Source organism: Nocardia sp. TBRC8007 (assembly GCF_056629435.1).
In genome coordinates this window covers 1-57,671 of the sequence record NZ_JBWSOR010000024.1, presented here as the reverse complement: position 1 = coordinate 57,671, position 57,671 = coordinate 1, and the positions used below count along the sequence as shown (strand labels likewise).

The window sequence follows — 57,671 nt, the reverse complement described above, 5'->3', positions numbered from 1 at the left end:
TCTATGGGCACGACCATGCCCGGCAGCACGATCGGATCGGTCAGGAACAACACCGGCAGGTTCTGGGGTGTAGGCACGTCTTCGACCCTTCCAAATATTGAGCGTTGTCTACTCAACCCGGGGGTATTCGCGTTTGTTCCACCCTGCTCAGGCCGTTCGCTGAGGGCGAAGGTGGCGAACAGTCGAAATCGGTGCGCCGTTACCTATGGAGTCGGTCGAGAGTTCGCCTGTCGAACAGTTCTGACTCGGCCAGCGATAGCCGCAGGCGAAGTTTGGTGGCACGCTGGTCAGCATGCTGAACAGCGGCACCGTAGCACCTCGGGTGTTGCTGGTCGAGGATGACTATCAGCTGGCAGAGCTGATATCGATATTGCTGGTCGACGAGGGCTACTGCGTGGAGACAGCGCCGGACGGCCAAAGCGGGCTGCACTGCGGTCTGACCCAGCAATTCGAGGTAATGATCGTCGACCGTGGACTACCCGTGCTCGAAGGTTTGGATCTATTACGGGCACTGCGTGATCGCGCGGTGACCACGCCCGCGCTGATCCTCACGGCCAGGGGAACCGTGATGGACCGAGTCGAGGGTCTTGACGCGGGAGCCGAGGACTACTTGGTCAAACCCTTCGAGGTACCTGAGCTGCTGGCGCGGGTACGGGCACTGCATCGTCGCCACCTTGCCTCCGCCTCGGTGCTTCCGGTCGGCGCCAGGCTGCTGATGGCGGCTACCCGCACCGTGGTCGATCCGCACGACGATCACAGTGCGGTGGCTTTGTCCGAACGCGAGTGCGCGCTGCTGACGGTGTTGTGCCGGTCGCCGCGACAAGTCTTCACCCGTCCGCAACTGCTGCGACTGGTATTCGACCGTGCCGATGGCGTCGGCACGGTCGATACCTATGTCCACTACCTGCGTCGTAAACTCGGCCGCCATGTCATCGCCACTGTGCGCGGGCTCGGCTATCGACTCGGCGAATCGTGAGGATGCGCCATCACAGTCGGGTTGCGACAATTCCGACCGAGATAAATGTTCTTCGGCGTACCGCGCGAACATCGGCCCTACAGTCCGCACTTGCGCTCGGGGCGGTGTTGCTCCTGGTCGGCGTGACGCTATACGCCATCAATGTGCACATCCAGGACCGTGAGATCGATGCGCAGCTGGAGCATGCGGCAGCCCGTGTCGACGATGTCGGCGACCCGCCGCCGGGAATGTCGATCGCCATCCGCGACCAGCAGGGCGTCATTTCCGTCAGCGACTCCGCGCCTACAGTCATATCGACTGTACTGACCGGCCCGGCCGGCTACCGGGACATACGATCCGACGGCGAGGATTACCGCGCACTGGTAGCCACCAAGCCAGGTATGCAGATCGCTGTGCTGATGGATCTGCGACCCTGGCACCAGGGTCAGCAACGTCAACTGATGGCATTGATCGTCGCGGAAGCGACCGGGCTGGTCGCGACGGCCGGGGTAGCCGTGCTCCTTTCCCGCCGCACGATTCGACCGCTAGCGGCGGCTCTGGCGCTACAGCGCAGATTCGTCGCGGACGCCTCCCATGAATTACGGGCGCCACTGACCGTGCTGCACACCCGCGCCCAACTGCTTGCCCGCCGGGCCGAGAGCCACGATCACGACCAAGTACTGAGCACCCAGCTGCGCGGATTGGTGGCAGACACACGCGCACTTGCCGACATCGTCGACGACCTGCTGTTGACAGCCTCGGCACGGCATGAGCCCGACCGCGTCGAGCGCATCGATATGCTGCAGTTGTGCCATGAAGTACGCGAAAGTGTTACCGCGCATTTCGACTCTCGTGGCGTCAACATCGCCGTCGTCGCCGAGACGGCAGTCGTACCAGCGGTCGTCGCGGGTACGCGCCCAGCGCTGCGACGGGCCATCTTCGCCCTTGTCGATAACGCGCTGAACCACGAAGAAACTGGCGGCACCGTGACGATGCGTGTGATTCGAACAGGCAGGCAAGTCGAGATCACAGTCACCGATACCGGCACGGGACTCGATCCCCGTGACGCCGAACGGTTGTTACAGCGGTTTGCGCACGGCGACGGGCACAGCGCAGGCACCAGAGCGCACGGGATCGGTTTGGCGCTGGTTCGCGAGGTCGTCGAGTCCCACCATGGGCGCATCACAGTCAGTGGTGCGCCGGGCCACGGTGCGGCTTTCACGCTGCATCTGCCCGCCGCTCGCGATTGAATCGATCGTGCGTCCGCTCGAGAAAACTCCAAGAATCGATCCTTACGCTCAGCCCAGATAACGACTGCGCATCGTGACCAAGGAGTTCGAGCTTTATCGTGACTGAAAAAATCAACGGTCTGCCTGCCCACCCGCTATTCGTTCATTTCGTCGTGGTGCTGGTGCCACTGACCGCGTTACTACTGATGACGTGTGTGCTGTGGCCCGCGGCCCGCCGTCGCCTCGGCATCATTACCCCGGTGACCGCCATCATTACGGTACTGCTGGTGCCGCTGACTACCGAATCCGGTGAATGGCTCAAAAGCCGCGGCGAGTCGGGCCCACTGGTGCGCGCCCATGCGGAGCTGGCCGACCAGATGCTGCAGTGGTCGGTGGCGACAGCACTGCTGTCGGTGGTGTGGTGGGCTATGCACAATGACCGCGTCCTGAACCTGTTGCGGTCAAGGATCCCAAAAATCGATACGGTCGCCGCGTACAAGACTTTCACCGTTGTGGTCGCTGCCATGGCCATCGCGGTGTCGCTCGTTTCGGTGGTCCAGATCTATCGCATCGGCGATAGCGGCGCGCAAGCAGTATGGCACGAGCAGGCCAGCGGTGGTGGTGGTGGCGATGATGGGTAATCCGATCGAAACCGCCCGCACCGGCTGGGGCAATCGTCGCTCAGGCGTTCCGGTCGAGACTCACCGATAATCGGGGTTCTCGAAGTCGAACCGGCACCCGGCATCCCATTCCGAACGCTGGTTGCCATGCGCGGGAATGCCGTGATTGTCCTTCAGGAAACGCGCAAGGTGCAGCAGATTCCATGTCATGAAGGTGGTGTTGCGGTTGGTGAAATCATTCTCCGGCCCACCTGAGCCGATATCGAGATACGATGGTCCCGGTCCAGCCTCCCCGATCCACCCGGCATCCGCCTGCGGCGGGATGGTGTAGCCGAGATGCTGAAGACTGTAGAGAATATTCATGGCGCAATGCTTCACCCCATCCTCGTTACCGGTGATGAGGCATCCACCGACCCGGCCGTAGTACGCGTACTGGCCGGCCTCGTTGAGGGTTGACGAATTCCCGTAGAGCCGCTCGATCACTTTCTTGGTGATCGAGCTGTTGTCACCCAGCCAGATCGGCCCGGCCAGCACCAAGATATCGGCAGCCAGCACCTGCCGCTGCAGCACCGGCCACTCATCGGTACCCCACCCGTGTTCGGTCATATCCGGCCAGACACCGGTTGCGATGTCGTGGTCGACTGCCCGGATATGAGAAACTTGAACGCCCTGCTTCGCCATGAGCCGAGCACTGACATCGATGAGCCCCTGGGTATTACTCGGCTCAGGTGAGCGCTTCAGCGTGCAATTGATGAACAGCGCACGCAGGTCATCGTAGGTAGTCATGTCGTGCAGTTTCCTGCTGACAACGCGAAGGAACAAGGATGACGCGCAGAGTTGTCCGGATAGTCGTTGTACCGGTTCCGCTGCCGAGATAAAGCAAGCACGCTTGCCTTTTTCTGATCTCACTGCGATGCTGAACCCCCGTTAGCACACGAAGCGATGTACGTGGAACCGGCAAGGAAAAATATGGCTGACCTCAACGCTTTGCTCGGCGATTTCGCCGATGAATGCACAGATCTGGAGCAACTCGTCGGTCCGCTGGCGCCGGAGGAATGGGGGCGCGACACGCCCGCGCCTGGGTGGACCATCGCCCACCAGATCGGCCATTTGGCCTGGACTGACGAGGTCGCAACCATCGCGGCAACCGACGCCGCCCACTTTCAACAGATGGTAGCCGAGGCCGGCCCGCGCGCACTTACCTTCGTCGATGAAGCGGCCGAGATCGCTGCGGCCGAACCACCCAGCGAACTACTCGAACGATGGCAGCATGGACGTGCTGCTCTCGCCGATGCGCTGCGTAAAGTACCCGCAGGCGCCAAACTGCCCTGGTTCGGTCCACCGATGAGCTCGGCTTCGATGATCACTGCCCGCCTGATGGAGACTTGGGCGCACGGACAGGATGTGGCCGATGCGCTCGGCGTACACAGAACTCCCACAGCGCGGCTCCGCAACGTGGCGCACATCGGTGTGCGTACCAGGGACTTCGCCTACATGATGCAGGCAAAGACTCCGCCCACGACGGAATTCCGGGTGGAACTGACCGCACCGGATGGCGCGTCCTGGTCGTGGGGTCCCGAAGACGCCGAACAGCGGATAACCGGGCCCGCGCTCGATTTCTGTCTGCTGGTAACCCAGCGTCGCCATCCGGACGACCTCGCAATCCGAGCAGCTGGCGACGACGCCAGATCGTGGCTCGCTATCGCTCAGGCTTTCGCTGGTCCGGCGGGCGCGGGAAGGTCGGCGGGCCAATTCACCTGACCCGTTGACATCCGAACTACCAAAAGATGAAGAGCGGGTGAGCGCCACACTTGGGTGCGCCGTGTTCGTGTCGACGGCCGGACGCCGTTGGCCGGGGGTCTGGATCGGCAGTCGAGAATGGCGCTCACCAACTCCATACCGAGTTACCCGCTAGGGGATCGACAGAAACCTATCCCACGCAATCGCGACTCGGCTAGTATTTCGGCATCCTAGCTGGATGAATTCACCATTCTCGCATACAGATCCGCTATTGCGACGCGCCGCTTCCTCTAGTCCCTCTCTTCCTCGACCCCCTTCCGGAGCATTGCCCGTACTGGTGCGACACCTCGCGGCAATCCCGGTAGCCTGGTCCGGTGTGCTGCTTTCCATAGAGCAGTCGACCGTGGGGAGCGGCAACACAGGGAGGAGGAACGCACCATGACAGCACACCGACCTACTCAGTTCATCCGGCATGCCGCAATCGTCCTCGCCGGTGCCGCCAGCCTCAGCTTGACAGTTGCCGCAGGTACCTACGTTGTCCATCAGATCGGCGATACCCAACACTCGTCTACGCGACTCGCCGTACCGGCTACCCCGCGCATGCCAGAGGAGGCACACTACGGCCGCACGGCTGCCTCCTATCCGATACACGCCGACGATAGCACCCCTTACTCCGTACTCATCAGCGTCAACTCGAACTTACCTGCCGCGATCCCCGAGCAACGCGACATCGGGCCGAGACCTGTTGAACCGCATGACGTGCCACCGGTCGCGCAGGAGCATGCCACGAGCGGACATCGGGAATTCCGGCTCGGCCACACTTACATCAGGACACAGTTCGCCGCAAACGAGAACGACACCGTATCGATCACTGTGGACACGAATGCGCTCACCATTCTCACCGGCTTCCTTCCTTCCGGCCCCACGCCTGAGCAGAGCGACAATCCTACCGATGCCGCTGCTGTGACCACCCTACGCACCGACCTCGACACCCGTAACGGTGAAGTGCAACTGGCGTTTTCCGGCCCGCGATTCGGCGAGCGCGATCTGCGCCCGGACCAGCCCGCCACCACACCCCGAGAACATTCTGTGGACAATGCCACCCCCGACACAGAAACAGCGCTCCCGCACACCGCGGGGGAATCTACCGCCGTATGAATAGACGTCTACCCAGTTTCCGATGAGCGCCTACGATTTCTGTGTCATCGGCGGTGGGATCGTCGGCGTCGCGACCGCGCACCGGATCCTGGCGCGCCATCCCGGCGCGAGCCTGGTACTGGTGGAGAAAGCTCCTACTCTGGCCAGGCACCAGACCGGGCACAACAGCGGCGTCATCCATTCTGGCATCTACTACCAACCAAACAGTCTGAAGGCCACACTGTGTCGCCGCGGGGCCGCGTGGACCAAAGATTTCGCCGGAGCACAAGGCATTCCATACCAGGTGTGCGGCAAACTGCTGGTCGCCACCAATGCTATGGAGTACCGACGCATGCTCGCCTTGCATGAACGTTCGATCGCGAATGGCGTAACTGTCGAGTTGATCGACGCCACGGAACTCACCCGCCGCGAACCGCGAGTCACCGGAGTGGGCGCCCTGTTCGTTCCCGAAACCGGCATCATCGATTTTACCCGGGTCACCAAAGCTCTCGCCGGAGAAGTCCGGAGCGCAGGTGGCGAATTCGTGCTCGGCGCCGAGATAAAGATGCTCACCGAGACCACCGATGCGGTGACCGCCGCGGGCCCGTCAGGCTCCTGGACAGCACGCCGCCTGGTGGTCTGCGCGGGATTGCAGGCCGACCGGTTGGCTCGCGCGGCCGGACTCCGCATCGACTTTCGCATCGTTCCCTTCCGCGGCGAGTACTACCAATTACCACCAGAGCGGGCCGGATTGGTCCGCACGTTGATCTATCCCATTCCCGATCCTGAACTACCCTTCCTTGGTGTACATGTGAGCCCGACAATCGACGGTGCGTTGACTGTCGGCCCCAACGCGGTGCTCGGACTGTCCAGAGAGGGCTATGCGAAAGGCAGCTTCGACACCAGAGATGCACGAGAAGTGCTCGGATTCCCTGGTTTTCATCGATTGGCCACAGCGAATATACGCACCGGCCTGCGCGAGCTACGCAACTCATTGTTCAGACGTGGATATCTGGCGCAATGCCAGCGCTATTGCCCGGAGCTGACGACCGCCGACCTGCTTCCGCGCGCGGCGGGTATTCGCGCACAGGCGGTGCTGCGGGACGGAACCCTGGTACACGATTTCATGATCGAGCGCACCGCGCGTTCGATCCACCTGCTCAATGCCCCCTCGCCTGCGGCGACCTCAGCTATATCGATAGCAGAGCACATCGTCGACCAACTTTGAGGCCTGGCTCTCGCGCATCCACCGAGAGACGGCGACTTCCGAACGAGCGGTGATCGCGAGCCGACAAGCTCGAACGCCAAGTTGTGCATGATCCTCGAATAAGTAGGACAGCTGTAGTACTTTTGACGCCAGTCGTGGGACAGGGAGGGCCTATGGGCCACATCAGGTACGCGAGTGACATAGCAGCGCCGGTCGAGATCGCCTTCAACTACGCGGACAACCCACTATTCGTACCGAATTGGATGTTCGGCGTCGCGGACTTCGTGCCGACCGGCGAACTGGAACACGGACTCGGCTCCGTTTTCCGCACCAACACCCGGGTTATGCTTCTGCGGCCGAACTCGACTTGCGAAATCACCGAATACCGCCGCAATGCCGTGATCGGGTATACGCTCCGTGGACGCTTGTCCGGAACGCTGACGCTACGCTTCAGCCCACTCGGCTACCTGCGGTCGATATTGACCTCCGAGGTGGAGTACAGTCCACCGCGCGGGTTGACCAGTCGCCTGAGCACCAGTCTGGTGGATGCTGCGGTCAAAGGGGCGCTGCGGCGGACGGAGTCCCAATTACGGAGGGAGATAGAGGAATTCTACGGTACCGATCTTGTCGGCCGGATTGCGTAAGGTGCCGCCTATGATCATCGTGAGCACCGACGGATCCTGCCTCCGCAACCCCGGCGGCGCCATCGGCTGGGCTTGGGTCAATCATCAGGGCTCCTCAGCGAGCGGAGCCGCCGTATCCGGAACCAACCAGATCGCGGAGTTGCGCGCAGTACTGGAGGCGATCATCGCCCACCCGGGACCCGAACCCCTGCTCATCGAAAGTGACTCGCTCTACGCGATCAAATGCGCCTCCGAATGGGTGTCGGGCTGGCGGCTCAACGGGTGGCGTACCTCCAGCGGTGGAGCGGTGAAGAACATCGAACTCATTCGGCGAATCGATCAAGCTCTCGCGAGCAGACCGGGTCCGGTCCGATTCCGCTGGGTTCGCGGGCACGTGGGCAACTATTTCAATGAGCAGGCCGACGCATTGGCCGGAGAAGCGGCTCGACAAGCCGCCGTCGCCTCAGCGATGACCGATACGAACACTGCGAAAACGCCCGTAGTAGCCGTCTCTGAGTCGCCGAAGTCTCCAGTGGTACCGAAACAGACTCCGGCAGTAAAGAAACGAAGAGCCGCTCGAAAAACCGACTCCGAGTCGGCGGCGCAGGCATTGACACTGTTCTGATCCACTCGTCCGAACCGGGTGCTACCCCGAGAACTCTGGCGGTGAGTGCGCTTCACGCCGCCAGAACCCTCGGCTGATCAACCTGCTACGGCGCGGGCTTACCCGATGGTGCGGGCTGGGGAGCGCCGCCCGGAGCAGATGCACCCGGCAGCCCGGTGCCCACACCCTTCAGCATCGGTGAGTCGAGCTGTTCGATAAGCCACTTGTCGCCCGACTGCTTTAGCTGTGCGATCACCACGACAAACTGCCGGTGCGGATTGGGGTCGGTGAAGTTGGTCCGGTACTGCGTGAGGGTTACCAGCACCTTGGCCGAAGTCTCGTCACCGGACTGATAACCACATTGCACGTCATCGACCCAGGACTTGACTTTCGCCCGTACCATAGCCTCTTTGAGCGCAGTTTCCGCGTCACCGAACTCTTGCAGGAACTTGCCGGTCGAGCCAGCCTTCACCTTGGCGAAATAGTCGCCGAGATCCTTGGAGTAATCGTATACCGAGACATCCGTACCGAATTTACACGCGGCATTGGTCGCGTCCCGGATGGCGTCGAGCTTGTCACCACGGTCCCTGTTCTGCAAGAAAAAGAACACAACCGCAGTGATCGCCGCGACGGCGATCACTGCGGCCAAGAATGCGGCAATCAGCGCAAAAAAACCAGATCGCTGCGGCTCGGCATGCGACATGGCACTGCTGGGCCAGGAGTCATCCTTCGCCGAACCCGCGTCATCCTTCGCCGAACCCGCGTCATCCTTCGCCGAACCCGCGTCATCCTTCGAAGTCCCGCTCATACCGTCGGTGTCCTTGTCGTTGGCAGCGCCCCAGTCTGGGCGTCGTCGATAGACATCGGTACAAACCTACACTTTCCCGGTACGCATAGGCGCGCACCGATCGGCCGAGCGGTCCGCGACAGCGAACCGCGCACGTCCTGCCTGCGCAGTATTCCCGGCCAGTGTGGTAGCCGCCGGTCCGGGTACGAACTCACCGCACCGGGGGAAGAGTCCGCTCGTTGGGATCCACACCCGGTGGCCTATGTGCACCATTGTTCGGCACATCGGGCCGCGGCGCGTTCGCGGCGCCACGAATCAGCTGACCCGGCGGTGGGTCCACACAATAGTTCCACTTCGGGATCGACCCGTCCTGCACGATCTCGGGACGGGCTTTCGGAGTGTCATAGGCGCAGAACGGCCGTGGCCAGATATCCAGGATCGTGTGGAACTCTCCATCATGGGCCGGAATGCCGAGTGCCTCAGCACCGATTGCCAGCGAAGGGAACAACGCGCGCAGTGCGGGCAGCCGTAGCTGTGCCGCTTTGGTGATTACCTGGAAGTTGGTCACCAGGCTGGTGATCGGATCTGCCGTCTGGTCCAGCACCGCACCGAGTTCGGCGAGCTGACCAGGCGCCTGGTCGAGCACCCTCCGTAGTTCTGCGTCGGCGTTGTTGAATTGTTCGAACAACGTTCTGGAATTGCGGGTCAACGTGGCCAAGTCCGGCTGCGCATTTGATGTGGTAGCCGCGATGGTGCGCAGATTGGTGATCAGACTCGTGGTCTGCGGCAGCAATGAGTCCAGGCCTGCCATGGCGACGCTGATCCCGTTGATCAAGCCGCGTAGCTGATCAGGTCCCGCACTGAGCGCGACATCCAGCTCATTCAGGATGACCTCGAAGTGCTCCGGATTGATCTGGGCGATCAGCGCACTGGCGTTGTCCAGGACCGACCACACCGGGGTCGGCGTGCGGATCTTCGCCGGATCGAACGCGATCACCGCACCGTCGTCCAGATAGGGTCCCCGTTCGGTATTCGGCCGGAAGTCGAGGTATTGCTCACCTACACCGGACAGCGCCTGCACCGCGATCCGAGTGTCCACTGGGATCGCGTACTTCGCATCGATCTGCGCAGTGGCCGCGATAGCCTGTCCGCGATCGATCAGCTTGATCGCGGTGACCTTGCCAATTCGCCACCCGCGCAGTGTCACATCACTGTCGGGTTGCAGGCCACCGGAACGGTCCAGGTTCACTGTGACGGTGTAGTCGGAGCGCAACGGATTGACCCGCATAACATACACACCCAGGTAGGTGACACCCACCAACAGCACGAGTATCAAGCCCAGGTTCGATAACAGCAGTTTGCGCCGCAGCAGCGTGGACAGAAAAGTCATCACGATCCTCCCTCCACCCGCTCTTGCACCACTTGCAGCACCTGGAGCAGACTGCCCGCGAAATCTTGCACATCGCCCAGATCCGGGAGCTTGCCGTGCCGTGGGTCGCTGAGCACGCTGAGGTCGAGGTTGGTCACGGTCAAGTACACCGCGAAACTATTGCCGCGGAAGGTCGCGTCGACCTTCGGCCGCAGCACTCGCAGCCGGTCGAGCAGCACGCCGAAATCATCGCCGGTCTCGGCCAGCGCGTCCATAAGTTTCCGCGTGTTGTCCAGCAACGAAGCCAGCTGGCCGGTGGAGGTATCGGCGTAATCGCCCAAGGCAGCGCTGGTGGTGGACAGCTTGGTCAGTAGATCGCCGAGAGCCCGGTTGTTCTCCGCGATAGCGCCGATCATCTGCGGTAACGTATCGGCCACTTCCCCGAGTTCGGCCCGCCCCGACTCGATTGTGCCTGCCAGGGTGTCGAACTCACTGAGCACGCTGTCCACCCGGGCGCTGTTGGCGTTCAAGCTGCCGATCACGCCGGTCATTTCGGTGATCAGGTGGGCCAGCTGATCACCTCGGCCGCCGACGATCGAGTCCAACTCCGCGGCCAGCTTCGACAGGCTGGCGATACCACCGCCGTTGAACAGCATGGAAACCGAGACCAGCAACTGCTCGACCGTGGCACCTGCGGAAGTGCTATCGCGCGTGAGCGTATCGCCGTCGTGCAGCATCGCCGCGCCTGGTCCGGTCTTGGGCTTCGACACCGCGACGAACACATCACCGAGCGGAGTGGCCTGGCGCAGCTCCGCAGTGCTTCCCCTGGGCAACTCGATATCCTTGCGGATGGTCAGATCCACAATGGCCTGGAAGTTCTTTGTCGCGATTTTGGTGACCACACCGACATCCGAACCGCCGATCTTCACCTTCGCCTGATCGGGCAGGTTCAACGCATTCTCGAATACCGCGTGCACTGTGTAGGTATCACCGGGCACGCCCGGTTTCGGCAGCGGCAGCGACTCCACTGTCACCCCGCAGCCCGAGGTGAATCCCACGCCGGCCACCGCTGCCACGGCGACCAGCGCCCTGCGTATCTTGCCCGTCACCCGGTAGCTCACTTCGTTAATCCGAGCAACGCGGCGGTGAGGCCGTAGTCAGGTCCGAAGTCTTGCATATTTCCAGTGCGACAGCCGTCGGCCCGCATCTGGATGCGTTCACAGAACAAACTGACGATTTCTCCGGACAGCGCGGTACCGATCATCACATGTAGCCGAACGTACTGGCCCTCACGATTAACGATGTTGTTGATGTTCTGCATGACCATCGGTGCCAGATCGACGATCTCGGTGACGCCGTAGGCATTGTCCCGCAACTGCTGGGTGACGTTGGTCAGGCCGGTCATGGTGCCCGACAGCTGATCCTGGTACTGCGACAATGTGGTGCTCGTATTCTTCAAGAACCCATTGAGCTGGTCGAGTGTGGCCTGCAGACCAGGGGATTGCTCGGCAAGCAAGCCGGATAGCTGCGTCATCTGGTTACTGAAGTCGCGCACCGACTGGTCGTTCTCGGCCAGCATGGTGGTGAGCTCGTTCAGTTTGATAATGATGCTGGAAATCGCGTCTTTGTTGTCCACGCCCACCTTCAGCGCGCTGGACAGCGCGGCGAGGGTGTCGCGGATCTGCGCACCATGACCGTCGAGCATGGGATAGAGCACCCGGCCCGATAGCGGACCGATACCTTCAGCACCCGGCTCAGGCTTCAGCGCGGCGGCGAACTGATCGATCGTTTTGATCATCCTGTCCAGCTCGACTGGCGTCTTGGTGTGCGCTTTGGGTATATGCGCACCATCTGACATAGTGTCTCCGCTGGTATAGACCGGGGTGAGCTCGATATGCCGGTCGGTCACGATAGATGGCGAAATAATCGCTGCCATCGCCCCTTTCGGGATCTTGACATCCTTGTCGATGGACATATGCACCTCGACCAGCGTGTCCCTCGGTACGACCTTGTCGACTGTGCCGACGTCGAGTCCGAGCACTGTGACCGGATTGCCCTCGTAGACCCCCGCGATGTTCTCGAAGTCCGCAGTGATCCGGATAGTGCCGCTCAACGCGTCGTTCACCGAGCTCGGCAATAGCGAACAACTGCCCGTTGCCAGCGCCACGGCGCTGATCACGAGTGTTTTCGCGACGGTACGCACCGAAAAAGCCGTGCGAAATGTCATCCCTGGCACCCCTCGATAACTTGGGCGAAGCACAACCAGTTGTCCGGAAACGGCCACGGCAGACCGACATCACCGTACGGACCGCTACCGCCCCACGAGTTCGCCAAGTAACGCAAGGACGGCGGCATGATCGACAGCAGCCGGTCCAGGTTGTCCTTGTTCTTCTGCAGCCCCTCGGACATGGTGTTCAGCTGTTGGAGCATCGGGCCGAATTGGTTGTTGTTCTCCGCGCCGATCCGCTGCAGTTGCTGCGATAGTGTCGCGATATTGTCGAGCAGCTGCCGCAGCAACGCTTGGCGCTCCATTACCCGGCTGGCGATGGCCTCACCCTGAGTGATGATGAGCAACACGCTGTTGCGATTGTCCGCGAGGATCCGAGTGACCCGGTCCAGATCCTGGAGCAGGGCGCTCACCTCGTCCTTGCGATCATCGATCACCTTCGCCAAAGCTCCGACACTGTCGAGCGCCTGCGCGGTCAATGCGGGTGAGCCGTTCAGCTGCTTGTTGATCAGGTTCAGCGATGCCGCGAGCTGCTCGGTATCAAGTGCCTCGAACTTAGGGGTTCCGATCTGCACCACGTCGGCCAGATCATAGGGCACCGAGGTATTGGATAGCGGAATTCGCTTGCCCGGCAGGCCGGTGCCATCGCCTGGCTCCAGGTCGACGTATCTGGTACCGAGCAGTGTGGCCATCTTGATCGCGGCGCGCGCATCTGGACCGAGTTCCACATCGTTGTTCACGTTGAGGGTGAGCAGCACGTGACCCCGCTCCAGTTCGGCAGCGACCACCTGACCGGATGACACGCCGGCGATATTGACTTTGTCCCCCACCCTGATACCCGCGGCCTGGGCGAACTCCACCTCGATCGACTGCTCGCCGACCCCGATGAACTTATAGGCACTGGACACCACCAACAGAAGCACGATGAGCATGCTGCCGATGAGGCCCAGCCAGAAATACCTGTTGCTGTCGAATCTGGATTTGAGCTTTGTCATCATGGGCGGCACACCGCCGAGTGCGAAGTACCGCCGATCTGCGAGAACACCCCGCGAGGGAAGAGAACGCCATAGAGCGAAACATCCAAACCGCACAGATAGGAGTTGGCATAAGCGCCCTCTGAGGTGTGCCTGCCAGCCGCTGCCAGGACGTTCGGCAAGTCGATCGCCGCTTGATCCAGTTTGGCGCCATTGTCCAGTAACAAGGTGAGTGCCGCGACGGTGGAGTTCTGCGTGGTCTGCAGCTTCGGCTGAATCTGGCCGAGCATGTCGGCCAGCGAGGTGGTCGCGCTCGCAATCTGCTCTGTCGAGGCGAGTAACGACTGGCCCTGTTCGTACAGCCCGCCGATCAAAGCCCGAGTCTGCGTTACCAGGGTCTCCAATTCATCACCTCGCTTGGCCAACCCCGACATCACGCTCGACAGGTTGGTGATCACATCGGACAGAATGGCGTCCCTGCGCTGGAAATCGGTGGCCAGCTGCGCAGCCTGAACAATGAACGCGCTCAAGGAGACACCATCGCCCTGCAGCGCCTGGATGAAGGTCTCCGATAAACGGTTCACCTGTTCCGGCTGCAGCACCTGGAAAAGCGGCTGGAACCCGTTGAGCAGACCTGATATGTCGAATGACGGCTCGGTCTGTTCGAGCGGGATCGACCCGTTGCTCTGCAGCGGTGTCGGATTCGGCGCCGCACCCGGAGCCAGCGCCACATACCGTTGACCGATCAGATTCTGGTAGCGGACCAGGGCTTTGGTGTCATCGTAGATGGTCTGATCACGCTGCACGACAAACGTGACCTCGGCGACCGACTTCCGCAGACCTGCGTCCCGGCTCAGCTGGATCTTCTCGACCTTGCCTACTCGTACGCCCGCCATGCGCACGTCATCGCCCTCGTGTAGACCGAGCACGTCGGAGAAGGTCGCGGTGTAGGTGTTGGTGTCACCACTGACCCTACGCGCCAATGTATTCCATACGACCACCGTGACCAGGATCGACACGACAGTGAAAATGCTGAATCCGATCAACGGCTTGCGGATGCTCATCATCGGGCACCGTTGTCGGATACCTGCATGGTTCCGCCCTTCAGAATCGCACTCAGCAGCAGATATTCCGCAGTGGTCGGTTTGCGGCCGAGCAACGCGACGATCGCCGAATCACCCTGATAGGAGATCGGTGTCCCTACTGAGGCCGGCGCGGTGGCCGGAGCCGGGGGCGCCGGGATACCCGGCAGTGCCAGACCTGGTGGCAACATCGGAAACAAGCCCTCGAGCGGGGTGCCTGCGAATGGAGCCTGCCCTCCGCTGGTCGGCGCGGCGGTGTCGGCCGGACTCAGGCCCGGAATAGTGAGACCAGGGATCGATGGCAATCCCGGCATCGGCACCACCGGGGGCAACCCGGCGGCCGCATCCAGTGCGCGTGGCTTCAGCTTTTCCGGCAACTCGCCGACATCGGAGACAGTAGGAGCGGTAGCGCAGCTCGGACCGGCCATCTCACCATAACGTGGGCAATCGGCCACGGTGTACGGCCGGTACGGGGTCAGCGTGATACCCGCGTTCCATGCCTGCTGCTTCTGCGGGCCCCAGGTGAACGTGGTGTCCATCCGGCGCGTGGTCTCGCTCAGGTTCAACAGACTCCGAGTGATCGACTCCGGGTCCGCGGCAAGGGCGCCGAACATATCGCTGGTTCCCGCAGTCACCTCCTTGCCCGCATTCGGATTGCGCGCGAACAGATCGTTGAGCGTGTCAACGGTCCCGCTGAAACCGGTGATCAGAGCGACCAGCTCACTGCGGCGATCAGCAATGGTGCGCGCGGTCCGCACCGAACTGCCGAGGGCTGCGACCAGCTCGGGCGCGGACTGGTTGAGCGCGTGGAACGACGCGGAGAAGTCGCTCAGCAACACGCCGAGATCTGGGATCGAGTCGTCGACCGCCTGCAGCCAGCGGTCCAGTCGCTCGACGGTAGAGCCGGGCATCCGGCCACTGCCGTCCAGCGCTTGGGACAAAGTGCCCAGTACTCGGCCGAACTGCACCGGGTCGATCCGGTCGAGGATGGCGCGCACCGTGGTGAGCGTGTCCTGCAGCGCGATAGTGCCCTGGCTGCGGTCTTCCTCGATAACGGAGCCCTCGTGTAAAAACTGATCCGAGGGACCGTTGAAGACCAGTTCCACGGAAGTGACGGCGAACAGGTTGCTCGGCACCACACGCGCGGTCACAGTGGCCGGGATGTCACCGGCGAATTCCGGTTTCATCTCGATCCGTACCTCCTGCAACTCTCCTTTGGCCGCGACGTCGACGTTCTTCACCGCGCCGACGAGTACGCCACGGAACTTGACGTCGGCCTGCTCGGGCAGGCCATCACCCGTAGTGGTCAGATTCGCGGTGACATCGACTTTCTTCTGGAAATAACCCTGATAGCGCAACATCAACAGACTCAGCACCAGCGCGAAAACGACCAGACCACATATGCCTGCGATGAACAGCTGCCGCGTAGTCGGCCCGCGACCGCTGGGATCGATGATCATCTGATGTTCACCCCGAGATCCGGATGCCGGGGTTGACGCCCCAGATCGCCAATGTCATGAACAGGTTCGCGAAGACAACCGCAATGATGCACATCTTGATCGCCCGCCCTGCGGCAACACCGACGCCCTCGGGACCACCTGAAGCGAAGAAGCCGTAGTAGCACTGGATGAACGTGGTGATCGCGACGAACAGGATCGCCTTGATCAGCGAATAGACCACGTCCATCGGGACCAGGAACTGATAGAAATAGTGCTGGTAGGTGCCGCTTGCGGTGTCACCGATCAGCTGCACGGTCAGTGCGCAGGAGATGTAAGCCATAGCCAGCCCGAGACAGTACAACGGGATGATGACCACCATTGCCGCGAACATCCTGGTGCTGATCAGATAGGGCAACGGCCGAATGGCGATGGATTCCAGCGCATCGATTTCCTCGGAAATACGCATGGCACCCAGCTGCGCGGTGAACCGGCAGCCTGCCTGCGCCGCGAAGGCCAGCGTCGCGAGTAGCGGGCCGAGTTCGCGTGTTGTCGCGAACGCCGAAATGGCACCGGTGATCGGGCTCAGGCCGAGCAGGTTCAGCGAGTTGTAACCCTGAATGCCAACGGTCATACCGCCGAAGGCACTCAGGATGACGATGACGCCGATAGTGCCGCCACCGACGACAAGATTGCCGTTTCCCCAGGTCACGTCCGAAAGTAAACGCCAGACTTCCTTGGGATAGTGCTTGAGAGCCAAAGGAATCGAGCCGATCGAGCGCAACAGGAAAAACACCTGGTGACCGAGCCTGGCGAGTAGATCGACTCGTGCCCGAGCGGATTTCCGGATCGTCTCCAGGGGCCGTAGCAGCGGCGGTGTATAGGTTGATGACACTAGCTCAGACCACCTGCGATGGGAGTAGCGCGTTGTACACCTGGGTGATGATGACATTCACCCCGAACAGCATGATGGCGGAACTCACCACCGCGGAATTCACCGAGTTCGCGACGCCGCCGGGTCCACCCCGAGTGTTCAACCCGGTATCGCAGGCGATAATCGCCGCGAGCAGGCCGAAGATCAGCGATTTCACTAGAGCGACAAGCAAGTCGGTAGTCACCGCGAACGATGAGAAAGTGCCGACATATGAGCCCGGCGTACCGTTCTGCGCGAAGATATTGAAGATGTAGCCGGTCAGGAAGCCGACAAAAATGACGAAGCCGCACAGCAACACGCTGACCAGCATCGCGGCGCCGAGTCGAGGGGCGACCAGCCTGTGCATAGGGTCGACGCCCATCACCTTCATGGCGTCTATCTCCTCGCGGATGGTACGTGAACCGAGATCGGCACAGACCGCGGAGCCGACAGCGCCCGCGATCATCAGCGAGGTGACCAACGGCGCGCCCTGTTGAATGATACCGAGACCGTTGGCGGCGCCGATGAACGAGGTGGCACCGACCTGACCGGCGACCGACCCGACTTGAATAGAGACGATCACACCGATAGGGATAGCGACCAACAGGGTGGGGGCCGCGGAAACACTGGCCATGAATGCGCACTGCCGGATGAACTCACCGAAGGGGAAGCGCCTGCGGAAAATCGAGACGAACAACTCGGCGACAGCTGCGAAACCCATACCGATCTGGCGACCGAATGTCTCCAGCGAACGTTTCGGATGAGCATGCCAGTACGACTTCGTCCAGTCCACCGCATCACCGAACCGTGATCCTGCGGACGGACTCTCGGTCGACTGCACTGACTACCCCTCCTCGGCGCCGGTTGACTATTCCGGCGACTCGTTCGCCTGACGCACTTTACTACGCAGCAGTGCAGAGCACACCACAGATTTGTGATTACAGGCATAGATATCGCCAGCCGACTCGAAAAACGATGACGCAGTCTCCAACACGTTGGCGTAGAGCCCAAAGCAAGCGACCCACCTTTGGCATACATGACAACTCGACTGCTCGGAGCGTCCCCTATCGTCAGGATCCAGGGAATTACCGAGGAGAATGTTCATCGAAAGTCACATTTGATTCAAAGACGAACACGCCGGTTCGGCGCTGCGCCGCGCCGAACCAACGTCGACTTTCACCATTTTGATAGCAATTAGCTATTATTTTGAGCAAGTTACGTTATCGCTGAAATATGTGGAACACGGACGAAGCGTGCCACAGTTAGGAACGATCCGCAGTGGGTGACGCGCCCGAAACCGATTCCTGACACGATGAGCACGACCGATTGATATCGTGCGGGCTTCCGATCACTGGAGGGACATGTTCAGTAAACTCGCCAAGGTGGCACATGCCACCTTCGCCGTTGCTCTTGGCGCGGCACTGCTCGGTACGGGCGCAGGGGCCGCGAACGCCCAACCGGGCCCGCCGGCGGTAGGCGGTGGATCCGGGATCATCATCGACAACCAATTCGAGTGCACTGTCACAACCGTCGGCCATGACAGAGCTGGACGTCTGGTCGGGCTGACCGCAGGGCACTGCGGCGATCCCGGCTCGGTGGTCTATGCCGAAGCCGATCCTGGCGCAGGCATGATCGGCCGGTTCGCCTATTCCAATCACGAATTGGACTACGCCGTCATCCAGTTCGCGCCGGGGAAGATCACCCCGGTGAACCGTGTCGGTAACGTCACTATCACCGGTATCGGCGCGCCGGCCACCTTCCCGCAGATCGTCTGCAAGGAAGGCCGGACTACTGGCAATACCTGTGGTGTCGCCTGGGGTGACGTATTCCGGACGAATGTCGAGACCTGGAGCCAGATGTGTGTGGTGGAAGGCGACTCCGGCGCACCGGTCGTCTCCGGAACCACCCTGGTCGGCATGGTGAACGCCTATTTGGCCATCGCGTGCTTCGGACCTGAGGTCGGCACCAATATGAGCACGATCATGACCGACCTCAACGCACGCGGCGGTATCGGCGCTGGTTACACACCGATCTGAACTGGCGTCCCCGCCTGCTCCACCACTGACAATCGAGTGGCTCGAACGGAACATGTTCCGTTCGAGCCACTCGATTCGTTCCAGTCAGAATTTCTCGACGCAGACCACGAAACGACGCTCGTCGTAGACACGTCCAGTACCGCTGTCACACGTGCCGACGTCATCGGTGCCTGATCGGATCTCGATCACCTTCACGCCCTGGATGGGGAACGAGCCAGTGCAATCGATGCGCTTTGGGTCGCCACCACCGAAGTCCATGCAGCCACCGACCACCCAATCGATATCCAGACATAACGCACCCTGCTCGATACCGTTGAGGGACTCAGCATAATAGCTGTCAGCATCGCTGACGCATTGCGAGCTGTTCGATTTCTTGTCGATCACCCGGTAGTTCGAGGCACGACTGCCGCACGAAGCCCTTTCGATAGTCGCCTCGTCGACGGTTCCACCGAGGTTCACGCAGTCATCGATATCGACTTGGAAATCGATATCGGCGCCGGGGTCGCCGCTGCCGGGGGCAGGCATACCCGAGGATGGTTCCGGCGTTCCGGTCTGCGACACAGCATCCATCATCTGGTTGTCCATAGCAGGCTGCGCAATGCCATCGACGGTGGTACTGCATCCGAGTAGCGAAAACCCACCCGTGACGACGAACCCGGCGACAGCAAGTCCACCCCAGATCAGTTGACGAGACACCTACAGTCCTCCCGAGCCGCAACGCTCCGATCCCACGCCCCCGTAGGAATTCGAAGTCGCCCTATCTGCGCTTGTAACACCACGCCATGAGTACACCATGGACCGAACCCGCGTCGAGTCAGTGCGTGTCGAGATAATGTGGGCTACCTAACATATATGTGCGGATGGCCGAATCTGTCACGTCATACCCTTCGGACGCTGGTAGATCAGCTGAACGAGTTAACCTGTTGGCCAGCCCGCTAAACGGCGGTCAGGAGGTGACCATGGTTTCGGCAATGGCTGCGGACGACTTCGAGCCCACCGACTCGGCGAGCCACAAAACGGTGACACCACTGGTCGACCCGCGATTCATCCGCCTGGCGGATCAGTTCTTCGGCATGTTCGCCCAACCCGCACGCGGCGGTGGCGCACTCGCGCTCTACCTGGACGGCAGACCCGCTGTCGATATCTGGGCCGGCTGGGCGGACAAAGACCGCCGCTGGAACAGCGATACCGTCACACTGGCCTTCTCCACTGGCAAGGGCGTAGCCTCGACCGTGATACATCGGCTCGCTGAACAGGGCCTGATCAGCTATGACGTGCCAGTGGCCGAATACTGGCCAGAATTCGCCGCGCATGGCAAAGACGACATCACGGTACGCGACGTGCTCTCGCACCGAGCTGGGCTGCATCGAGTACGTGGCCTCGTCCCCGGCCGCGAAGGCATTCTGAACTATGATGCCGTAATACAAGCGCTGGCCGAGAGCCCGCCGGATCCGCGACGCATCCGCACCTCGGGATATCACGCGATCACCTTCGGCTGGCTGGTCGCCGAGATCGTGCATCGGGTAACCGGAAGTCCATTTACCGAGGTAGTACGTACCGAGATCGCCGAGCCACTCGGCTTGGACGAGTACTGGTTCCGAGTGCCGGAATCCGAACGCCACCGGATCGCCAAGATCCTACGACCCATCGGCTTGCCGGGGATCCGATGGAATACTGCCTCGTCGGTGCTTTCTTGGGTACGGCCCATGCGCGGTCTCGCCGAGGCAGGTATGCCGGAAAGCTTCGATGAGCTGGTCCACGACCCTCGGGTACACGACTCGGTGATGCCCGGCTGGAACGGCGTTTTCTCGGCACGCTCGCTGGCGCGGATGTACGGCGCGTTGGCCAACGATGGCGTGGTCTACACCAACCGACATGAGCTGGATGTCCATCGGGCCGGTTCGGCCGCCTCAGAGCACGCCGTGCGGTTCTTGGAGCCGGAGACGATCGCAGCGATCGGACAAGTGCAGCCTGCCCCGAGCCGCGACTATGTGCTCGGATTACCGCTTCGCTTCACACTCGGGTATCACCGCCCGATACTGATGTCCAAACAGCAGCCGCAGCACGCGTTCGGCCACTACGGCATCGGCGGCTCCGGCGCGTACGCTGATCCAGATCTAGGCATGTCGATCGCGTTTGTGACCAATGGGCTCGGTAGCATGCTGACCGCGCTCGGCGACGCCAGGCTCGCGCGGCTGGCGGCAACCGCACAGGCCACCGTGCTCAAGCACAAGCAGTCCGAGCGTTAGCAGAGCTTGCCGGAGAATAAGAACTCCTGACAATCTCAGGCCGATAGTCTGTCGCGCTCGTTCCTGCGGCCACTCACCGTAGCGACCGTTTCGTATCATCTGAGCCCGCTCGACAGATTTTGTGACTTCACTCACTGCGAGAAAGTAGGCGTACCCTCACCGACCGCCAGTTAGAGACCGCGTGATCTCTTAATTTTCGAAACGTTACTTGTTCGACCGGGAAATTTCCCCATACTGATACTTAGTAGAAGTTCCTGTGATGAAAACTATATCTGATACAGACGGGGCATCAGCTCGAATCACGCGCGGCTCCGGCATGCCTGAGACGGTAGGAATGGACGATGGGGCGGGCAGTCAGTACCTGCGGAGCACCCTTTCCGCTCTGCGCTGAATGAAGGATCTCGCTACCGAGCGCGGGCGAGAAGGAATGGATGAGAAACCTATGTACACAGCTTCGCACATCGCGTCACCGCCTGCTCGTTCTGCCAGAGCTGGGCGCACTCGCCGGATGCGTGAAGGCGTCCTGCTGGTCGCCGCGATCGCGGCGACCAGCATTCTGCTCGTCGCGCCTGCGCAGGCCGAACCGATTCCGGGTGTCGGCGCAGGCTCAGCCGCCATGACCACCCCTCCCGAGCCACAGCCGAATTTCGCCCCGCCCTCGATCAATATCGCCGACGGAGAGATCGTCGGCATCGCACAGCCGATCATCATCACTTTCACCGAGCCGGTGACCGATCACGCCACTGCCGAGCAGGCCATCAAGATCACATCATCGAAGTCTGCGCCAGGCCACTTCTACTGGCGTGGCGACCGGCAAGTGCGCTGGCGACCGAACGAGTTCTGGCCGGACAACACCGACGTGCGGGTGCAAGCAGGCGGCACAACCAGCTCGTTCCGGATCGGTGACGCCTTCATCACCACCGCCGACGACAATACGCACAGCATTACCATTACCCGCAATGGGAAGGTGGTGAAAGAAATGCCCACCTCGATGGGCAAGCCTGGACACGAAACCCCTAACGGCACCTATATCGTCGGCGAGCAACTACGCAGGATGATCATGGACTCGTCCACCTATGGTGTGCCGATCACCGACCCCGAGGGCTATAGGCTCGAGGTCGAATACGCGACCCGCATCTCCAATAGCGGCATCTTCGTCCACGCAGCTCCGTGGTCGGTCGGGCAGCAAGGCGTATCCAATGTCAGCCACGGTTGCCTGAACGTCAGCACCGAGAATGCCAAGTGGTTCTTCGAGAATGCGCGCAAGGGCGATCCGGTGATCGTGCAGAACACCAAAGGCGGCACATTCAGCGCAAGTGACGGGCTGGGGGATTGGAACTGACGGTTCACCAATACCGATCGATGCGAAGCAGCGCGTAACCATCGACCGCCTGAAGTAATGGGTCGCCCTGCCCGGCTAGAGCGCTACCTGGGTGATGCGCCGGAAGTTCACCTCAGCAGCGGGCAGGCGTGGCGGACCGATACATGACCGCTCACCGAGGGAAGCTCACCAGATCTTCACCCGCTGTTCCGGTTCTATGTACAGCGCGTCACCGGGCGCGACGTCGAACGCTTGATAGAAGCTGTCGATATTGCGCACTACAGCGTTGCAGCGGAACTCCGGCGGCGAATGCGGGTCGACAGCGAGCCTGCGGATGGCTTCTTCGGGCCGAGCCTTGGTGCGCCAGATCTGCGCCCACCCGTAGAACACCCGTTGCAACCCGGTGAGGCCATCGATCACCGGTGCTTCGGCGCCATTCAATGAGATCTTGTACGCCTCCAACGCGATGGAAAGCCCACCGAGATCGCCGATGTTCTCACCAATGGTGAACTCACCGTTCACGGTGTGCTCATTCGACAGGTCCTTGGGCGAGAGCACCGCATACTGGTCGATAAGCGCCACAGTCCGCTGACCGAATTCGCTGCGGTCGGCATCGGTCCACCAATCGACCATGTTGCCGTCGCCATCGTACTTCGCGCCCTGGTCGTCGAAGCCGTGGCCGATCTCGTGACCGATCACCGCACCGATGCCGCCGTAGTTGGCCGCGTCGTCGGCATTCATATCGAAGAACGGTGGTTGCAGGATGGCAGCGGGAAAGACGATCTCATTCATTCCCGGGTTGTAGTAGGCATTCACTGTCTGCGGTGTCATGAACCACTCGGCCCGATCGACCGGGCCACCGAGCTTGTTCAGTTCCCGGTCATGTTCGGCGGCATAGCCGTTGCGATAGTTGCCGACCAGGTCCGCCGGGTTGATCGTCACAGCCGAGTAGTCCCGCCAGATGTCCGGGTAGCCGATCTTGGGGGTGAACTTCTCCAGCTTGGCCAATGCGGCCTGCCGAGTGTCCTCGCCCATCCATTCCAGCTCAGCGATATTACGCCGGTAGGCCGCTTGGAGGTTGGTCACCAGCTCGACCATCCTGGCCTTGGCCTCCGGCGGAAAGTGTTCGGCTACATACATTTTGCCGACCACCTCGCCGAGCAGGTCCTGCACCAGCGCAACGCCGCGTTTCCAACGCTCCCGGTTCTCCTCGGCACCGGTGAGCGTGCGACCATAGAAATCGAAGTTTTCCTCGACCAGGGCGTCGGTCAGATACGGTGCGCGCGCACGTAGTACTCGCCATGCCACCCACAGCTGCCAGTCCTTCAGTGATTCCGCGGCCCAGACCTGTGCGAATGTACGCAGGTAATCCGGCTGCCCGACTACCAGTTCCGCGAACAATTCGGGCCCCGAGCGCTGCACGCCTTCAGCCAGCGCGCAAGTCCATATGTTCCAGTCGAATTCAGGGTTTTCCTCGACCAACGCGGCAAAAGTGGTGAGGTTGTACCTGAGCTCGGCGTCACGACGCCGAACCACGTCCCAATGCCCAGCAGCCAGCTTCTGCTCCAGGGCGAAGATCCGCTGTCCCGCGGTATCCAGTTCGTCGGGCAACAGCGCGGCGAGCTGTGAGTCCCCGGCGACCAGGGCAAACATACGATTGATATGCGTGAGGTACTTCGCGCGGATCTCGGCGTACTCGTCCTGTCGATAGTACGACTCGTCAGGTAGGCCGATCCCGGACTGGGTGGCATGTACTAGATACCGGGTGGAATTCTTGCTGTCGGTGTCGATGTAGAGGGCGACAGCACCGCCGACACCAGTGCGTTGCAACTGACCCAACAGCGCCGCGAGCGCCCCTTTGTCATCCGTTTCGGCAATCGAGGCCAATTCGGTGGCAATCGGTGCGAGCCCGGCGGTGGCCACCGTGGCGGTATCCATAAAACTGGAGTACAGATCACCGATCTTGCGGGCATCGCTGCCCGGCTCGGCGTCTGTCGCTGATGCGGCATTCCGGATGATCGCCTGGACGTCCAGCTCGGCTTGGTCGTAGAGCGCTCGGAAGGCGCCATCTACCGCGCGGTCGGCAGGAATCCGGTGCTGCGCCAGCCATTTGCCATTGACATGCGCGAACAGATCGTCCTGCACCCGTACCCTCTGATCGATGTGGGACAGATCAATACCGGAAGGGAGGCTCAGCTCGGAGGTCACGATCTACAGTATGCCGATGCACGGCGCGGCGACTCCAGTTACGGCCGATCAGAGTACCGCGCAGCAGATCAGACCGGCTCGACGAGCCGATCGAATTCGCCATCGAGCGCGCCGAGCAGGAAAGCGTCCCACTCCTCCGGGGTATAGGTAAGGGTGATTCCGCCGTGGCGCAGTGTGGTGTAACCGGTTGCGGTGGTACATGCGCTCAGTCCACCGTATGCCCGTCCTCGGGTGCGTAGGGCATCGAGGAACACGGCCCATTCAGCTACGTGGACGACGATGACGGGCTCTTCAACTGGGCGATCAACCGGGTTGCGGCGATATTTGCTATCGCGGATGAGCACCGCGTCACCATCGAACCGGACTTCGACGCATTGGTTGCCGTTGTTCGACCTGGTCGATGTGAACCAGCCGGTGCTGACCGGCTGCGCGGTGGTTGCCATGGGCAGGATTTTACACGCGGGAATAGTGCCTGATCAGGGCTAATGACTCCGTACGTGAAAGAGATTGCTCCACTGCGCGCAGATAAGCGAAGCGCAGATCCCGGATCAGCTCCGGATCGTCGACCGCGCCGCCGAATACCGCGCTCTCCGCCCAGGCGAAGGTGGGCAGTTGCTCACCTTCGAAATCGATGAGATGAAAGCTGGAGCCGCCGAGTACCGCGCCAGCGGTTGCGGTGAACGGGATCACCCGCACCGCCACAGTGTCGAGTTCCTCGATCAACTCGGCCAAGTAGTCCAACTGACCACGTAGCACATCCGGCCCTCCAGTCTGCTGCAGCAGAGTGCCCTCGCCGAACACCGCGGTCAGCTCGACCGGGTCCGCGCCACGCAATCGTCCTTGCCGCCGCATCCGAATCGCTACCAATTGCTCGATCTGAACCGGGCGGATCATGACATCAGCGCTGATCAAGGCGCGCGCGTAAGCCTCGGTCTGCAGCAGTCCCGGCACGACCAGGCTGTCGTAACTACGAATACTCTGCGCGCCGTACTCCATACCGTAAAGTCGCTGCAACTCCGGCCCGATCAGCGCCGAGGACTTGGCCCACCAGCCACGCTGTTTACTCGCCTGCAGCAGGGCGAGCAACTCCGCACGCTCCTCAGGCTCCACCTCGAGCAATTCGAGCACCGGACCGATGGTGTTGGTCGTGAGTACGCGCCTGCCATTTTCCACATGCGACCAGTTGGCCGGGGTGAAACCCACTCGCTTGGCGAAGCCCGCGGAGTCGAAGCCGCGCAGTTCACGCAGTTCACGCAGGCGAAGCACCAGCTCCCAGCGGGCGACAGTGGGTGAAACAGGTGCCATGTGCGGGGATGCTACGCCAACTCGACTGGCCGCAACCGTTGACTATTGTCAGTGTAGATTTTCAGAACTATTGTCAATGCAAGCGATCGGTTCTTCCGAGTACACGATCCCCGCAACGAAGCGAGGTTGGTCGTTATGAGCACTTCCCGCATCGAATCAGATAGCTCGAATACACCGATGGATTTCCCAGCACTCCAGGATGCATTCACTTGGTGCAGACACTATCGCGAGGACAATGGATTGTACGGCTTCGTGGACCCGACACTGGGGCGCATCATGTTGGAAGTCGGCTCGGTGGGAGCTGTTGTCATGCCGATTCCGATCGGACGAAAGGTGCATGAGCGGCTGATCTCTGGCGCCGAACCTCGCCCTGGGCCGATCATCGCGCATCCACGTTCACAACGCTGGACCTTCCTGACCGGCCCCACCGACAACTCATATCTGGATATCCAGCTATTCGCCGTCCTTTTCCGACACTGTGCCGCAATCGCACTGCCTGGTAGTCACATCGTGCTGCCCTCGCCCGCTGATGAAAGCGGCGGCTACCGGACCTGGGCCGTGGCGCCCGACCGCGACTTCCGTCGCGAGTTCGCCGAAGTGATCGCCACAACCAGGGCATGCGTCGCGGCTACTGGGGAGCAGGCGCAGGTGCTGGAGTAAGCGTGAGGTTGTATTGGTCCTGCAGCTTCTGATTCCACTCGTGCTCGCACTGCTTGATCGCGGTCTGATCGTTACCCGCCTTGCTCATGCAGTCCACGAAGTCCTTGCCGCCGGAGTCGACGAAAAAGCTGTAGCCCACGATGATGATCAGGGTCGCGGCGACAAGACTCAACACGCCGAGGATCAGACCGGCGATCGCCATGCCAGTCCCGCCCGCAGTGCCTGCGCGAGCCTTGAACAGAACGACCAAGGCGATGATGATGGCCAGAACACCGAAGAGGTAGCCGCCGACAATCGTCCAGCTGCCTAATAATCCGATAACACCGAGCACCAAAGCGGTGATCGCCAGGCCCTTGTTCTTGGGTGACTCCTGCCAATAGCCGGGTTGCCCCGGCGGCGGATACTGACCAGGCGGCGGATACTGACCAGGCGGCGGATACTGACCAGGCGGCGGATACTGACCAGAGGGCGGATACTGCGACATGGAGTTTCCTCTCCGTGGTGTCTCACGATGCTCGATCGGACAAGTAGCCCGCAGGTACGCGGCAGTCACTTGATGACCGCGCTCCTGGGGTGGGCCATGCCGTGAAACGGCTACTGCGCACCCAATCGAGCGTGCATCTCCCACACCAGGATCTCCGATGCCTGCCTCACCACCACACGCTGACCACCGGTTCTGGTCAAACGCACTGCGTCGCCCCCATAGAGCAGGCCGACACCTTCCATTTCGACCTGGCCATGGGCGACGAACACATGCAGGTATGGGGCGTCAGGCAGTTCGATCAACTGCTCCACACCCGACTCCACCCCCGCTGTACGCGCCACGTGCAGTGCCGAATGACTACTGTTGATGGTGATAGCGGTCCGATCGCGGTAGTGCGGCAGACCCGAGGCGACTGTGACCAATCCACCGCGAGCCAGCTCATCATCGATTTCCAGCTGTTCATAGCCGGGAGTGAGGCCGGGCTCATCGGGCACCACCCACATCTGCACGAAGTGCACAGGCTCGTCGTGCGCACGAGCACGACCGTCCATCCGCCACGAATCGTTTTTCTCCGAGTGCAGGATTCCGGTGCCCGCGCTCATTCTCTGCGCGAGCCCAGGGTAGATAACGCCACTGTGACCCAGCGAATCCTGGTGTACGAGGCTGCCGCCGAGTACCCAGGTGACGATCTCCATGTCCCGATGCGGATGAGTGTCGAAGCCCTGCCCAGGGGAGACGGTGTCTTCATTGTTGACCAGCAGCAGACCGTGATGAGTGTTAGCAGGATCATAATGTTCCCCGAAAGAAAACGAATGCTTCGAATCCAACCAGGAGACTCGCGTCTTCATGCGGTCACCGCCACGGTGAACATCGATATGTGGTGTCGTGAGTGCGGACATTGTGGTCCTCCTCTCGGAACCGTGCACTGATCGCCGTTCGGATATACGCACTTCCATCGCAGTGCTCCACATTCCTAGTAAACTGAGCTGCACTCAGCATTTTACGTGACCGACCAGGAAATGAACGGGAGGCAAGCAGAACCTCCTGGCAGAAGCATCTCCGAACATCAAGCGCCACAAGAAGAGCCAACGGAAGAACAGGCGCCATGAACTGGAAAGTTCACCAGGGATGGAAGGTGGCTCCGTGCTGAAGCCACCTACATTTTCGCGGTGGCGCGTTCGGTGAGACAGGCTACAAGCGGTCGCTCGACTCACCTACGCCTATCACGATCGTATGTACGCAAGCTCAGCGAGCGCACCGAATCAAGCCGCGATATTCGCCGGGTAAGTAGCGCGAAAACTTCAGGAACATCCGCGATATCTATGACAGTGATATCCGATATAGCCGGAAAACGCAGTACGCTCGCGGACGTGTCGACTGGTCACGCCGAAAACCTCACTGCCATACAGCAAGGGCAGGCCGGGCTGCGCGCCACGCTGCGGCAAAACCCAGGTGTTTCTCGGCTGGCCGTGGTGCGATTCTCCGGGCAGCTCGGTGACGGAATGTTCCAAGCGGCATTTTCGGGCGCGATCCTGTTCAACCCCGAACGACAGACCGACCCACTGGCTATCGCGGCGGGCTTCGCAGTGCTGCTACTGCCGTATTCGCTGATCGGACCATACGCGGGTGCGCTGCTGGACCGTTGGGATCGGCGCACTGTGCTACTGACTGCCAATGTCCTGCGCGCGATCTCGATCGCCATGGTGAGCATGGGGTTGCTCGCCGGGATCGGCGAGTCGGCACTGCTGGTACTGGCTCTTGCCGTGGTAGGTATCAGTCGGTTCGTCATGGCCGGCGTGTCCGCTGCGCTGCCGCAAGTCCTGGCCCAGGCTTGGCTGGTGCCGATGAACTCGGTGTTCGCCACGGTAGCCTCCGGATGTGCCGGGCTCGGCGCGGCCATCGCGATGGGGCTGATCGGGCTGATCGGAGCCGGAGATTTCGCTTCGGCGCTCGCGGTCGCGATCAGCGGCGCCGGATCGGTACTCGGTGCGGTGATAGCAGCCGGGTTCCGGCCACATGCGCTCGGTCCTGTATCCGATACTGCGGCGGAAAAGAACGCAATGCGCTCGATCGCCACCGGATTACGCACCGGAGCCCTGGCGGTCTGGGAGTCTGTTCCGGTCACGACGACGATGTCCGGGATCGGCACACACCGGATCGTCTTCGGAGCGAATACGCTCATTATGGTTTTGGTGCTACGGCATAGCTCGACGCACGGCTTCGAGCTCGACAGTGGTCTCGTCGGTTTCGGTGTCGCCATTGCCGCCACTGCGGCGGGCATGCTCGTGGCTGCCATCGTGACACCACTGCTCACCCCCCGGTTGGGACGGCCGCGTACGGTCGTCGTCGGCCTGATCACCGCAATGCTGGTGCAACTGACGCTGGTCACGCCAGTCGCGTTCGCCGACTCAGATGCCGAGCTATCGCGCGCGCATCAACTCCTGCTGGTTGGTGCGTTCCTATTGGGCCTGGCCGGACAAACGATCAAGTTGACCGGTGACGCCTCGATGCAGATCGATATCGATGACGCGCGGCGTGGCCAGGTTTTCGCACTGCAAGACACTGTCTTCAACATCGCGTTCGTGCTGGCGATCTCGATTACGGCATTGGTCGTTCCGGACGATGGACACGCGCCGGTGGTGGTCCTGGCCTGCGCCGCGATCTACGCTGCGGGAATCGCGGCCGTCACACTGAACACGCGGCGCGCGAAGCATATCCGATGAACAGCTGGACACTGATTCCACTATGGGATGACCTGTGGATTCCGCATCCCACGCTTGCCTGCTGCACTCCGGTAAGTTGACTCGCCTGCGGCCGATCGACAGGAGGCATCACGACATGGTTTCTCCGGTGAACAACCTCGACGCGGTACGAAAAAGGCTGGATTCGTGGCAGACTCGGCCGACCGATGGTCACCCAACCGCCGGATGGCCACCGGCCGCCCCGAAATGATGTGCGCATCCGGAATCCGTCTTCTCCGGATACCAGCGCTGTGGGTTGTACTGCTCGCCGAGGCTCTCACTGTGCCGATACCAGCCGCGCAAGCCGCTCCCTTCCCATGGGCACCGCTGCCGGTGAACAGTTGCGGCGAGATCGGGTTCGACCCGCTCAATCGTGCACCGGACCCTGTGCAACCACCTGCGCCGCCACTGCCACCCCATATCGATATACCGGTACCGATCCCGGAGTTCACCCCAGTTCCAGTACCCGACCCGCCACCGGACAACACACGGATCGACCCCGACCCGCTGCCTGCCGATCCATGCGCCGATCCATGCCCCGATATCCGTGAAAGCCCCGAGCCCGAGTCGCATCTCGCCTCCGACGCCGGCACCGAGGCGGCAGCCGCCTCGGGTTCCGGCACCGACTCAGGTTCCAGCAATCCGATCCTGCTGCCACGTATCGAGTTCCGGCCGGAAATAGAGCCGATTCCGATCCCGCTCTCGGTACCCGGCGGCCCTGAGATAGAAGCGCAGCCCGCTCCGGCACAGATGACGCGTCCGATCGAGCCAGGTCCGCGCGCGGCGCCGGTGCCCGTGTCGAACGTCGAAACAGTGCGACTGGTCGATCAGGTGACCGGGCATGGCTCACCCAACCGTACCGACGTGCGCTGGCAGGTCGACGGCACCGACCTCGGACTGATGTGGGAGACAGCACCGGGCAAGATCGCCGTGGTTTTCGGTGATACCTTCGGTAAGGGCTGGTCCAGCGGCGGGGCGGGCCAGGACGACCAGGACTGGCGCAGCAATGTCATCGCTTTCAGCACTGATCGCGATCTGTCGGACGGTCTGACACTGGACACCTTCGTACAGGACAATCGATGCCACGCGGCGGAAATCCTGGCCAGCCGCAAGATCAGGAATTGGGAGACCACCACTATTCCTACCTCCGGCTTCGCACTCGGGAGCAGGCAGTATCTCAGCTATATGTCAGTGAACCGGTGGAGTCGTATCCCCGGCATGTGGTGGACCAATTACGGTGGGATCGCCTACTCCGATGACCACGGGCATACCTGGAAGAAAGACCAGCACGCCAGGTGGGGCAACTCATTCGGCCTCGGCACGTTCCAGGTGGCCGCCATGGTGCCACAGGGCGACTACGTCTATATGTTCGGCACGCCTAATGGGCGCATAGGCATGATCGGACTGGCCCGAGTACCTGCGGAAGATGTGCTGAACAAATCCGCCTACCAGTATTGGGTGGGCGGCGACTGGGTACCAGCGGCCGAACACAGAGCCACCCCATTGGTGTTCGGTATAGCCAGTGAGCTGTCGGTGCGCTACGACCAGCAAACTGGTCGGTGGCAGATGGTCTACTTGGATCCAGCCAGGAGCGCGATCGTGCTGCGCACTGCGGCGAGCCCGCAAGGTGCGTGGACGGATGCGATACCGCTGGTCTCCACCATCGACTACCCGAAATCCTATGGTGGGTTCATCCATCCGTGGTCGACGAGTGAGGATCTGTATTTCACGCTCTCTGAATGGGACAGCTACAACGTGTATCTCATGCATGCCCGGCTGGCTCCGCCGCGCTGACGATGCCGGGCACCCTGTGCCATGAATCCGCGACGGCACTGGCCGATGCGGTGAACCACCATTGGTATTGTGCGCGATGTGATCGACCGGTGTGGCGGCGCAGAACGGGAGTCCTCTGCGACCAAGACAGACGCGACGACATCCGATGCTCCGCGACCGGGGTGGCAGTTCTGGATCGACCGAGGTGGCACCTTTACCGATATCGTTGCTCGGCGACCGGACGGCGAGCTCGTTACGCATAAACTCCTGTCGGAGAACCCAGCGCGTTACGCCGATCCCGCGGTCGCCGGAATCCGGGAGATTCTCGCTACCGCAACCGCGGGCACTGACGTCGAGCATCGGATCGACGCGGTCCGGATGGGAACCACGGTCGCCACCAATGCCCTGTTGGAACGTAAAGGGGAACGCACAGTCCTCGTGATCACCCGAGGCTTTCGCGACGCCCTGCGGATCGCTTACCAGAATCGTCCGCAGATCTTCGCCCGCGAGATCGTACTGCCGGAGCTGTTATACGAGCAGGTCATCGAGGTGGATGAACGGATACTGGCCGACGGCACGGTGCTGCGACCTCCAGACCTCGGTACCCTCGCCACCGAGCTGAAGCAAATACACGAACAGGGCATTCGCGCTGTCGCCGTGGTGTGCATGCACAGCCACCTCTATCCCGCGCACGAACAAGCCATCGGCCGAGTCGCCAGTGCACTCGGCTTCCCGCAGATCTCGCTGTCCAGCGAAGTGAGCCCTTTGATGAAGCTCGTACCACGAGGGGACACCACCGTGGTGGACGCCTACCTCTCACCGGTACTGCGCCGCTATGTCGAGCAGGTCGCCGATCAGCTCGCCGGGGTGCGGCTGATGTTCATGCAATCCAACGGAGGCCTCACCGAAGCCGGGAAATTCCGAGGTAAGGATGCCATCCTGTCCGGCCCCGCCGGCGGTATCGTCGGCATGGTCCGGATGTCGCAGCTCGCCGGATACAACCGGATCATCGGCTTCGATATGGGCGGAACCTCCACCGACGTCTCACATTTCGCAGGCGAGTACGAGCGGGTGTTCACCACACAGCTCGCCGGGGTGCGGCTCCGTGCCCCGATGCTGGATATCCACACAGTCGCGGCCGGTGGTGGTTCTATCCTGCATTTCGACGGCAGCCGCTACCGTGTCGGGCCTGATTCCGCGGGCGCCGTACCCGGACCGGCCTGCTACCGCAGCGGCGGACCGCTGACCGTCACCGATGCCAACGTGATGCTAGGCCGTATCCAGTCCGCGCACTTCCCGCATGTTTTCGGCGCAGACGGCAACGAACCACTCGATCACGAGCTGATCGGCGCCCGGTTCACTGAGCTGGCCGCCGAGATCGCCGAATGCACCGGGGACGATCGCACACCAGAGCAAGTCGCCGAAGGCTACCTGCAGATCGCCGTCGCCAATATCGCAGGTGCCATCAAGCGGATCTCTGTGCAGAAAGGCCACGATGTCACCCGGTACGCGCTGACCACATTCGGTGGCGCCGGCGGCCAGCTCGCCTGCGCGGTAGCCGATTCCCTCGGTATCAGGACCGTCCTCGTCCCTCCGATGGCCGGTGTGCTTTCCGCACTCGGCATAGGGCTGGCCGACACAACAGCTATGCGAGAACAGTCCCTGGAATTGCCGCTGCTACCAGAATCCATGCCGCGCGTCAGCGCTACCGCCGACATACTGGAGGCCGCCGCCCGTACGGAATTATCGGCCGAAGGCCTGACCGAACAACGGATCCGCGTGGTCCGGCGAGCCCAGCTGCGCTATGACGGCACCGATACCGCCCTCACCGTGCGGCTCACCGACCCAGTCGAGATGACAAGGGAATTCGAGGAACACCATCGCGCCACATATTCCTTCACGCTGCAGCGCCCCATTGTTATCGAAGCCCTCTCCGTCGAGGCGACCTACCGCACCGAACCACCTGAATTGTCCGCCCGCACTACTGCCCGCGAGAAGAGGACGGAACCGGAGACTGTTCGCCTGCATACCGGTGGCGACTGGCGAGAGGTACTGCTGTATCGACGTGCGGAATTGGTACCAGGCCAGACCGTATCCGGGCCCACCGTGCTCGCCGAGGCCAATGCCACCACCGTGGTCGACGAGGGCTGGCAAGCGACCGTGAACGACATCGGACACCTGATCATGGAGCGGGCAACCATAGCAGTGGGACCAGAAGCGGGCACCGAAGCGGATCCCGTCCTCTTGGAAGTCTTCAACAACCTGTTCATGTCCATCGCCGAGCAAATGGGCGCGCGTCTGGAATCGACTGCTCAGTCGGTCAATATCAAAGAGCGCTTGGACTTCTCGTGTGCGTTGTTCGACCCCGACGGCAATCTTGTCGCCAACGCGCCACATATCCCGGTTCATCTCGGCTCCATGGGCACCAGTGTCAAGGAAGTCATCCGGCGGCGGACATGTGCGCGGCATTCTGCCGATCAAGACCGGGAGACTATGCGCCCCGGCGACAGCTACGCGGTCAACGACCCCTATCACGGCGGCACACACTTGCCGGACATCACAGTGATCACGCCGGTGTTCGACTCGGCAGGCAGAGAGATCCTCTTCTATGTCGCCTCTCGCGGTCATCATGCCGAAATCGGCGGTATCGCGCCGGGCTCCATGCCTGCCGACAGCCACCGCATCGAGGAAGAGGGAGTAGTCTTCGACAACTGGCTGCTCGTCGAGAACGGCGGGTTCCGGGAAGAGGAGACCTACCGGCTACTTACCGAAGCGCCATATCCGTCCCGCAACCCGTCTACCAATCTCGCAGACTTGCGTGCACAGATCGCGGCCAACGCCAAGGGGGTCGAAGAGGTCCAGAAGATGATCGAGCACTTCGGGCTCGACGTTGTCGAGGCATATATGCGCCATGTCCAAGACAATGCCGAAGAGTCGGTGCGCCGGGTCATCGAGTCGCTCGACGACGGCTCGTACTCCTACGAGACCGACCTAGGAGCCGTCATCCGGGTTCGGGTCACAGTGGATCGAGAAGAGCGCAGCGCCACGATCGATTTCACCGGAACATCGGCACAGCTGCACGGTAATTTCAACGCGCCCTACGCGGTTGCCAATGCGGCAGTCCTATACGTCTTCCGCACTCTGGTCGCCGATGATATCCCGCTCAACGACGGCTGCCTGCGTCCGTTGCGGATAGTCGTGCCACCCGGATCCATGCTCGCTCCCGAACCTCCCGCTGCCGTCGTCGCAGGCAATGTCGAGACTTCTCAGGCGATCACCGGCGCGCTGTACGCGGCGCTCGGGGTGCAGGCCGAGGGTTCCGGCACCATGAACAACATCACCTTCGGCAATGACCGCAGCCAGTATTACGAAACCATCGGCTCCGGTTCCGGCGCGGGAAACGGCTTCTCCGGCACCAGCGTGGTCCAGACTCATATGACGAACTCGCGGCTCACCGACCCGGAAGTTCTCGAATGGCGCCTGCCCGTGGTGCTGGAGGAGTTCTCGGTACGCACAGGCAGTGGAGGGGCCGGGCGCTGGCATGGCGGGGACGGCGCGGTGCGCCGCCTGCGTTTCACCGAACCGGTATCGGTCTCCACCTTGACGAGTCACCGTAGGGTCCCACCGTACGGCATGGCGGGCGGTGAGCCGGGGATGCCGGGCCACAACCAGATCGAACGCTCCGACAATACCGTCACGCATTTACGCGGCGCAGACTCCGCACAGCTGAAACCAGGGGATGTACTGCGGATCGAAACACCAGGAGGTGGCGGATACGGGCGTTGTCCAACATTCGAAGACAGTCTCGCGCCCGCAGGCGAAAACTGACGCGATACACCCGAACCACCGTATAGCGCGATAGCGACGCACTCCTGCGGCAAGTACGCTCTGTCCGATAATGGCCATGTATTTCGATCCGAAGTCCTGGTCGCTGTTACGGACCATCGATCTCGGGAAACGCCTGCTCGAGCCACCCGCACTGGAGCAGTGGGTCGCGCTCGGCGCCGCGTGGATGGACCCCATCGCCGACCTCGGCGCCGGGACTGTCACAGCGCTGCTGCCCGACGTGCTGATGACGATGCTCAGCGAAGGCATTCTGAGCCGGTTCGGCGGACAAGAAGTCGACGCTACGCTCCTCGGTCACCACCTGCATGCCACCCTGAAGGTACTGAAGGCGCGGCGCCGGGGCGCTCATTTTCAGATCAAGACGGTACTGTCGCAGCTGCGCTGGGACAACCACCCGATCGAGGCTGTGACCGTCATCGCACACGGCGTCCGCCTGATTCCGGGCATGCCGACCAGAGTGCGCGCCGCCCGACTCGACCTGATCGGTACCGTAACCACTACGGCGCTGATCAACTGGCTCAATACCCGATCACTGGACTGGTCCCTAGAGCCGCACCCGAGTGGGCTTATCCGAGCCAGGCATCGACGACGACCGGTCACCGCGCTGGTCGACGCGTCCATCACAGTCAATCTGCTGCATATCGATGTGCGCAGAGCGAGCTGGCGGGGCGTTCCGGTACCGCGTCGAGTGCTCGGCGCCCATACCGTACCGCTCGAACAGCTCCCCTCGGCAACGCGGATCGCACGCGCCACTCGAGAGGGCAATCTGATCCGGTTCCGCGTCGAACTATCGGAAATCACCGGTTCGTTCGACCTTGCTCAGGTCCGCTCCGCGATCCTCGCAGGCACCACGCTGATCGTCTTCTGAGCCTGGCCCGGCTCTGCGTCTGGTCAGTCCTGTGTTTTCCACCACTCGAGCAGTGCGGATTCGGCTTCGGCACGGGTGAGTGGGCCACGATCGAGCCGCAGTTCCTTCAGATAGCGCCACGCCTTGCCCACCGCGGGGCCTGGTGGCAGGCCGAGCAACTCCATGATCTCGGTGCCGTCCAGGTCTGGACGGACCTTGGCCAGATCCTCCTGTTGCCGGATTCGCTCGATCCGCGCCTCCAACTCGTCATAGGTGGCGCGCAGCGCGGCGGCCCTGCGCTTATTACGAGTAGTGCAGTCGGCGCGGACAAGCTTGTGCAGACGGGGGAGCAGCTCACCGGCATCGGTGACATAGCGGCGGACCGCCGAATCGGTCCACTGACCTTTGCCGTAGCCATGGAAGCGCAGGTGCAGGAATACCAGCTGAGCCACATCCTCGGTGAACTGTTTCGGATACTTCAGCGCTCGCATCCGTTTACGCACCATCTTCGCACCGACCACTTCGTGGTGATGGAAGCTGACACCGCCACCCGACTCGTTCCGTTTGGTATCCGGCTTTCCGATATCGTGCAGCAGCGCGGCCCAGCGCAGTACCAAGTCGGGGTCGCTTTCCTCCTGGTCGATGGCCTGCTCCAACACCGTGAGGGAATGCCAGTAGACATCTTTGTGCTGGTGGTGCTCGTCGATCTCCAGCTTCATCGCGGGGACCTCGGGCAGCACTCGCTGAGCCAGTCCGGTCTCACACATGAGGTTGATGCCGTCGATCGGATGCGCACCCGCGATCAGCTTGTCCAGCTCGACACGCACCCGCTCGGCGGTGATCCGATCGATCTGAGCGGCCATAGCAGTGATCGCTTCTCGAACCCGCGGATGCGGCTCGAAGCCGAGTTGAGAAACGAACCGTGCGGCACGCAGCATCCGCAATGGATCGTCATTGAACGAGTCCTCCGGTGCGGCCGGCGTGTCGAGCACGCCCTGAAGCAAGGCGTCCATTCCGCCGAGCGGATCGATGAATTCCATCGCGCCATCCGCGCCGACCCGGACCGCCATCGCATTCACCGTGAAGTCCCGGCGAACCAGGTCGCCCTCTAGCGAGTCCCCGAAGGTCACCTGTGGGTTGCGCGACACCCTGTCGTAGCTGTCCGCGCGGAAAGTAGTGATCTCCAGTTGCTGACCTTCTTTGACCGCACTGACTGTGCCGAATGCAAGACCACCGGTATCCCACAGATTATCGGCCCACCCGCGCACTATGTCCTGCACTGCCTCCGGCAGCGCGTCGGTGGTGAAATCCAGATCGGTCCCCAACCTGCCGAGCACCGCATCCCGAACACTCCCACCGACCAGGTACAACTCGTATCCCCGCGCCGCGAACAACTCACCAAGGGGGGTCAACACGTCCGACAACTCACCGAGGCTTACCGCCGCAGCTGCCAGCAGTCGGGTACGTCTATCCAGCGCAGCATCCTCTGACTTGGGCGAAACCACGAATGAGCAGCTTACCGAGCCGTGACAACATGGATACCCGCACAGCCCCCACAATGATGTCCACTGCTCGTGGACTCGGCTCAGCACAGCCGGGCAGGGCGTGCGCAGCGGCGCAGGCGCGTGGATCACGCACAGTAGGATTGCCAGGTGTCTCCGGCCGATCGTGCGAACAGTCGACGCCGCCAGCCTCGGCGCCGCGGTTCGGCCGGCGGCGCTGCGAAACCCCAGATGCGCACGGTGCGGGAAACCTCAGCGGGTGGGCTGGTCATCAACGGACTGGACAGGCCACAGGACAACCGCAGTGCGGCCCTCATCGGACGCACCGATCGCCGAGGGCGGCTACTGTGGTCACTGCCCAAAGGACATATCGAAGAAGGTGAGACCGCCGAACAGGCCGCGATCCGCGAGGTCACCGAGGAAACCGGAATCATCGGCGTCATAGTGGCTGAGCTAGGCAGCATCGATTACTGGTTCGTGACCGAAGGTCGGCGGATACACAAAACAGTGCATCATTACTTGCTGCGTTCGGTCGGCGGCGAGCTGTCCGACGCCGATGTGGAAGTCACCCAAGTCGCTTGGGTGCCATTGAACGAACTGGACTCTCGGCTGGCCTACGCTGACGAGCGGCGACTGGCCGAGATGGCGAACAAACTGATCGACCGGATGGAGACCGGCAAGCGATGACGCATGGACTGTTCCGGATCTTCGTGGCGGTCCTGACCATCCTCGGCTCGGTGACGATGCTGCCACTGCTGGATTCCGCAGTGGCCGTAGCACGACCGACCGAATACGGCGCCTCGTCGAACCCGAAATTTCTGAAGTTGTCGCTGGATTCGGTGTCGCCGACCACGGTGACCACCACCAGTGATCCCATACTCAGGGTCTCGGGCACAGTCACCAATATCGGCGACCGAGTGGTGGACGATATCAGCATCCGCCTCCAGCGTGCGGCGGCGATCACCGCACCGAGCGGGTTGCGCACGACATTGCGTCTCGACGAGGCCAATTACGGCGTACACGGCGAGTTCGAGGACATCGCGCGGCGGTTGAATCCAGGCCAGCGCAAACAATTCACACTACCCATCCCGTTACGCTCCGCCGACGGCGCGACATCACTCGGCATCACCGAACCTGGCGTCTATCCAGTGCTGCTGAATGTCAACGGCGAACCAGCCTATGGCACCCAGGCCAGGCTGGACGATGCCCGGTTCCTGCTGCCGGTACTCGGAGTGCCCGCCGCACCGAGTGATCAGACTTCCGCTTCGGTGATCCCTTCAGTGCCCGCGCCCACCGAAGCACCGGTGGCGACGACATTGCTGTGGCCATTGGCCGACCGACCTAGGCAAACCGCAGGCAGGCCAGGCAGCGCCGACAGTACCGTGCAGCTCACCGACGACGAGCTGGCCACCTCCCTCGGAAAAGGCGGCCGCCTCGATCAGCTGTTGACCGCACTGGAGGCGATGATCGGCACCATCCGAAACGGCACCGACAGTACCCACTTGGACAGCAATCTGGACACGGCAGTCTGCCTCGCGATAGATCCTGATCTGCTGCTCACGGTACGTGCGATGACCGGCGGTTATCGCGTGCTGGCCAGCCCATCCGATCCGGATGGCGCGACCAGAGCAGGCACCGGTACCGAACAGGCGAAGGCCTGGCTGGGTCGGCTGCGCACACTGGCGGAGTCGATGTGCACAGTGGCGCTGCCGTTCGCGCAAGTGGATCTGACGGCATTGGCCGCAGTCGACGACCCCGCGTTGACCGAGCGTGCGATCGACCAACCCGCCGACATCATCGATTCGATCCTGTCCACTCACTCGGTGCGTGGGGTCAGCGTGCCAGAGTCCGGCAGCATCGATAGGGGAGCAGGACTTCTCCTGCGCAACCACGGTTTCCAGACCGCAGTGCTCGCTTCGACCGCGATCAACCCACAAGGCAGCACAAGCCAGGCCCAATCGACTGGTGGGAACAGCCCGAACGCCGCGGAGACGAACTCGGCCACCACGACAGCGGGCACCCGTATAGTCCGGCTGCCCGCCATCACCGCGACCGGGTCGTCCATCGCACCCGCGCCCGTGCCGCCGAATACACCAGGTGCGACACCGCCGACCGCTGACGTCCCAGGATCGGTCCCCGACTCTGCGCTGCGAGCGGTGACCTTCGATATCTGGTCCGCGACCGCGCTGGCCGCAGTCGGCTCCAACCCACCTACCCCCCCCTTCACCCCAGCCCAGGCCCGCTACAAGGTAACAAGCGATTCTCGTTCGGCGCGGCTGCAGGACGCACTCGGAGCTATCTCTTGGAGTGCGCTGAATCCGGAAGTGGAACGGTCACGCGCACTGTTGCTCGTCCCACCGCAGCAGTGGGGCGCCAACCAGCAGGAGTCGACCGCACTGTTACACCAACTCGATCTATTGATGCGCAGTGGCCTCGCCACGGCACGCCCATTCCAAGATCTGGCGGCACTGCCACCAGACCCACAACCCCATGAGCTGGATTATCTGTCGCGGGTCGCGCAGCACGCGGTGCCGGATCAGTTCGTGCCGCCCACGCGGGAACAGGGTCGCCGGATCAGCGAGCTGATGCGCGCGATGGTGGACGTGCCAGCCGCGGAGTTGACGCCGCGTGATTTTCTGACGCCGTTGCGGGATGATCTGATCCGCGCGCTGAGCCTGTCGGATAGGCGAGGGCGCGACGCTACCCAGCCGAACACCTTCGCCCGGCGCAGGCTGGATCAGACCACCCGGACAATGGACGAACTCTACCGCTCGGTCACCGTGCTACCGCCGGGCGGTGTGTACACACTCGCTACCGAACAGAGCCCTTTACTACTGGTCGCCCGCAATGATCTACCGGTGGCCATCCAGGTCAGATTCCGCATCGAGGCTCCGGCCGGGACAAAAATCACCGATCCCGGCGAGCAGCAGCTTCCACCGAACGGGTCACGATCCTTCCGAATCCCAACTGAGGTGAGCGACAGCCGCAACCTGGTCATTCCCATCTCGCTCACCACGCCGGAGGGGATCGCGCTCGGCAGCCCGACTCAGGTCTCGGTGCGGTCGAATGCCTATGGTCGAGCCTTGGCGATAATTACTGGATGCGCCGGTTTCCTACTGCTCTTGCTGGTCGGACGCCGACTGTGGCACGGATTTCGTGGACAGCCAGATCCGGCGGACGAGGGTTTCGATTCCGATACCAGGCGTCGCGCCAACCGCTACCGACGCGCACGCAAGCGGATACTGCGGGCGCGAAAGCAACGCAGGCGAACGCGGTGAGCAATTCCGTAACAGCGACCTCGCACCAACCACTTCTACCTGCATCAATGTGGAATGTCGCCGTGTCGTGTGGCACGGTAGAGGACAATCAAGTGTTCCGTGCCGGCCTGGCCGGAGGGGCGATGAACAGAATGTGCACCGATCGTGGTGAACCGGTGGGGGTATGGATATCCCGGCAGGTACAGGAGGCAGGATGAGTGACGATGGCATATCGGCTCATCGCCCCCGACAAGGCGATGAGCCCGAAGAGCCACCGATCCACCGAGCACCGGCCGCACCGTGGGAACGCCACCCACCCGAGACCAGGTACCCGCATGAGCGGGATCTGGACAGGAACGGTGGCCCGATGCCGCCGATCGGTCAACCTCCGGCCACAGCACAATCGAGACCAGGGCAGCGTATGCCCCCACCCGACCCGGGACCGAAACGACCGCCGCTGCCGCTACCACCGCACTTCGGCCCTTCCCAGGATCGGCGGCAGTATCCCGTTCCGCCACCTGGATCTGTGCAACCGCGGCAGGCGCCGCCTACTTCTGTACACCCTGGGCCTGGCCAATCCGGTCCGTTGCCGGCCGGTGCCCCCAATTCCACGCCACCAGCAGGGCTGCGTCCACCTCAGTCCGGCCCCATCCCGGCCACACCGCACCCACTCCACTCCGGACCTATCCCGGCCGCCCCACCGGAATCCGGCCGGTCTCAGCCACCTCGTTATGCCCCGGTACGACCACATCTGCCACCGCCGGATCAGCGGCAACCAGCTCCTGCCAGCAATGAGACCACCGCACCGGAACGCCCACGGACCGAGGAAGTGCCTGCCCGCACTGACATCACGAAGCCGCCGGAAACCGACGAATCGAAGCAGAATTCGAACTCCCGGCTGCTCAGTGACTCGGGATCGATCGCTTTCGCGACACTGATCAGCAGGATCACCGGATTCGGGAAACAGTTATTGCTACTGGCTGTTCTCGGCCCAGCGATCGCCAGTGCGTTCGCATCCGCCAGTCTGATCCCGAACATGATCGCGGAACTGGTACTGGGTGCAGTGCTGACCGCGATTGTCATACCGACACTCGTACGTGCGGAACAAGAAGACGCCGACGGTGGCGAATCCTTCGTGCGGCGTCTGGTTACCGCGGCATTCACGGTGCTGGCACTGGCGACCTTGTTCGCGCTCGCGGCGGCACCGCTGCTGGCAACCCATGTCTTCGTCTCGTCCGACGGCAAGGTAAACACCTCGCTGACCACGGCGCTGACATTTCTACTGCTGCCCGCGATCCTGTTCTACGGTATGTCAGCGCTGCTCACCGCAATTCTCAATACGCGGCAAGTGTTCAAACCCGGCGCTTGGGCTCCAGTGCTCAATAACATCGTGGTGCTCGCCGTACTCGGTCTCTACGCACTGACCCCTGGTGAGATCACCCTCGATCCGGTGCGGATGAGTGATCCGAAGATCTTGGTTCTCGGTCTCGGCGTCACACTCGGTGTGCTCACGCAGGCGCTCAGCCTGGTGCCCGCCATTCGCCGACAAGGTATCAACCTGCGGCCATTGTGGGGGATCGATACCCGGCTGAAGCAATTCGGCCGAATGGGCATCGCCATCGTTCTGTACGTGTTGATCAGCCAGTCCGGGCTGATCATCGCCAACAATATCTCGTCACACTCCGACGCGGCCGGACCTGCGATCTACCAGAATGCCTGGGCACTGCTGCAGTTGCCCTACGGCGTACTCGGCGTCACCGTGCTCACCGCGATCATGCCTCGGTTGAGCCGAAACGCCGCGGCGGATGACGCTCCCGCGGTCGTCGACGATCTCTCGGTCGCCACTCGGCTGACCATGATCTCCTTGGTCCCCGTGGTCGTATTCCTGACCTTGGCAGGACCACAGGTCGGTAGAGCACTGTTCGGCTACGCACGATTCGCGGACGATGCCGAACGCCTCGGCCTGGCGGTGAGCTGTTCCGCCTTCACGCTTATCCCATACGCACTGGTGCTCATCCACCTGCGCGTGTTCTATGCCAGAGAACAAGCGTGGACACCGACCTGGATCATTCTAGGAATCACCACCGCCAAGGTTATCTTCTCGGCGCTCGCCCCAGTGGTCACCGATGCCGAGCACGTGGTGATCGCACTCGGTATCGCGAACGGACTCGGCTTCATGGTCGGCGCCATGGTCGGCGGCTACCTGCTGCACCGTAGCCTCGGTAATCTCCGAATGGCCAATGTCGGGCGCACTGTGAGCCGCGTGGTGCTCGCCTCACTGGCTGGTGGCGCGGTGATGTGGATCGTGGACCGGGTACTCGGCCTGGACCGGCTGAGCGCATCGCTCGGCGGTCCCGGCTCGCTGCTCCGGGTCGCCATCACCGCTTCGGTCATGCTCGCAGTGGCCTTCGGCCTGATGCGACTGGCCGGAATCCCGGAAATTGTCGCTATTACCGTGGCTATCTCCCGGCGCCTCGGTTGGACCCCGCCAGCACCGGATCTCGACCTGAAGAGCCCGGCCGAAGACCCCTACGCCACGCAAGTACTTCGACGGCCCGACCCGTACCTCGCCTACCCGCGGTTCGATCCGTATATGGATGCCCAGACCATGGTGCTGCCGGTAATCAGAGCCGACGCTGTCGACATCACCGGTGTGAGCGAGTTCCCGTACCCTGTTCGGCAGAGAAACACAAGTGGCGAATTCGCCGGAAGCTCGACATACCAGGGCGAAGGAGGACCGAGGGTGAGCGACGACGCAGCGGATGGCGTCCCGGCCACCGATTCTTCTGCGACCGCGGCCGGCGGCCTGTCCACCGATGTACCGCTGACTGCGGGGAAGCCGTATTATTCCGCGCACGCGCATGAGGAGCCAGAAGCGACTCCGCCGGATCCGGATGTGGCGAGACAATCAGGGAGCCGACCGCCACACGATCCGATGTACGACACCGGAACGTTCCCTGTCGGATCGCCGGAGATGCCACCGATGGGTGGCGAAGGCCCGGCCGCTCGGCGAGTGCCGCGCGGTCCCAAGCTGATTCCCGGCGCTTCGGTGGCCGGTGGCCGCTACCGGCTGCTGGCTAGCCACGGCGGTGCGCGTGGCTTGAAGTTCTGGCAGGCACTAGATATCAAGCTCGACCGTGAGGTGGCGCTGACCTTTGTCGACGCCGATCAGAAGGAAGCCGACAACGCCGGTCACGATGGCCCGCAAGCGATCTTGTCTCGTACGCTGCGCTTGGGCCGGATCAACTCGCCCGGCCTCGCCCGCGTCTTGGACGTCGTTCGTGGTAGCTCAGGCGGCATCGTAGTGGCGGAATGGACCCCTGGCCGTTCGCTGCGCGAAATGGCCGACACAGTACCTTCACCGATCGGTGCCGCGCGCGCCATCCGTGCCCTGGCTTCGGCGGCCGAGCTCACTCACCGAGGCGGCGGGGCACTGTCTATCGACCATCCCGACCGAGTACGCATCAGCGCGGCAGGTGACGCGGTGCTTGCTTTCCCCGGCACCCTATCCGATGCCGACGCACAGGCCGATGTCCGTGGTCTGGGCGCAATGCTCTATGCGCTGATCACCGCGCGCTGGCCGATTCGCTCCGGTGGAGTCACCAACACCGCCGCCAGGGTCGGTGGGCTTCACATGGCCGACTTCAGTCCAGATGGCACCCCCATGGAACCACGGCAGATCCGTCCCGAAGTACCGTTCGAGATCTCCGCGGTCGCCGTCCGTTCACTGGAGTCGAACAAAGGCGTACGCACCGCCGCCACGGTTCAGCATGTGCTCGAGCAAGCCTCGGTGGTCGATCAAAAGACCGACTTCATTCCGGTACTGCGGCTCGGCCAACGCGCGTCCACGAACAACGACGACTCGCTAGCCGATCCAGAGCTGCTCGCGGCGGAACGAGAACGAGCGCAACGGATGATGTGGATCATGATCGGGCTCGGCATCTTGGCCGCGCTGGTGATCGGCATCGTCATCTGGTGGATGGTCAGTGTGTTCGCGCCGAGCGCCTCGGACGCACCGCTGAATGAACAGAGCGATATCGGCTTGACGACCAACAGCCAGCCCACACCGACTCCCGAGGCCGCGGGCCCGAACCTCGCACCGACCAGCGCACAGATCGGCACGCCGATCGCCGTGACTACAGTATCGGTGTTCTCCCCTGAAGGCACCCCAGACGGCGTCGCCAACGCCCAAGCAGTGCTGGACAGCAATCCGGACAGCCTGTGGCGTACAGATCAGTACTTCCAGCAGTTCCCAGCGCTCAAGAAGGGCGTCGGGCTGATGGCGACGCTGTCCAGTCCCGCGAAACTCACGAATGTCTCGATCCGCTCGCCCAGTGCCGGGACATCAGTGGAAATCCGCACTTCACCAACCAGTTCACCAACGCTGGATCAAACCCAGCTGGTCGGTTCCGCCCAGCTGAACGATGGTGTCACCAACATCCCGGTGCGAACCGACCAGGCCGCCCAGTACGTACTCGTCTGGATTACCGAACTGGCGACTTCCGGAAGTCAGTTCCAAACTTCCATCGCTGATATCCATTTCGACGCCGTCCCGTAGCCGGACCTCGCGCCGCTCCTCGTTATTCAGGCCGCACTAGCGCACATCCCCAGCACCACATGCGCCTCCGTTTCCGGCCGATCGCTTCAGTTGCCGCCAAATCGTTACAGACGATATGATCCTCAGACGCTTAGCAGGGAACTTCCCAGATTCTGAAGTTCTCGTTCCCAGATGCTGCGAGATCTCGGTGACGGTCGACCACCCCGCGCCGTATGAGCCCTGTCCGAGGGCTGGCATCGTTGTCCGAATTGAACAAGGAGTTTTGCGGGGGAATGCCACGGTCGATCGCTTACCGCGAGCACTCGTTCGCGCCCGGCGAGTACACCGACACCGAACTGCTGGCAGCGCATGTCCGCGGTCAACGGCACGCCTTCGCGGAATTGCTGCGCAGACACAACGACCATCTATGGCAGACTGCCCTGCGTACGTCCTACACTCGCGAGGACGCGGCCGATTCTCTACAAGACGCGCTGTTGGCGGCCCACCGCACAGCCGGCTCGTTCCGCGCCGAGGCCGAGGTACGCAGTTGGCTGCATACAATAGTGGTGAACGCCTGTCTGGATCGAATCCGACGTAACAAGTCCAGACGCGTGCTCTCACTTTCTCCGGATACCATGCCCGAGCCCCGAGACGATCGCGACAAGATGGCTGAGCTGGAAACATCCATGGTCGTTGATCACGCTTTGTTCTCACTGCCACCGGACCAACGAACCGCGCTGGTCACGGTAGATATGGAGGGGTATAGCGTGGCCGAAGCCGCAGCGCTGCTCGGTGTCCCCGAAGGAACCATCAAAAGCCGGTGTGCCCGCGCACGACAGCGATTGAAAGAGCGATTGGATTTCCTACGTGATCCGGGGAACCGGAAGTAGTTGGGATGCGTCATTAATGGTGACGAAAATGAGCGATAGCAGAAGCAGCCCCCATCAGCACGGGGATTCCGCGATGACCGAGGCAGACAACGGAGGTGCGATGTCGACCCGGGTACCGCAGCCTCCGTTCACGGCCGAATTGCTCGCCGATCTGCACGCAGGCAATATGACCGCGGCGCAATACGAGCAGTTGTGGCCCGTTGTTTCCCACGATCAGGAGGCACTGAGCTTCTTACGCTCACTCGACGATGTCAGCGCCGAACTGCGCGCACTCGGACGTACCGAACGCATCATCCACGCCATGCCCGAGGACGTGATGACCCGGCTCACACGACTCGTCGATGAGCTCGACGTATCCGAGGATCGGAGTGAACCGGACACCGCTACCATCGAGCGGCGACCACCGGTTCCGGCGGCAGAATCCGGCAGCGAAACACCGACACCGAAATCCGCACCACGACTGGCCATATTCGACGCGCGCCGACGGAGCGGGCTACGGTGGTTTGCCGCCGCTGCTGCGGCGACTGCCCTGATGGCGGGCACGGGCGGCATCATCTCGATCCTGCGCAGCGGTGACCAGACCAGCCCTACCGCCGCACCCACCGTAGGAACCACTCAGTTCGGCGATGATCTCACCTCCACCGCCGCACTCGGTGCACTCGGCCGTCACGATGTCACCGGCATACTCGCCTGGCCCGAGGCGTTGGAGCGCTGTGTCCAAGCGAACGGACTCGACCGCGATATCCTCGGTTCGAGGGATATCACATTTCAAGACCAACACGCGGTGCTCATTCTGCTCACCGGTCCACGTCCGCCGAAGATCACCGCTCTAGTCGTCGGAACCGGTTGCAGTACAGAAGATCCGCAACGAAAGGCACTCCAGGATATCGGCTGACCCCGCCTGCGGCCGCACCACGCCGGATCCAGCGGGCGCGGGAACAACAACAACTACCCTGTTGTTGACCGACACGTCTATTGTTTCCCGCGGAGGGCCATATGAGCGAGCGAACAACCACCATAGCCACGTTCGAGATCATGCCGGATCCGAGCATCGGTGAGGCGCGGTCATGAGCGCGCCGGTTCGCGACCTGATCATCATCGGCTCGGGACCAGCGGGCTACACAGCCGCTGTGTACGCGGGGCGTGCGGAACTTCAGCCTTTGCTGTTCGAGGGAACCCAGTTCGGCGGTGCGTTGATGACTACCACCGAGGTAGAGAACTTCCCCGGATTCCGCGGCGGCATCATGGGCCCGGAACTCATGGAGGAAATGCGAGAGCAGGCCAAACGATTCGGCGCGGAGATCCGCACCGAGGACGTGGAGTCCGTCGACCTGACCGGCCCGATCAAACAGGTCACTGTCGGTGACGAGACTTACTCGGCCTATGCGGTGATCCTCGCTATGGGCTCGGCCGCGCGCTACCTGAACGTACCGGGTGAGCAACGTCTACTCGGCCGTGGTGTCAGCGCGTGCGCGACCTGCGACGGCTTCTTCTTCAAGGGCCAGGACATTGTCGTAGTCGGCGGTGGCGACTCCGCGATGGAAGAAGCCACCTTCTTGACCAAGTTCGCAGCCAGCGTCACCATCGTGCACCGCCGCGAGGAGTTCCGAGCTTCTCGGATCATGCTGGAGCGGGCAAAAGCGAACGAGAAGATCAAGTTCGTGCTCAACGCCGAAGTGGTCGAGGTGCACGGCGACAATGCCGTCACCCATCTGACTCTGCGGGACACCCGGACCAGCGAGACCTCCGAACTTCCTGCTGGTGGCCTGTTCATCGCGATCGGGCACGATCCGCGCAGCGAGCTGGTCAAAGGCCAGATCCCGCTGGATGACGAGGGATACGTGCTGGTGAAACATCCCACGACCGCCACAGCGCGTCCTGGCGTCTTCGCTGCGGGCGATCTCGTCGACCACACCTATCGGCAGGCCATCACTGCGGCAGGAACCGGCTGCCAGGCAGCCATCGACGCCGAGCGCTGGCTGGCCGAACAGGGCGACATCACCACGAACACCGTCGGCCATGCAGGCGAGCCGGTGACCATCCCCGGCAACTGATCTTCTGCCGACGCTGTATCCAAGGAGAAATTCATGCCCGAGACCATCAAAACGGTCACAGTTACCGACGCGTCCTTCGCCGATGAGGTGCTGCTCAGCGAGAAGCCCGTCCTCGTCGACTTCTGGGCAGAATGGTGCGGACCATGCAAGATGGTCGCGCCTGTCTTGGAAGAGATCGCCGGCACGCACTCCGACAAGCTGACCATCGCGAAACTGGATGTGGATGCCAACCCGAGCACTGCTCGTGATTATCAAATCCTTTCGTTGCCCACTATGATGCTGTTCCGCGACGGTAAACCGGTCAAGCAAATCGTCGGAGCGAAGGGCAAAGCGGCTCTCCTGCGTGAACTCGAAAGCGTCATCTGACGGTGTGGGTCGACGATCCGATATACCCCTGAACCTGAGGATTCTCGAAATCCGCTCCAGTTCTGCGACAATCGACCAACGCTCCGGTCGTGCGAAGGTGTATCCCATAGCATGAGTGGGTACCGCGCTTGACGGAAGGAAAGGGCTCACACGCATGCACCGACTTCGTCACGGCGATACCGGCCCAGCCGTAGCAGAGGTTCGGGGCACCCTGGCAAGTCTCGGGTTCCTACTCGCGCACATCGGCACCGATCACGCGGACGCACGCGAGTACTGGAAAGATATCGACGCGTCCTTCGATCATCATCTGGACTCCGCGGTGCGCGCGTTTCAGCAGCATCGCGGGCTCCTCGTCGACGGTGTAGTCGGCCCGGCAACCTACCGGGCCTTGAAAGAGGCATCCTACCGGCTCGGTGCGCGCACGTTGATCTACCAGCTCTCCGCGCCACTGTACGGCGACGATGTAGCCACCTTGCAGCGCAGACTGCAGGATCTCGGTTTCTATGTGCACCGTGTCGACGGCTACTTCGGCCCGTATACCCATGACGCGCTCTCATCGTTCCAGCGGGAGATCGGGCTGGCCGCCGATGGCATCTGCGGGCCGGACACGCTGCGCTCGCTGGATCTGCTCGGTGCCAGAGTCACCGGAGGAAACCCGCACCGGATCGCCGAGGAAGAGGTTGTGCACCGAGCGGGACCACAGCTCACCGGCAAGCGGATCGTTATTGATCCGGGCCTCGGCGGGCCCGCTAAGGGCTGGGCGGTGCCGACGGAGTACGGCGACGTCTTCGAGTCGGAAATCTTATGGGACTTGGCCAGTCGCCTGGAAGGACGAATGGCGGCCACTGGCATGGAGACCTTCCTGTCCCGTCCATGGGGCGCCGATCTCACCGATGTCGAACGCGCCGACACATCGAACGCCTTCGATGCCGATCTGATGATCTCGCTGCGCTGCGCTACCAATCCGAGCCCGCTAGCCAACGGCGTCGCTGGATTCTACTTCGGCAACTCGCACGGCTCCGTATCAATGATCGGTCAGGTGCTGGCCGGCTTCATCCAGCGGGAGGTCGTCGCACGAACCTCATTGCAGGACTGTCGTACCCACGCACGAACCTGGGATCTGCTTCGTCTCACCAAGATGCCGACCGTTCAGGTCGACCTCGGTTATCTGACCAACGAATATGACGCCTCGGTACTCGCCAATCCACGCATGCGGGATGTGATCGCCGAAGCCATCCTGATCTCGGTCAAACGACTGTATCTGCTCGGGCAGGACGACCAACCCACCGGAACTTACACCTTCGCTGAATTGTTGGCCGAGGAGCTGGCTGCCGCAGACCGTATATAGTTTTCGCCGGTCCAGCCTCCACCGTGTTAGAGCATGGAAGCTGTCCGGTTCAATGCGCTCCGATGCGGGTAGGTACGGTCGCCGACGCTGCTGCGAGCAACTGGTCCAGCGCCCGTTCGACGTCTTCCTTCCAGCCATGATCGGAGTCGAGCTCCAATCGCAACCGCGGGAATCGGTGGTGGGGTGCGATGACCTCGAAGCCGACATCCTCTAAGAAGTCGGCGTCGATCATACAGGTTTCGGGTGAGCATTCGGTCGTCGCTCCGGCTACACTCGCACCCTTGATCGGTGCGGCGATCCGCTCCATCAACGTCATAGGACCGACTCGATCCGACAACGCCTGTGTGGATGGCGAGGCACGGAGACCGAACGCCTCCAGCGCACGCACCCCACGACGCACCAAGTCGGCCACCACCGCCTGGATCATACGATGGGCTACGTCGGAATCCTGATAGGGGAATTCGGCCCGCAGTGTGGTCAGCAGGACCGCATCCGGGCTCACCGGGGAGGTGGGGAAAAGAGCCGCGCGCGGTACTACGCTCGGTGGCGCGTACAGCGCACAGCCGACCACATTGCCGTCGACGTTGACTACCTGCCCGCACGCGCCCCACTCCAGCATGACTCTCGACAGCCAAGCCTCCTTCTCGAAGACCGGATCGCTGAAGGTGCGAGATTCTGCGGCTACTCCGGGATCGATCTCCCAGAAGACACAACGGCGCGTATGCGCGGGAAGTTTTTCCAGTCCGCCGAGGGTTAGTGCTGTGACGCTGGTCGACACCGCTCTGCTCAGCCTCCAGCTATCCGATTCATCCACACTCACGTCGCATCACTGTGTATTCGCCAGCAAGGATAAGCGATCAAGGGGAATCCGCCTCACTCCATATCACTGTGCTGTTGGTCGGAAGAAATTATCTTGCTCCGCCGGAGCGGTGTAGCCGCCCCAGCCGCATGAACCCAGTACCGTCACAGTGACGTTTCGGCCCTGGGTTCACACCTATAGAAATCATGAGTCGATTTCGTCACATCTATCACGCATTAGGTGTGGTTTGCTCCATCAGAGAAACGATCCGTTCGAGGTCATCGATAGACCCGAACTCAACAACGATCTTGCCTTTGCGCTTACCCAAACTCACAGTAACTCGCGTGTCGAACGAACCGGATAACCGATCGGCCACATCCTGCAAACGCGGCACCTGGATCGGCTTACGCCGGGTCACTGGGGAAGGTGCAGCGGCGTCCGGATCTCGATTAGCGAGCACCACAGCTTCCTCAGTAGCTCGTACCGAAAGTCCCTCGGCGACGATGCGAGCAGCGAGCGTCTCTTGAGCATCCGCACCCGTTTCGAGGCCAAGTAGTGCCCGCGCATGACCAGCAGACAATACGCCCGCCGCGACTCTGCTCTGCACTGGGATCGGCAACTTCAGTAAACGGATCATATTCGTCACCACTGGGCGGGAGCGACCGATTCGGGCCGCCAGTTCCTCATGGGTGACGTCGAATTCTTCTAGAAGCTGTTGATACGCCGCGGCCTCTTCGAGTGGGTTCAGCTGGACCCGGTGAATGTTCTCCAGCAGAGCATCGCGCAGCATCGACTCGTCCGCGGTCTCCCGAACAATTGCGGGAATGGCAACCAATCCAGCTTCCTGACACGCCCGCCAGCGCCGCTCGCCCATGACCAATTGATAGCGGTCTACACCTGGTTCGACTCGGCGCACCACAATCGGCTGCATCAGACCGAACTCTCGAACCGAATGCACAAGCTCGGCCAGCGCATCTTCCTGGAAGTTAGTGCGCGGCTGCTTGGGGTTCGGTTCGATCTGATCCGGCGGGATCTCTCGGTAAATCGCATCGCCGAGTGCGATCTCACCGCCGCTGTCAGCCGGATCAGGGACCCGGTGCAGATGGGGCGGAGCAGGCCGCGAATCGACTGGATCGAGGCCGGTGGCACTCGCAGCAACACCACCGAGACCAGGTACGGCTTCTGGTGCTGTGGGGATCAGCGCGGCGAGACCTCGCCCGAGTCCACCCTTCTTAGCCTGACTCATCGGTCGACAGACCCCTTCCTCATCCCGCCACCAGACCGGATTGTGCCCAGTGTCGCCCCAGCCAACGTAGTCATTCTGCCGACTTGATCACAGCAGCGCGCGAAGCCGTCGCGCGGGCAGCTATCTCACGTCCGGCATCCAGGTAGCTCATCGCCCCCCGGGAACCGGGGTCATAATCAAGCACCGTCATGCCATAACCCGGCGCCTCTGACACCTTTACACTGCGTGGGATCAACGATCGCAGAACTACATCACCGAAGTGCCCACGCACCTCCTCCGCGACTTGGTCCGCCAGCTTGGTACGACCGTCATACATCGTGAGAATCACGGTAGAGACATGGAGTTCGGGGTTCAGATGCGCCTGCACCAAACCGATATTGCGGAGCAGTTGGCCAACGCCTTCCAATGCGTAGTACTCGCACTGGATCGGGATCAGCACCTCTTTCGCCGCGACAAGCGCATTGACCGTCAATAGCCCTAGCGAGGGTGGACAATCGATCATCACGTAGTCGATGTCGTAGCCAGCGAGGTTCGCTTCCTGAATGGCGGCTTTCAATCGCCCTTCTCGGGCCACCATCGATACGAGTTCGATCTCAGCGCCGGCCAGATCGATGGTCGCGGGGATACACAGGAGGCGGTCATTGTGTGGGCTGGTTTGGATTGCGTCCTTGACCGAGGTTTCACCGATGAGCAACTCGTAACTGGAGGGGACGCCGGAATGATGCTCAATTCCCAGGGCGGTGCTGGCATTACCTTGCGGATCGAGATCGATGACGAGAACCGTCATCCCCTGATGTGCCAGGGCAGCTGCTAGGTTCACGGCGGTCGTCGTCTTCCCGACGCCACCCTTCTGGTTAGCGATCGTAATAACGCGTTGCTCGTGCGGTTTCGGCACAATTGCCTTTCCTGGATGGAGAACCTGACTCGCACGGTGAGCTTCAGCGGCTATCGGAGTCTCACGTGGGGAGATTTTCCCGTACGGCGTGCCATCAAAAGCCTCCGCATCGAAACTACTGGAGTCCAACATCCCCGGCACGCGCGACGCAGTTTCCCGTGAAACATTCGCCGGACCGCTCGACATAGACAGCTCCTAACCCGAGAACCTTCAGAACACGTGCGCGACGGACGGGTTGGCGCGTCGTGTTTGCCATAGCCTTTGCCGGATCGAACATAATGCACAACCAGGTTCACGGTGTCTCATCGGCCGAGCGGAGCTCTCGCCGTCGTGACAACCCGATTCCTCCGTGGCGCATCTTCGCTCACGCCCGACGCACACTAGCTTGCCAGTACTGGACGCGATAGGAAAGCTGAATCGCGACATGGTGTGCAGGGGCACGCGAATCCGCGTGACATCACTACGCCGCACTCGTTGTTTCACATGAAACATCGACCGCGATCGCATTTTCCGGACGACGAACCAGCAACCACGAAGGTCGCAACCGCTTCGGGGATGAGTCCCAGAGCTACCCAGCTGACCGAAGGGGGAGTCGGACACGTTCATACACAGATGATTCTATTCACTCCCTTCGCACGTTCCGAGGTCCACCTGCATGGGAACTGCGGCAAAGAAGCAGATTCGTTTCACCGCGATGTTTCACATGAATCATGGCCTACCGAGTACGAACACTTCATGAGCCAATGATCATCCGCAACCCGACCTTATTCATAAGCCCTGACCAAAACCGATACCTGCCTATGTGTGGACTGAACTGCCGCCACGGTAGGTAGCGCGATGGTGAATACGATGTGTGCTGCCCTCCGGTCCAGACGCTCATCTCAGTGCGGACACGCGCAGTACACACCGCGTCCAGCGGTGAACATCTCTGCGTCTCTTATCATCGCAATACGTGGCCTCTGAAACGAGAGCGACGACCGGAAGTATCCGAGTGAGTAGTCAGCACAAACCGAGCTGCCGGAGCACACACGATATGAACAATGCCGCTGTACGCCATTGCGCGACTTAGTGAGATAGAGCTGTTCCAGCACCAGGAACCAGAGAGTCGGCTTCGCTCTGGGCTCAGCAGTCGATGTACATACATCACCTAGCAGGCTCCATCGCTCTTGGATGCCTATTGAGATGGGTTCGAATCACGTGAAATATCCGTAAGAGCGCCAGCGGCGAACTTCGATAGTTGAATCGAACCGGCGTGATCAGGTGCAGACCTTGCCACCCGAAACGTTGAAAGCTTCTTTCGCGAAACCACAAGAGCGATAACGAATTCTCTATCTGCTCTTTCTGGCCGCGCGCCTCGCTTTCCTGCGCTCCACCAAGACAGGGCGAGCTGCTTTCGTACCACGTTCGATTGCCAGCTCAGCCCGTCGCCGTGACGTTCGCGCAGTACGGGGGAGTCGCTCAGCACTGATCACCATAGTCGGCGTGGAGACCAGTCCGACACCGCACTGGAGCACGATCGCATTGCCAGCACCAGCCTTTACCAGCGCCGCCCTGTCACGTTCGAGTTCCTCTGCGGCACTGGCTCCCTTGAGCGCGAGCATACGCCCGTAATCACGCAGAAGAGGAACCGACCACTGCGCGAGCTTTCCAAGCGGGGCCACCGCGCGGGAGGTAACCACATCCGCCCCACCGGCTTCCTTCAGCACACCCGACTGTTCCGCACGACCGCGCACAACGGCTACATCCAGTCCGGTTGATTCGATGAACTCGCTCAGAAAGATAGTGCGACGCAGGAGTGGTTCGACCAAAACGATTCGGAGGTCCGGCCGTAAGATCGCAAGCGGGATTCCGGGCAGCCCGGCACCACTGCCGATATCAACCACTGACGCACCTTCAGCGATCAACTCGGCAAGCACCGCGCAGTTGAGGATGTGGCGGTCCCAGAGTCGCGGCACCTCGCGCGGACCGATTAGCCCACGTTCAACCCCCGCGTTCGCGAGCGCCACGCAATAGCGCCGCGCGAGATCTATTCGCTCGCCGAAAACAGTCACCGCCACGGGCGGTTCCGTGGGCAGCGCAGCAGTTCCACCGAGATCTCGTTCCACGTGAAACATCCTTCCGAACTCGAGTCGATCAAGGATCGTACAGCCGGACGGCGGACGAAAAGGGGTCCCTGGTCAGTGGACCAGAGACCCCTATCCAACCACCGGCTACCTGGGCCACGAAACACACGGACCGCTTAGGAGCATCCTCAGGTAGGAACGACTACAACATAGCGATTCGGTTCGACACCTTCGCTCTCACTATTGACGCCCTCCACAGCAGCTACTGCATCATGCACAATCTTGCGTTCGAACGGAGTCATCGGCACTAGTGACTCCGGCGCGCCAGACTCCAACACTCGTTGCGCCGCGGCCGCGCCGAGCGCACTCAGCTCCGATCTCCGCTTGGCCCGCCAACCTGCCACGTCCAACATCAGCCGACTTCGCACACCGGTTGCCTGCTGCACAGCCAGGCGGGTCAACTCCTGCAACGCATCGAGTACCTCACCGTTGCGGCCGACAAGTTTCGTCAGATCGCGACCGCCATCAATGCTCACCACAGCGCGATCTCCTTCCACATCGAGATCAATGTCACCATCGAAATCGAGTACGTCGAGCAGTTGCTCTAGGTAGTCGCCGGCGATCTCGCCTTCCTCGATGAGGGCTTCTTCGACATCACTCCCGACATCACCAGCGTCGGTATCGGCATTCACCATTGTGGTCGCCACTGTGGCGTCCCCTTCGTCGGTCTCAACAGTCATGTGATTTCCTTCATCTGCTCATCGCGCGCGCCGGACATTCGACGCCGACGGTATTCGCGATCAAAGGGCGTGCTCAGCGATTGAGCGGGGCCTATCGGCCCATTAAACGTGTGATCAGCGCCTACGCTTCTGATTTGCCCTGCCCCGGTTACCCGGACGCTTCTGACCGCCCGAACGACGTTGGCTCGCCGCCTGCTTCGTCGGTTTGGCGGTACCGTTTGTCGACGCCTCCGCAGCGTCCCCGTCTGGGGAAACCGCGGACACCGGCTTCTTCTTCACATTCACTGGCTTGGCACCAGGCTTCGGCGCATTCTGGGCGCGCTGCTCCAGCTTCGCCTGCTTCTTAGCCTCTTCTTCCTTCGCCATACGGCCGAAGACAAGGTGTTGCTGCCCATAGGTCCAGATGTTGTTGGCGACCCAGTACAGCAGAATGGCGATCGGCAAGAATGGACCACCAACAAGCACGCCGAGCGGGAATACCCATAACGCGAGCTTGTTCATCAACGCGGCCTGCGGATTGGCCGCAGCTTCCGGTGATTGCCTGGCAACCGAGGCACGTGCGTTGAAGTGAGTCGCCAGGCCTGCGATGACCATCAAAGGGATTGCGACGAGCGCGATACTCAACCGACTCGGCAAACCACCGTAATCGGCGAATGCCTGCAGCTCTTGTATCGGGGTAGTGATGAATGCCGAGATCGGCGCGCCGAAGATTCGAGCGCTCAGGAAGGACTGCACGTCGGCGGCGCTGAAGACGTAGTTCGGGAGGTTCGCGTTCTGCTCTGGTGTCAAACCCAACTGGCCGAATCCGTGGCCGGTTCGGTTGAACGAACGCAGTACATGGAACAACCCGAGAAAGACCGGTACCTGGGCGAGGATCGGCAGACAGCCCATCAACGGATTGAAACCGTTTTCCTTTTGCAGCTTCTGCATCTCGACCGCCATCTTCTGGCGGTCGTTCTTGTACTTCTTCTGCAGCTCCTTGATCTGTGGCTGCAGTTCCTGCATCTGCTTGGTGGTGCGTACCTGTTTGACGAACGGCTTGTAGAGCACCAAACGCAGAGTGAACACCAGAAACACCACGGCCAGCGCCCAGGTGAGACCATTGTCCGCGCCGAACGCGAACCCGAAAACCCGGTGCCAGAACCAGAGGATCCAGGACACCGGATAGTAGATGAAGTCGAGCACGGCTCTATGCACTCCCGTCGTTCGTGTCGCCGATCACCAGGTACGGCGATCCCTTCCAAGCGTTCGGCTCCGATCGCGGTCCGGCTGGCTCGGTTCCCTCGATACCGCTTCGGTAGCTGCCTCGTCCGCCGGCTCGGTGCTCAGTACTCACCGCTTCCGCTCCGGGACGGGGTCCCACCCACCAGGGTGCCAGGGTGCACATTTGGCTAAACGCACAACCGCCAGTGCTAGCCCGACGAACAAGCCCCTGGTTCGCAATGCGGTGACCGCGTACTCACTGCACGTCGGGGTAAATCGACACACCGGCATACGAGTAGGGGAGACGTAGGTCCGATACAGCTCGATCACAAAGATCAGTGTGTTCACAGGCAGCTTGGCGATTATCGCGGCCACGCTCGTGCTGTGTGGTTCATCGG

The 57,671-nt window shown here is 61.8% G+C and carries 49 protein-coding genes (1 of these 49 running past the window's edge); 24 read left to right on the top strand and 25 right to left on the bottom strand.

Going from position 1 to position 57,671, the window contains the following annotated elements:
• On the bottom strand, nt 1-17 hold the 5' portion of the coding sequence (gene lon / locus ACX4ZE_RS16850) for an endopeptidase La (protein ID WP_480274398.1). It extends 2,317 nt beyond the left edge of the window; only the first 17 of its 2,334 coding nucleotides appear in the window; the start codon lies at nt 15-17; its stop codon lies beyond the left edge, outside the window.
• A 275-nt stretch (nt 18-292) separates the two neighbouring features.
• Here lon and ACX4ZE_RS16845 point away from each other — a divergent pair, with 275 nt between their 5' ends.
• From ACX4ZE_RS16845 to ACX4ZE_RS16835, 3 genes are all read left to right on the top strand, one after another.
• Entirely contained in the window at nt 293-976 is a 684-nt protein-coding gene (locus tag ACX4ZE_RS16845; RefSeq protein WP_480274387.1) for a response regulator transcription factor, read from the top strand.
• A gap of 104 nt (nt 977-1,080) precedes the next feature.
• Nucleotides 1,081-2,205: a sensor histidine kinase gene (locus ACX4ZE_RS16840; protein ID WP_480274386.1), complete on the top strand. Its 1,125-nt coding sequence runs from the start codon at nt 1,081-1,083 to the stop codon at nt 2,203-2,205.
• A gap of 98 nt (nt 2,206-2,303) precedes the next feature.
• A complete protein-coding gene (locus ACX4ZE_RS16835; RefSeq protein WP_480274385.1) occupies nt 2,304-2,825 on the top strand; it encodes a DUF2231 domain-containing protein in 522 nt (173 codons plus the stop codon).
• Nucleotides 2,826-2,885: 60 nt separating this feature from the next.
• Here the strand turns inward: ACX4ZE_RS16835 and ACX4ZE_RS16830 are convergent, their stop codons facing one another.
• Nucleotides 2,886-3,590: a flavodoxin family protein gene (locus ACX4ZE_RS16830; protein ID WP_480274384.1), complete on the bottom strand. Its 705-nt coding sequence runs from the start codon at nt 3,588-3,590 to the stop codon at nt 2,886-2,888.
• Between the two features lie 183 nt (nt 3,591-3,773).
• Between ACX4ZE_RS16830 and ACX4ZE_RS16825 the strand changes: the two genes are divergently transcribed.
• From ACX4ZE_RS16825 to ACX4ZE_RS16805, 5 genes are all read left to right on the top strand, one after another.
• The gene (locus tag ACX4ZE_RS16825) at nt 3,774-4,565 is read left to right on the top strand and encodes a TIGR03084 family metal-binding protein (protein ID WP_480274383.1); all 792 of its coding nucleotides are present in this window, start codon (nt 3,774-3,776) and stop codon (nt 4,563-4,565) included.
• A gap of 417 nt (nt 4,566-4,982) precedes the next feature.
• Nucleotides 4,983-5,702, top strand: a complete 720-nt coding sequence (locus ACX4ZE_RS16820) for a hypothetical protein (RefSeq protein WP_480274382.1) — start codon at nt 4,983-4,985, stop codon at nt 5,700-5,702.
• A 22-nt stretch (nt 5,703-5,724) separates the two neighbouring features.
• Entirely contained in the window at nt 5,725-6,909 is a 1,185-nt protein-coding gene (gene lhgO, locus ACX4ZE_RS16815; RefSeq protein WP_480274381.1) for an L-2-hydroxyglutarate oxidase, read from the top strand.
• A gap of 152 nt (nt 6,910-7,061) precedes the next feature.
• Complete coding sequence (locus ACX4ZE_RS16810; RefSeq protein WP_480274380.1) at nt 7,062-7,532, top strand: SRPBCC family protein; 471 nt, start codon at nt 7,062-7,064, stop codon at nt 7,530-7,532.
• 10 nt (nt 7,533-7,542) lie between these two features.
• Nucleotides 7,543-8,136, top strand: a complete 594-nt coding sequence (locus ACX4ZE_RS16805) for a ribonuclease H family protein (protein ID WP_480274379.1) — start codon at nt 7,543-7,545, stop codon at nt 8,134-8,136.
• An 85-nt stretch (nt 8,137-8,221) separates the two neighbouring features.
• Here the strand turns inward: ACX4ZE_RS16805 and ACX4ZE_RS16800 are convergent, their stop codons facing one another.
• The 9 genes from ACX4ZE_RS16800 to ACX4ZE_RS16760 all read right to left on the bottom strand — a co-directional run bounded on the left by ACX4ZE_RS16800 (nt 8,222) and on the right by ACX4ZE_RS16760 (nt 17,744).
• The gene (locus tag ACX4ZE_RS16800) at nt 8,222-8,923 is read right to left on the bottom strand and encodes a hypothetical protein (protein WP_480274378.1); all 702 of its coding nucleotides are present in this window, start codon (nt 8,921-8,923) and stop codon (nt 8,222-8,224) included.
• A 190-nt stretch (nt 8,924-9,113) separates the two neighbouring features.
• The gene (locus tag ACX4ZE_RS16795; RefSeq protein ID WP_480274377.1) at nt 9,114-10,292 is read right to left on the bottom strand and encodes an MlaD family protein; all 1,179 of its coding nucleotides are present in this window, start codon (nt 10,290-10,292) and stop codon (nt 9,114-9,116) included.
• A complete protein-coding gene (locus tag ACX4ZE_RS16790; protein ID WP_480274376.1) occupies nt 10,292-11,392 on the bottom strand; it encodes an MCE family protein in 1,101 nt (366 codons plus the stop codon). The genes ACX4ZE_RS16795 and ACX4ZE_RS16790 overlap by 1 nt, the downstream gene beginning before the upstream one ends.
• Nucleotides 11,389-12,498 (bottom strand): MCE family protein, encoded by a 1,110-nt coding sequence (locus ACX4ZE_RS16785; protein WP_480274375.1) that lies wholly within the window; start codon nt 12,496-12,498, stop codon nt 11,389-11,391. Before ACX4ZE_RS16785 ends, ACX4ZE_RS16790 begins: the two co-directional genes overlap by 4 nt.
• Nucleotides 12,495-13,493, bottom strand: a complete 999-nt coding sequence (locus tag ACX4ZE_RS16780; protein ID WP_480274397.1) for an MCE family protein — start codon at nt 13,491-13,493, stop codon at nt 12,495-12,497. The genes ACX4ZE_RS16785 and ACX4ZE_RS16780 overlap by 4 nt, the downstream gene beginning before the upstream one ends.
• Nucleotides 13,493-14,536: an MCE family protein gene (locus ACX4ZE_RS16775; protein ID WP_480274396.1), complete on the bottom strand. Its 1,044-nt coding sequence runs from the start codon at nt 14,534-14,536 to the stop codon at nt 13,493-13,495. Before ACX4ZE_RS16775 ends, ACX4ZE_RS16780 begins: the two co-directional genes overlap by 1 nt.
• Entirely contained in the window at nt 14,536-16,014 is a 1,479-nt protein-coding gene (locus tag ACX4ZE_RS16770) for an MlaD family protein (protein WP_480274374.1), read from the bottom strand. The genes ACX4ZE_RS16775 and ACX4ZE_RS16770 overlap by 1 nt, the downstream gene beginning before the upstream one ends.
• A 7-nt stretch (nt 16,015-16,021) precedes the next feature.
• A complete protein-coding gene (locus tag ACX4ZE_RS16765; RefSeq protein ID WP_480274373.1) occupies nt 16,022-16,885 on the bottom strand; it encodes an MlaE family ABC transporter permease in 864 nt (287 codons plus the stop codon).
• Between the two features lie 4 nt (nt 16,886-16,889).
• Nucleotides 16,890-17,744, bottom strand: a complete 855-nt coding sequence (locus tag ACX4ZE_RS16760) for an MlaE family ABC transporter permease (protein ID WP_480274372.1) — start codon at nt 17,742-17,744, stop codon at nt 16,890-16,892.
• A gap of 520 nt (nt 17,745-18,264) precedes the next feature.
• On the opposite strand from ACX4ZE_RS16760, the gene ACX4ZE_RS16755 reads away from it, so the two are divergent.
• Nucleotides 18,265-18,939 carry a S1 family peptidase gene (locus ACX4ZE_RS16755; protein WP_480274371.1) on the top strand — a complete coding sequence of 225 codons (675 nt, stop codon included), beginning with the start codon at nt 18,265-18,267 and terminating at the stop codon, nt 18,937-18,939.
• 84 nt (nt 18,940-19,023) lie between these two features.
• On the opposite strand, the gene lppU is transcribed toward ACX4ZE_RS16755, so the two are convergent.
• Nucleotides 19,024-19,635, bottom strand: a complete 612-nt coding sequence (gene lppU / locus ACX4ZE_RS16750) for an LppU family putative lipoprotein (RefSeq protein WP_480274370.1) — start codon at nt 19,633-19,635, stop codon at nt 19,024-19,026.
• 275 nt (nt 19,636-19,910) lie between these two features.
• On the opposite strand from lppU, the gene ACX4ZE_RS16745 reads away from it, so the two are divergent.
• Both ACX4ZE_RS16745 and ACX4ZE_RS16740 read left to right on the top strand, forming a co-directional pair.
• Nucleotides 19,911-21,188, top strand: coding sequence for a serine hydrolase domain-containing protein (locus ACX4ZE_RS16745; protein ID WP_480274395.1), 1,278 nt, complete (start codon nt 19,911-19,913; stop codon nt 21,186-21,188).
• 508 nt (nt 21,189-21,696) lie between these two features.
• Nucleotides 21,697-22,530 (top strand): L,D-transpeptidase, encoded by an 834-nt coding sequence (locus ACX4ZE_RS16740; RefSeq protein WP_480274369.1) that lies wholly within the window; start codon nt 21,697-21,699, stop codon nt 22,528-22,530.
• A 165-nt stretch (nt 22,531-22,695) separates the two neighbouring features.
• On the opposite strand, the gene ACX4ZE_RS16735 is transcribed toward ACX4ZE_RS16740, so the two are convergent.
• From ACX4ZE_RS16735 to ACX4ZE_RS16725, 3 genes are all read right to left on the bottom strand, one after another.
• Nucleotides 22,696-24,717 carry a M13 family metallopeptidase gene (locus ACX4ZE_RS16735; RefSeq protein ID WP_480274368.1) on the bottom strand — a complete coding sequence of 674 codons (2,022 nt, stop codon included), beginning with the start codon at nt 24,715-24,717 and terminating at the stop codon, nt 22,696-22,698.
• Between the two features lie 68 nt (nt 24,718-24,785).
• Nucleotides 24,786-25,160 (bottom strand): DUF397 domain-containing protein, encoded by a 375-nt coding sequence (locus ACX4ZE_RS16730; protein ID WP_480274367.1) that lies wholly within the window; start codon nt 25,158-25,160, stop codon nt 24,786-24,788.
• 10 nt (nt 25,161-25,170) lie between these two features.
• Nucleotides 25,171-26,022: a DUF5753 domain-containing protein gene (locus tag ACX4ZE_RS16725; RefSeq protein ID WP_480274366.1), complete on the bottom strand. Its 852-nt coding sequence runs from the start codon at nt 26,020-26,022 to the stop codon at nt 25,171-25,173.
• A gap of 135 nt (nt 26,023-26,157) precedes the next feature.
• Here ACX4ZE_RS16725 and ACX4ZE_RS16720 point away from each other — a divergent pair, with 135 nt between their 5' ends.
• Nucleotides 26,158-26,682 carry a hypothetical protein gene (locus tag ACX4ZE_RS16720; protein WP_480274365.1) on the top strand — a complete coding sequence of 175 codons (525 nt, stop codon included), beginning with the start codon at nt 26,158-26,160 and terminating at the stop codon, nt 26,680-26,682.
• Here ACX4ZE_RS16720 and ACX4ZE_RS16715 read toward each other — a convergent pair.
• Together ACX4ZE_RS16715 and ACX4ZE_RS16710 are read right to left on the bottom strand one after the other, a co-directional pair.
• On the bottom strand, nt 26,651-27,166 hold the full coding sequence (locus ACX4ZE_RS16715) for a DUF4190 domain-containing protein (protein ID WP_480274364.1): 516 nt from the start codon (nt 27,164-27,166) through the stop codon (nt 26,651-26,653). The two genes, ACX4ZE_RS16720 and ACX4ZE_RS16715, sit on opposite strands and share 32 nt — an antisense overlap.
• A gap of 110 nt (nt 27,167-27,276) precedes the next feature.
• Nucleotides 27,277-28,065, bottom strand: coding sequence for a pirin family protein (locus ACX4ZE_RS16710; protein WP_480274363.1), 789 nt, complete (start codon nt 28,063-28,065; stop codon nt 27,277-27,279).
• A 471-nt stretch (nt 28,066-28,536) separates the two neighbouring features.
• Here ACX4ZE_RS16710 and ACX4ZE_RS16705 point away from each other — a divergent pair, with 471 nt between their 5' ends.
• The 4 genes from ACX4ZE_RS16705 (at nt 28,537) to ACX4ZE_RS16690 (ending at nt 36,394) form a co-directional block, all read left to right on the top strand.
• Entirely contained in the window at nt 28,537-29,889 is a 1,353-nt protein-coding gene (locus ACX4ZE_RS16705) for an MFS transporter (protein WP_480274362.1), read from the top strand.
• 228 nt (nt 29,890-30,117) lie between these two features.
• The gene (locus tag ACX4ZE_RS16700) at nt 30,118-31,701 is read left to right on the top strand and encodes a DUF4185 domain-containing protein (protein WP_480274394.1); all 1,584 of its coding nucleotides are present in this window, start codon (nt 30,118-30,120) and stop codon (nt 31,699-31,701) included.
• Nucleotides 31,702-31,875: 174 nt separating this feature from the next.
• Entirely contained in the window at nt 31,876-35,508 is a 3,633-nt protein-coding gene (locus ACX4ZE_RS16695; protein ID WP_480274393.1) for a hydantoinase B/oxoprolinase family protein, read from the top strand.
• Nucleotides 35,509-35,578: 70 nt separating this feature from the next.
• On the top strand, nt 35,579-36,394 hold the full coding sequence (locus ACX4ZE_RS16690; protein WP_480274361.1) for a hypothetical protein: 816 nt from the start codon (nt 35,579-35,581) through the stop codon (nt 36,392-36,394).
• Between the two features lie 23 nt (nt 36,395-36,417).
• Here ACX4ZE_RS16690 and ACX4ZE_RS16685 read toward each other — a convergent pair whose 3' ends face one another.
• Nucleotides 36,418-37,878 (bottom strand): CCA tRNA nucleotidyltransferase, encoded by a 1,461-nt coding sequence (locus ACX4ZE_RS16685; RefSeq protein WP_480274360.1) that lies wholly within the window; start codon nt 37,876-37,878, stop codon nt 36,418-36,420.
• Between the two features lie 147 nt (nt 37,879-38,025).
• On the opposite strand from ACX4ZE_RS16685, the gene ACX4ZE_RS16680 reads away from it, so the two are divergent.
• From ACX4ZE_RS16680 to ACX4ZE_RS16645, 8 genes are all read left to right on the top strand, one after another.
• Complete coding sequence (locus ACX4ZE_RS16680; RefSeq protein WP_480274359.1) at nt 38,026-38,562, top strand: NUDIX hydrolase; 537 nt, start codon at nt 38,026-38,028, stop codon at nt 38,560-38,562.
• Nucleotides 38,559-41,153 (top strand): DUF6049 family protein, encoded by a 2,595-nt coding sequence (locus tag ACX4ZE_RS16675; RefSeq protein ID WP_480274358.1) that lies wholly within the window; start codon nt 38,559-38,561, stop codon nt 41,151-41,153. Before ACX4ZE_RS16680 ends, ACX4ZE_RS16675 begins: the two co-directional genes overlap by 4 nt.
• Before the next feature lie 808 nt (nt 41,154-41,961).
• Complete coding sequence (locus tag ACX4ZE_RS16670; RefSeq protein WP_480274357.1) at nt 41,962-45,690, top strand: murein biosynthesis integral membrane protein MurJ; 3,729 nt, start codon at nt 41,962-41,964, stop codon at nt 45,688-45,690.
• Between the two features lie 272 nt (nt 45,691-45,962).
• A complete protein-coding gene (gene sigM, locus ACX4ZE_RS16665; protein WP_480274392.1) occupies nt 45,963-46,559 on the top strand; it encodes an RNA polymerase sigma factor SigM in 597 nt (198 codons plus the stop codon).
• 73 nt (nt 46,560-46,632) lie between these two features.
• Complete coding sequence (locus tag ACX4ZE_RS16660; protein ID WP_480274356.1) at nt 46,633-47,454, top strand: hypothetical protein; 822 nt, start codon at nt 46,633-46,635, stop codon at nt 47,452-47,454.
• A 172-nt stretch (nt 47,455-47,626) separates the two neighbouring features.
• The gene (trxB, locus tag ACX4ZE_RS16655; RefSeq protein WP_480274355.1) at nt 47,627-48,613 is read left to right on the top strand and encodes a thioredoxin-disulfide reductase; all 987 of its coding nucleotides are present in this window, start codon (nt 47,627-47,629) and stop codon (nt 48,611-48,613) included.
• Nucleotides 48,614-48,646: 33 nt separating this feature from the next.
• A complete protein-coding gene (trxA, locus tag ACX4ZE_RS16650) occupies nt 48,647-48,979 on the top strand; it encodes a thioredoxin (RefSeq protein ID WP_480274354.1) in 333 nt (110 codons plus the stop codon).
• A 154-nt stretch (nt 48,980-49,133) separates the two neighbouring features.
• On the top strand, nt 49,134-50,327 hold the full coding sequence (locus tag ACX4ZE_RS16645; RefSeq protein ID WP_480274353.1) for an N-acetylmuramoyl-L-alanine amidase: 1,194 nt from the start codon (nt 49,134-49,136) through the stop codon (nt 50,325-50,327).
• A gap of 49 nt (nt 50,328-50,376) precedes the next feature.
• Here ACX4ZE_RS16645 and ACX4ZE_RS16640 read toward each other — a convergent pair whose 3' ends face one another.
• From ACX4ZE_RS16640 to yidD, 7 genes are all read right to left on the bottom strand, one after another.
• Nucleotides 50,377-51,105 (bottom strand): GNAT family N-acetyltransferase, encoded by a 729-nt coding sequence (locus ACX4ZE_RS16640; protein ID WP_480274391.1) that lies wholly within the window; start codon nt 51,103-51,105, stop codon nt 50,377-50,379.
• 250 nt (nt 51,106-51,355) lie between these two features.
• Entirely contained in the window at nt 51,356-52,372 is a 1,017-nt protein-coding gene (locus ACX4ZE_RS16635; protein ID WP_480274352.1) for a ParB/RepB/Spo0J family partition protein, read from the bottom strand.
• A 70-nt stretch (nt 52,373-52,442) separates the two neighbouring features.
• Complete coding sequence (locus ACX4ZE_RS16630) at nt 52,443-53,399, bottom strand: ParA family protein (protein ID WP_480274390.1); 957 nt, start codon at nt 53,397-53,399, stop codon at nt 52,443-52,445.
• A 1,196-nt stretch (nt 53,400-54,595) separates the two neighbouring features.
• Nucleotides 54,596-55,381 (bottom strand): 16S rRNA (guanine(527)-N(7))-methyltransferase RsmG, encoded by a 786-nt coding sequence (gene rsmG / locus ACX4ZE_RS16625; protein WP_480274351.1) that lies wholly within the window; start codon nt 55,379-55,381, stop codon nt 54,596-54,598.
• Between the two features lie 137 nt (nt 55,382-55,518).
• Nucleotides 55,519-56,070 (bottom strand): Jag family protein, encoded by a 552-nt coding sequence (locus tag ACX4ZE_RS16620; protein ID WP_480274350.1) that lies wholly within the window; start codon nt 56,068-56,070, stop codon nt 55,519-55,521.
• A 114-nt stretch (nt 56,071-56,184) separates the two neighbouring features.
• Nucleotides 56,185-57,255 (bottom strand): membrane protein insertase YidC, encoded by a 1,071-nt coding sequence (gene yidC / locus ACX4ZE_RS16615; protein WP_480274349.1) that lies wholly within the window; start codon nt 57,253-57,255, stop codon nt 56,185-56,187.
• A gap of 147 nt (nt 57,256-57,402) precedes the next feature.
• Entirely contained in the window at nt 57,403-57,648 is a 246-nt protein-coding gene (gene yidD / locus ACX4ZE_RS16610; RefSeq protein ID WP_480274389.1) for a membrane protein insertion efficiency factor YidD, read from the bottom strand.
• Between the last annotated feature and the right edge of the window lie 23 nt (nt 57,649-57,671).

Coding starts and splice junctions, on each gene's coding strand:
- ACX4ZE_RS16845 (WP_480274387.1), top strand. CDS start 293: ATGCTGAACAGCGGCACCGTAGCACCTCGGGTGTTGCTGGTCGAGGAT.
- ACX4ZE_RS16830 (WP_480274384.1), bottom strand. CDS start 3,590: ATGACTACCTACGATGACCTGCGTGCGCTGTTCATCAATTGCACGCTG.
- ACX4ZE_RS16825 (WP_480274383.1), top strand. CDS start 3,774: ATGGCTGACCTCAACGCTTTGCTCGGCGATTTCGCCGATGAATGCACA.
- ACX4ZE_RS16820 (WP_480274382.1), top strand. CDS start 4,983: ATGACAGCACACCGACCTACTCAGTTCATCCGGCATGCCGCAATCGTC.
- lhgO (WP_480274381.1), top strand. CDS start 5,725: ATGAGCGCCTACGATTTCTGTGTCATCGGCGGTGGGATCGTCGGCGTC.
- ACX4ZE_RS16810 (WP_480274380.1), top strand. CDS start 7,062: ATGGGCCACATCAGGTACGCGAGTGACATAGCAGCGCCGGTCGAGATC.
- ACX4ZE_RS16805 (WP_480274379.1), top strand. CDS start 7,543: ATGATCATCGTGAGCACCGACGGATCCTGCCTCCGCAACCCCGGCGGC.
- ACX4ZE_RS16800 (WP_480274378.1), bottom strand. CDS start 8,923: ATGAGCGGGACTTCGAAGGATGACGCGGGTTCGGCGAAGGATGACGCG.
- ACX4ZE_RS16795 (WP_480274377.1), bottom strand. CDS start 10,292: ATGACTTTTCTGTCCACGCTGCTGCGGCGCAAACTGCTGTTATCGAAC.
- ACX4ZE_RS16785 (WP_480274375.1), bottom strand. CDS start 12,498: ATGACATTTCGCACGGCTTTTTCGGTGCGTACCGTCGCGAAAACACTC.
- ACX4ZE_RS16780 (WP_480274397.1), bottom strand. CDS start 13,493: ATGACAAAGCTCAAATCCAGATTCGACAGCAACAGGTATTTCTGGCTG.
- ACX4ZE_RS16775 (WP_480274396.1), bottom strand. CDS start 14,536: ATGAGCATCCGCAAGCCGTTGATCGGATTCAGCATTTTCACTGTCGTG.
- ACX4ZE_RS16770 (WP_480274374.1), bottom strand. CDS start 16,014: ATGATCATCGATCCCAGCGGTCGCGGGCCGACTACGCGGCAGCTGTTC.
- ACX4ZE_RS16755 (WP_480274371.1), top strand. CDS start 18,265: ATGTTCAGTAAACTCGCCAAGGTGGCACATGCCACCTTCGCCGTTGCT.
- ACX4ZE_RS16745 (WP_480274395.1), top strand. CDS start 19,911: ATGGCTGCGGACGACTTCGAGCCCACCGACTCGGCGAGCCACAAAACG.
- ACX4ZE_RS16740 (WP_480274369.1), top strand. CDS start 21,697: ATGCGTGAAGGCGTCCTGCTGGTCGCCGCGATCGCGGCGACCAGCATT.
- ACX4ZE_RS16730 (WP_480274367.1), bottom strand. CDS start 25,160: ATGGCAACCACCGCGCAGCCGGTCAGCACCGGCTGGTTCACATCGACC.
- ACX4ZE_RS16725 (WP_480274366.1), bottom strand. CDS start 26,022: ATGGCACCTGTTTCACCCACTGTCGCCCGCTGGGAGCTGGTGCTTCGC.
- ACX4ZE_RS16720 (WP_480274365.1), top strand. CDS start 26,158: ATGAGCACTTCCCGCATCGAATCAGATAGCTCGAATACACCGATGGAT.
- ACX4ZE_RS16715 (WP_480274364.1), bottom strand. CDS start 27,166: ATGTCGCAGTATCCGCCCTCTGGTCAGTATCCGCCGCCTGGTCAGTAT.
- ACX4ZE_RS16710 (WP_480274363.1), bottom strand. CDS start 28,065: ATGTCCGCACTCACGACACCACATATCGATGTTCACCGTGGCGGTGAC.
- ACX4ZE_RS16700 (WP_480274394.1), top strand. CDS start 30,118: ATGTGCGCATCCGGAATCCGTCTTCTCCGGATACCAGCGCTGTGGGTT.
- ACX4ZE_RS16690 (WP_480274361.1), top strand. CDS start 35,579: ATGGCCATGTATTTCGATCCGAAGTCCTGGTCGCTGTTACGGACCATC.
- ACX4ZE_RS16675 (WP_480274358.1), top strand. CDS start 38,559: ATGACGCATGGACTGTTCCGGATCTTCGTGGCGGTCCTGACCATCCTC.
- sigM (WP_480274392.1), top strand. CDS start 45,963: ATGCCACGGTCGATCGCTTACCGCGAGCACTCGTTCGCGCCCGGCGAG.
- ACX4ZE_RS16660 (WP_480274356.1), top strand. CDS start 46,633: ATGACCGAGGCAGACAACGGAGGTGCGATGTCGACCCGGGTACCGCAG.
- trxB (WP_480274355.1), top strand. CDS start 47,627: ATGAGCGCGCCGGTTCGCGACCTGATCATCATCGGCTCGGGACCAGCG.
- trxA (WP_480274354.1), top strand. CDS start 48,647: ATGCCCGAGACCATCAAAACGGTCACAGTTACCGACGCGTCCTTCGCC.
- ACX4ZE_RS16645 (WP_480274353.1), top strand. CDS start 49,134: ATGCACCGACTTCGTCACGGCGATACCGGCCCAGCCGTAGCAGAGGTT.
- ACX4ZE_RS16635 (WP_480274352.1), bottom strand. CDS start 52,372: ATGAGTCAGGCTAAGAAGGGTGGACTCGGGCGAGGTCTCGCCGCGCTG.
- ACX4ZE_RS16630 (WP_480274390.1), bottom strand. CDS start 53,399: ATGTTGGACTCCAGTAGTTTCGATGCGGAGGCTTTTGATGGCACGCCG.
- rsmG (WP_480274351.1), bottom strand. CDS start 55,381: ATGTTTCACGTGGAACGAGATCTCGGTGGAACTGCTGCGCTGCCCACG.
- ACX4ZE_RS16620 (WP_480274350.1), bottom strand. CDS start 56,070: ATGACTGTTGAGACCGACGAAGGGGACGCCACAGTGGCGACCACAATG.